Here is a 57,671-nt window from a genome sequence, read left to right as displayed (position 1 = left end):
CCCGCATTCGTTGACGAAGCTGCACAATATGAAAACTTGTAGAGACATGACTGGCGCTATGACTGCGGTGGAAATTGGTTCCTATAAAGGTGTTACGACAAAGCGAATGTCTCATCTGTTTGACAAGGTGATCTCAGTCGAAATTGACGAAGCACTGTATCATCAGGCCAGCAAGCGCTGTGCAGGACGGAAAAATGTGGAATTGCTGCTCGGTGACGGCGCCAAGCTGCTGCCTGAAATAGCATCGCGGGTGAACAAAGCGCTTATCTTTTTGGATGGACACTTCAGCGGTGGCGAAACGGGACAGGGCGACGAGCCGGAGCCGGTGCTGAAGGAGCTCGATCTCATCGCCCCCTTCATTGCGAATTTTGTTGCGGTTGTGGTCGACGATTTCCGACTCTTCGGCGTCGAGCCCGGATGGCCAAGGAAGTCGGAAGTGATCCAAAAGCTGGAAATCCTGCTGCCGGAAACACAATGGCGACTTTCTGTGCTAAACGACCAGTTTTTGGCCGTCCGAAAGCTTGGCTAAATTGACGTCCAATGGTGAACTGACCAGAGCAGGGTCGTGGCATCTGCCGGTTCTTAGCCGGTGGGATGTGGGGGTCATCCGCTCACCCGGGCCGGGGTTAGGTAATCTGCTCTTTCCGATCGCGCGCGCATTGATCGGGCAGAAGGTTCACGGCGGTGTCTTCGTTCATCCGACTCTGAGGCAGCTCAAATTAGGAACGTTCCTCCGCCGCGAGCGTGACACGCGAACCTATGGCAGGGTCATGCGCGGCCGCACGGGTGCTGAGTGGCGCGATTGGGCGCAAGCTCAGTGGTATCCGAAGGTCGACGAAGATGCCTATCGCGGCGAGATGGGTGTCACAGTCCGCTATTCGGGCCTAAAAGGCTATTTCCATGAACTCACTGGTCACAGAGAAGTCGTGTCGGCCTGGCTCAAGGATACGGTCCGCAGCGCCGGAGGTATAGACGACCCCTATGACATCGGGCTCCACATCCGGCTCGGTGATTTCGCGCAGTCCGATAGCACTCAGGGGGGCAACAATGTTCGGTTGTCCTTCGATTGGTATCGCGCCGCACTCGGAGAAGCACGGCGGCTCCTTGGCACTGCGACGCCGCGAATTACGCTGTTCACGGATGGCAAGGCGGACTTCGTCAATCGCGAATTGGGTGTACAGCATCTTGCGATCGATCCGAGCGGCAATGCGCTCACCGCGATGCATAACCTGTCACGGGCCCGCGTGGTGATCGCTTCCCGCTCAACGTTTTCCATGTGGGCAGTCTATCTCGGTGGCATGCCGGCGATCTGGGACGCGAAATTTGATCTTCAATGCAGCTTTCCGGAACGGTCTGGTCTCGACCACCGACTCTAAGGCGGGCCGGTTAGGGAATATTCGCTGACTTATTTCGTTAGGACAGTGAACTGGACTGACAAGTTTGCAGATCTGAGCGCTTTAGGCGCGTGGAGTCTTCAGCGTGCTGATTTCGAAAATGGCGTTCACGACGTGGTCGTGAAAGCGCTGATGGCCACCGGGTTCGTCGGCGCGATCTCATATGGCACTTCACCCTGGCAATTATCTCGGCCTTGCCGTCGGGACGGCCACACTTCGATCATTGCCTTTGGCACCACAACCTTTTTTGAGGAACTCGGATAAGCCATGTTCTCCGGTGCCATTTTGGACCAGCCTGGCCTTTGGACTACGCTCCGCACGATCACCGGAGTTTATGCCGCGCAGCAGAGGGAACTCGGCAGATTGCGAAAGCTGACATATGGCTGGATACTGGACCAGGGTAGGGTTTCACCGATTCGAGCTGGCAGCAGATCTTCAGGGCCAAATTGAGATCAAGTTTCGCAACCTCCGCGGGCGAAATCGTTGCGCGTGGCTTCGTAACCGTGGGCTCGCCCGGGGGGCACCGCGAATCCTATATTAAGACGTTATCTCGCATAACGGGGCTCGCGCCACTGATCGAACCCCGCGGCGTTTCGACATTGAACACGCTTCTGGCCGCGGACTCAGTGCTGTTTGCCACGCTTGAGGACGACATTGCGTTCTTTTTTGCGGTAGCCATTTTGCGCGCGGTCCTCCGTCGCCGCACGGTCGCGATCTTAATGAGCCCGCGACGCTGCTTCACCCCGGGCTTTAAATCTGTGGTGCGGCGCCACGCGTTTCGCTTCCTCAAGCGGCTACGCAGTGTGACCTTGCTCTCGATCCTGCCCTTTTATCTAGATCAACGGTTCGCGAGCGTCGCGGATGAGTGGATCTACGATCCGCAGTTTTGGGATTTGGACAGTAGGATCGAGAACCCTGATTGGCCTGAGAGCGCACTTGCGCAGGACGTGAAACGGAAGGCGCAAGGTCGCCCCATCCTCTTGTTTCTTGGTGGCCCGTCCGTGATGAAAGGTTTTCCTTTCCTCGCCAAAATCTTGCAAGCTAAGCCCGCCATTACCGACCGGCTGATGATTGTCGTCGCCGGCAAAGTCCCGGAAGATCAGAAGCGGTTCGCAGAGCTGGTGAGCGAGGCGGGCGGCCTGGTGATCGACCGCTATCTGACTGATGATGACGTTTTGTCCGCAAAACTTTGCGCTACGTGTCTATGGGCCTGCTACGACCCGTCCTATGATTCTTCTTCCGGGCTGTTCGGCCGCGCCATGCAGCTTGGCAAAGAAGCTATTGTCCGGCGGGGATCATATATTGACAGCATTGCATCGCACCTGAAATATCCGGTTCATCGTTGCGCATTCGGTGATATTGACGAGGGTGTGGCGATTCTCATGGAAATCGGCGAAGCGGATTCGCAGCCGCAGCCCGACGCTATAGCAATGACATGCCGGGACCAATCCGTGGCCCGTTTGCGTGCCGCACTTGAAATTCGTGACAACGCCTTTGCCGAACCAATTGACGGTAATGCCGAACCGCGCCGGTAATGGCGAAACAAGAAATCCCACGCGTAAAGATGGAAAATCATGGGTCCGCAGACTAAACAGGCTCTACGCGACGTCGGCCGACGGTTTGGCCTGGACATCCGGCTGAACGGGCTGAATTCGCGCGATGACCTTCGTTTCATTCACTTCTTGCGCATGCACAGGATCGACACGGTTCTCGATGTAGGCGCCAACCGGGGGCAATTCGCCCAGCAGCTTTTCAAGAATGGGTATGAGGGGCGTATCATCTCTTTCGAGCCCTTGCCCGACGAGCACGAGCTCCTGCTCGAAGCGGCTGCAGCGTTCGGAGATCGATGGTCCGTCGCACAGCGTTTAGCAGTAGGCGACAAAGCGGGCCGGGCGAGCTTTTATGTAACGCAGGGCTCTGCCAGCAGCTCGCTGCTGGAGCCACTCGGCGGCTTTGTTGAGTCGGCCCCGCAGGTTAAGGTCGACAGGCAGATCGAGGTCGAAACCCAGAGGCTAGATGCCCTTTGGCCCAATCTTGATCTGACCGGTCGTAATGTCTTCTTGAAGATCGATGTGCAGGGCAGTGAGGCCTTGGTTGTTGAGGGAGCGCGCGCCGTCCTGCCGCACGTCCAAGGCATTCTCGTCGAACTTTCGCTGGTCGATCTTTATGCCGGGCAATCTTCGGGGATTGCATTACAACAGCGGATGGCCGAGGAGGGTTTCGGCCTGTGGGATATCTGGATCGGATTCCGCAACCCGCAAACCTGTCGGCTTAACCAGATCGATGCGCTTTTCTTCCGCGACCCCGCGACAGGTGAGACCGCTCAGTGAAAGTTGTTCAAATCGTGGGTTGTCCCCTTCATTCGGGAGCGGGCAGGGGCATACGCGCATTGCACGAAGCCCTTCTCGGGCGCGGTATCGACACCCGCATCATTGGTCGTGTCGAATCCGATCTGCCGTCAGATCTCAAAGCTGAATCCGTCTCGTTTTTTGCGCGGCTTCCCGTCAGCCTGCGAAATCGCTTTAAGCGATGGCAGATCGAACGCCGGTTCGGACCTCTGCCGATAGACGTTCAACCCATCGGTCACGGCCTCAGTCTTCACAGGTGGCCCACCTATCGAGAGGCGGACCTGATACACATCCAGTTCGCCGGAGCAACGACCCTTGGGCCGCCGCTTTGGCGTGCGCTCCGGGCAGAGACACGCCCCGTCGTGTGGACGCTACGCGACATGTGGCCGTTCACCGGTGGCTGCCACTTCTCGGGCCAGTGCGAGCGCTTTAGAGCAGGCTGCGGCTGTTGTCCCGAATTCGGCGGCGCATTAGATGAAGAGATCACAGCCCACGATCTAACGTTCAAGGCAGCACATATCAGTAAGAACATTACTTTCGTTGCTATCAGCGACAGCATCGCCGAGAGGGCGCGGTCCAGCACCGTCCTGAAAGATCGCGATATCCGTGTCATTCCGAACTCAGTGATGCTGGATCGTTTCCTGCCAATTGCGAAGAGAGAGGCTCGGGCGGCACTGGGGCTTCCGAACGACAGAATTATTCTAGCAGTAGGAGCGCTCAATCTGGCGAATCCCCGCAAGGGCAGCGCGACGCTTGCCGCTTTGTTCGCGGCCTATAGCCGAGATCCGCGCGTGCATTTTGCGGTCTTTGGACAAAACCTTGAGCAGCTTGTATCCCCGGTGCCTGAGAACTTCACGCAGTTCGGGCTCTTGGACGATGATGTTAAACTCAATCGGATATACGCGGCAGCTGACATCTATCTTATGCCATCCCTGCAAGAGTCCTTCGGCAAAGTGACGGTTGAGGCGATGGCATCGGGCACGCCGGTGATCGCCTATGATGGCACACCGGCGGTAGACATGGTCCGAAACAGCCAAACCGGATGGCTGGCACCAAATGGAGACAGTGTCAAGTTCTTGGATACCGTAAGAGAGGCTTGCGCGCTTCCGGAAGGCGCCCTTACCGAAATGGGAACGCGCGCGCGCGCAGACGTTGTCGAGAATTTTTCGCTCGCTAGCGTCGCGGAACGACACATTGAACTATATCGGGAGCGTTTGGGGAAAGAAGTCAACGCAACGGTAAACCGGGCAAGTCCGGTAAACTGATGGCATTGTCAAAAGACTCTGTGTTGTCAAGTGAGCATCTGACGCGCAATCTCGGGAGACGCACGGCATCGGGAGGGATCATAGCCCTCGGCGCTCAGCTTTTAATTCTTCTCACGCAATTCGGCTACATGGCGCTGATGGCGCGTTTGCTCCAACCGGATGACTTCGGTCTGGTGGCGATGGCGGCGTCCGCTACTGCGTTTGTCGGAGTCTTCGCCGATTTAGGTCTGTCGATGGTGACCATCCAGCGCAAGGAGGTTGATCATGACACCGTCAGCGCGTTATTTTTCGTCAACCTTGGCGTCGGTTTCGCTCTCTTGCCACTGACATGGCTCACAGCGCCTGTCGCAACTTGGCTTTTTAATGAGCCTCGCGTCTTTCACCTTGTTCTGGTTCTGGCGATCGCCATTCCGATCACTGCGGCCGGTGCGCAGCACAAGGCACTGTTGATTCGCAACATGCGTTGGATGGCGCTGCAGGGCGTGAATCTTGGCAGTCTCTTGTGTGGATTTTCTGTCGGTATTGCAATGGCATGGGGCTGGGACTTCAAATATTGGTCGCTCGCTGCGGCGACGCTGACCACGGCTTTTGTCGGCACGGTTGGCTTGTGGATGCTGTCACCCTGGCGTCCGACCAAGGTCGCGAATTGGAAGAACGCACGATCGGCCATTAGTTTCGGGATCAATTACAGTGGGTCTCAATTCACAAACTACATCAACCGCCAGTCCGACAATGTGCTGGTTGGCTGGAAGTCGGGTCCCGGCGAACTCGGATTCTACACCCGCGCCTACTCACTGTTTATGTTGCCGATAACGCTCGTCAGTGGACCAATCGGCTCGGTGATAATTCCAATGCTGAGCCGACTCCAAACCCAACCCGACAAGTGGGCAAGAACCTATCTTAGCGCTATGCGGCTCACACTCATGATGAACGCAATATTGTGTATCCTCATCACCATCAATGCACAAGAAATTGTGGCACTCGTTTATGGAGAAAATTGGTCAAAGTCCGGTACTATTTTGATGGTACTTTCCTTGTCTCTCATCACGAGTATTTCCGGTCAGTTTGGTGGCTGGGCATTGATCTCTGTGGGTCGAGCCCGAGAGCTATTTGTATTTTCCATCTTCTCGTCGGCAATTCGCTTTGCAGCCTTCTTGTTTGCTGTTCAATGGGGTGCCTCGGGAGTTGCCGTCGCGTGGTCTATTACGTCTTGGGTGTTCACCCCAGTGCTTTGGCTTTATGCAACAAGAGATACAGAGCTGAGATTTGCGGACCTCGTGAAAGCGGCAGCGCCCTTCTTCTTTGCTTATATTGTGATCGTCGCTTTGTTTCGCTTTCTTGGGAGCTCGATCGGTCTCTCATCTGACGGCTCGTCTCTGCTGGCCGGAGGCAACATCATGTTAAACTCGACTGTCACGATTGTGATCTATGGAATTTTTGTTGTTGCTCCGTATCGTTTCGCCGGTCCGATGTTGGCGGACATGCGGCTCTTCCTGGACAAAGACGTACAGTCGGGGGACTAAATCATTGAAAATAATCGTTGAAACCACGGTTTTTTTGAACGGCGGAGACGCCGCGATCCAAGTCGCGACAAAACGCATTCTTACGACCGCGTTCGGAGAAGATACCGAGATCGTTTTCGCGGATATGGACGCGGAAGTCGCCGAACGGTATTATCCGGGAAATGACTTTATTGTTTTCCCGTCGGCGCGGATTCGGAAGAATGTCTTCGTTCGATTGATAAATAAATTGACTAAGGGCTGGTTACAGATAGATCTGGTTTATTCGATTCTGATTACTATGATATTTCTGGAACGGAATTTGAGATGGTTGAAGTACCCTGGGCATCGTGGCGCGATTGCTCAGGCCCTAAGGGAGTACATCGCAGCTGATCTTATTGTTTCGACAGGCGGCACGTACCTTTCAAAGAAGCATCCTGGGTCCGTTGCCGTTCGTCTGCCAGAATACGAGAGAGACATTTATCTTGGAAAGCCGCCCATTTTTTTCACCCAATCGATGGGTCCATTCGGCGAGGGCCGCATCTTTCGCCGACTTGCGAGCGTTCTGAAAAAGAGCCCTCTTATACTCGTCAGAGATGGAAGATCCATGACTTTTGCAAGAGAGCTTATCGACGATCCGAGTAACGTTGAGACAGTGGCGGACAGCGTTTTCGTTCTGACGGATCAGGACAAAATCGTGAAACGGCGCGCAGCGCCGCGGGTTGCGACTCCGGGCCGGCGGCCGCGGATCGCCGTTTCGGTGCGACGGTGGACGGATTTCGGGGCACGCGACTCGGAGATTGGCCAAGCGATATACCACCAATCGGTAGCTCGAGCCGTAGCGTGGCTGGTGGAGGAGGTTGGGGCCGAAGTGACATTTGTTTCGACCTGCCAGGGGATTCCGGAGTATCCTTTCAACGACGCGGACACGGCAAAAGATGTCTGGATATATCTGCCAGACCACGTTCGAAACAGCGTAGTCATCGATTCGCAGTTCAGGGACACTGAAACGTTACTTCGGAAGATTGACGAATTCGATGGTGCCATTTGCACACGCATGCACATGTGCATTCTGTGTCTGTGTCAAGGCGTTCCAGTCCTGCCGATTTGCTATGAGAGGAAGACAGCAGATCTTTTTCGATCGCTTGATTTGGAGGAGTACGTTACGCTTATCGATAAGATTGATCCGGATTATTTTGGCAATCTGGTTGAGCGCTGGTGGAAAAATCAGGACTTGATCGCAGAAAGATCCTGGCGTGGGACGATTGCCTTGCGTGACAGTGCTTTGTCTACCGTCGACATTCTACAAAGAAGATTTGCGCCGGTGGAGTTACAGCCGGAGGCGGTGCCCTCATGATTGCGGTCATTTCGCAATTCTTTAACACGCCTTCCGAGACTTTTATCCGAGATCATGTTCGCGGCCTTGCGCCCGGCAGGACCGTGCTCATCTGCCAGAATCCTGATGGTGCCGATCAATTCGGTTATCCGGTCCTTTCCGGGATTCCGCGGCCGTCACGGCTTAGCGGGTTGCCTAGCCGCATTGCCATCCCGGCGCGCCAATGCTGGCTGGCGTATGTCCGCGAGGGAATCTGCAGGAGCGACGAGGACAGAGTTGTCGAATTTTTCAGGGCCCACAAGGTGGATGCCGCGCTTGTCGAGTATCTTACGATGGGAGCACTGTTCGCGCGCGCCTGTCGCCGCGCGGGCGTGCGATTGTACGCCCACGCCCATGGAGCGGATTCTACCGTGATGCCTAGGAAGTATTTGTGGCGACGCCGTTACCGCCATCTCTTCGCCAGTGCTGACGGCATCATAACGCCATCACGATTCATCGCCGATCGCCTGAATCAAATCGGCTGTCCAAATGAGAAACTGCACGTCAGTCCATGCGGAGTTTCGCCCGAGCGCTTCACACCATCGCAGCGCGAAAGCGGTCGGCTCCTCTTCGTTGGACGGTTCGTTGAAAAGAAATCACCGCACCTCGCTATCGAGGCTTTCGCCCGGATTGCTACAAGGTTTCCCGAGGCGCGACTTGACTTCGTTGGCGATGGCCCTCTCATGGCGCGATGCAAGGCATTGGTGAGGCAGGAAAACCTGTCGGATCGTGTCGTCTTTCATGGATATCGAAGCACAGAGTTTGTTCAGGGGATGATGCAGAACGCTGCGATTTTTGTGCAACATTCGGTGACCGCAAGCAATGGGGATATGGAAGGCCTGCCGGTATCGATCCTGGAGGCCATGGCAAGCGCACTTCCTGTTGTGGCGACACGTCACAGCGGCATTCCGGAAGCTGTTGTCGATGGTGAGACCGGCATACTTGTAGACGAGCAGGATATCGAAGGCATGGCAGAGGCGTTTGCTAATCTCCTGGCGGAGCCTCACCTTGCTGCCGCGATGGGGGATGCCGGGCGGCTGCGTGTACTGGATCATTTCACGCAACGGCACACGCGCGATCGGCTTCGACATGCCATGATGCTGCCGGCCATGGCGAGGCCTCTCGACTTCACTGAGGGCCTGGGTCAATGAAGAATGCCGACCAGTGGAAGCCCACTAAGTTCGAACGGACTGGTAAGGGTGTTTGGCGCTCGAACCGCAAGGAGGTACCGGCGCGGTCGCGCTTGATCGCCGATCGATTGGCGTCCGTATATGCCGCCGCGATCGCTACTCATGCTAAGGGCCGTCTCGCGGATCTGGGCTGTGGGGCCGTCCCGCTTTACGGGATCTACCGTGACTATGTCAGTGAAGTGTTCTGCGTCGATTGGCCGGGCAGCACGCATGGCGCCGCCTACGTCGACCTATTCGCCGATCTCAACGAGCAGTTGGTCTTGGAGCAAGGGAGTTTCGACACGATCATCGCCAGCGATGTTATCGAACATTTGTATACGCCGCAGGCCTTGTTCGACAGTGCAGGCCGGGCCTTGAGGCCTGGCGGTAAGCTGATACTCGGCGCGCCGTTTCTTTACTGGCTGCACGAGGTCCCCCACGACTATCATCGCTACACGCGCTTTGCATTGGAGCGGATGGCGGCGAAGGCTGGCTTAAACACAATTGAATTATCCTCCTACGGCGGCGTCACGGATGTTCTTGCCGATCTTGCGACGAAGGCGGTGTCGACTCGGCCCTGGATTGCCGATTCTGTCTACTGGCTTACCAGGCTGATGCGAGCGTTGCCTCCCGTCAAAAAATTGGGGCTCGCGACACGCGAGAGCATGCCGATGGGTTATCTTCTGGTAGCGGAAAAGTGACCTAGTGCGCATTTTCGTCGCGTTGCATAGCGACGGTAAGCCTTAGGTGCGGCATGATGCGAGAGCGGCTCTTCGGCGCCGCACACCAGCTGGCCGGCGCCGGCCCATTGTCTCAATTGGAAGAGACATGATATCGATATGGATGTTCCAACAGGTGCCGTCATCGTCATGCATATCAGAAGACCCGTTCCGGTCTATAAGGATTTGTGGGCCTGGAGTTTTGCCCTGGCGATTGCAGGCTATCCGTTAGTCGCAATCCTTTCATCGTTGACCGGAAGAGATGATGGAGTTCTTTCGATCGTCTTCCGCATTCTGGTAATTGTCCTCTGTGGGCTGTCGTTTTTGTTTTCGGATCGGCAAAAAGCTTGGCGCTTCGGAAACATATGGTTGTTTTATTTTGTCGGGCTTTACATGTTGAAGCTTGGCCTTGATGCCAACTCCGGGATCGGTAAGGCGCCGCTAGGTCTTGTATTTGCCCTGACCGCTTCGGTCGTGCCGTGTGCTTTTCTGGCCCTGTCAACGAACAGATGGTCGGAGATCAACGTGGCATGGGCCGTTCTTGCCGTTGGGGCATTGACGGTGGCTGGTATCGTTGGGCTCCAGTATAGCGGATCTATTGCCGTGATGACCGACAATTCGGACCGACTTTATCTCGAACGCTTGAATCCTATTTCTATAGGCCATGCCGGCCTGACTACCCTTATCGCCTCATACACTCTGATAAGAATCCCACAGAGAAAGATTTTCAAATTCGCAATCTTTTCTGTTGCCGTGGCCGCGGCATTCACCATGTATCTGGCTGCTGCTCGCGGTCCAATTGTCGCCCTGGCGTGTTGTATTATCTTGTTTCCGATGCTCCGCCCCAGATTCATGACCATGATTATGGGTTGGTTGTTTATAGCCGGCGTGGTATTGGTATTTGCGACCACGGATATGACACCGTTGCTCGACAAGTTCCATTTGACAGCGACTGGAACTGCAGCAAACAATTCAACGACGGCACGCTTGGAAGCGATTACATTGTCGTGGGAACTGTTTCGGCAAAACCCGTTGCTGGGCTACGGGACGCAACTGCCTTTCTTCGCATATCCCCACAATATGTTCGTAGAAATCCTCCAAGACATGGGGCTTGTCGGCATGGCGATATTCGTCCCCGTTTTGGTGAAGATAGCGACAGGGATAAAGTTCTTGGTCGGCAGGCGCTTGGTGCTGCTGCCGCTTTTGACCACGCAAGCCTTCGTCGGAGCGCAATTTTCAGGGGCGCTCTGGGGCGCAGCGTTCCTTTGGATTGCCGTCACGGTCTTGATCTTCCGCGTCAATGCCATGAGGTCATTTGACGTGTGGGCACACCGACGCGTGATGGAGCGCTCATATCCGCAGTTCGGCGCTCTCAGCGGCGCCAGATAAACTGGACGTATTTCGCTGCAAGGCAAATGCGTCGGACATGTAACGCCCGTGCATAAGACTTGCAACCCGTTGGTCCGCGGCTAAGGAGTTCGGTCAAGCTCGCTCAGGAATCTCAAGGTAGCTTGCCACCACTCCGCTTTTTCATCCCATTTCGCTGGCCAATATGGCGAATTTCGGCCAATGGTGCCCCAGATCACGATCCCGTCGGCCAGCCTCCTGCACGTGTCCAGTTCGGCATACCAATAATCGCCCGGCAGAAAAGCAAGCGTCTTACGAAACTGCGGCCACAGAAAGCAGTAGACCGGTTTTCCTTGCGAGATTCTTCGTGCTTCCTCAATATTGGCTTGAGCATAAACGACCCAGGCGTCCTTGTCGCCATAGAACGTATAGAGGGAGGGGTAGAGCGTATCGACATAAGGGATTAGGGAGGACGCGATGATGGTGTTTTGCTGCTTCCATTCGTCCCGTGCAGCAGCACCCTGATGGCCGATCGCTCTCCAATAGTCCCTGAATGGCAACATGCTATAGAGGCCGAGCTTGACGCTCGGGTCCGCCTTTCTGAAGGCGCTAAGCGTCCTCTGGTATTTCGCGATGGAGGATGCTTGATCCGGTCCTATCAAGCGCCAGCTCTCGATGTCGATGGCGAGAAATTCGTTGCTCCTCGGCAATGCCAACGCTTTCTCTACTTGGCCGGCGTCGGGAACATCTGGTCCCAGAACGTGAGGGGAGGCGATCGTAAGATGCTCGAAACCGAACGAATGGAAGTCGGGGGGGCCTCCAACGAACGTCAGAGCCTCGAAAAGCCTGAATGGTGCGCGCGTCTGCGCCATTGCGGGCCATGAGCCGGCTAGAATCGAAATTATGAAGAATACTGCCGTGAAAAACATGACGCCGAGTATCCAGTATTGCCCACTCGCGAATTTTTGCGCGGCCGAGATTCGCATAGTTAGAGTTCCTCATGAGCAGCTAAACTTGACGAGTCAGGAAACGGTAGCGTAGCTGAACACCCAGAACAACGTCCTTACGGAAGCGTGATCGACTCGCTGCCGCAGGGGCGAGGGCAGTGCTTCTCACCCAGGCCTGAAGTTATTGCCTGGAATGGTGGACGGGCCGATTATGCGAGTCTAACGACGGCCAAAGCCCTGTCGCGCAGAGCCTTGTAAAAGACTTTTGGCGGCGTATAGCGTGAGCCGGACCATAACGCCTTGGTGATGTTAAATTCGGGACGATCGACATGAAACGGCACATCACCATCGTCCAACCTGCCATACCGAATTACCGGCGCGCTCTATTCGAGCGTATGGCGAACAAACTCGGATCGACTTTCGTTGTTTATGCATCGAATCAGCAGGAGCTAGGCGTTCTATCTGACGTTCTAGCTGAAGAAGATAGGCCGAGTTGGCAGCGCGACTTGGGTCGCATGCGGCCGCTCCTGCTAGGACTGGATTGGCAAGAAGGCGCAAGCTCGATAGCGGTCAGGCGTGGCGATGTACTGGTTATATGCGGTGCGCCTCGCAACCTCTCGACCGTTGTCCTCCTCTTCAAGGGGCTGTTGTTGGGCGCGCATACAATCTGGTGGGGGCACTATTGGAGTGCCACAAGCCGGTCCTGGGGCGCCGCAATCCGTTACGCCTTGATGCGTGTACCAAATGCCATTGTGTTTTATACAGAACAAGAAGTTGATGAGTATTATGCCGGCGGTGGCGATCGGAGGAAAAAGCCTGCATTTGGACTCAACAACGGTATTGAAACTGACGAAATTGTCCGCCTTCGAACAGTGTATTCGATAGCGCGCCGCCCACGTGACCTTTTATTCATTGGTCGAATCACGCCGAAGGCGGAGCTCGATATTCTACTCGATGCGCTCTCTTTACCCAATTGTCAGGGTGTCACGTTGGATGTGATTGGAAGCGGACATGACGAGGCGCGCCTGCGCAAGAGATGTGCTGATATCGGTATAACCGATCGTGTCGCATGGCACGGTGCCACAGTGGATGAGAAGCAAATCGCAACTGTTGCCAATCAGTGCAAGGCCTTCGTCTATCCAGGCAGCGTGGGACTTAGCTTGATACATGGCCTGAGTTATGGCCTACCGGCCATCGTGCATGATAATCGATGGGCGCATATGCCCGAAATTGCGGCATTAAAACCTGGCAGGAACGGTGTGACGTTCCAGCGAGGCGAGGCTAGTACTTTAGCAACCACCATTGCCGCCCTATTAGCTAATCAAACTGGACTAACTGAAATGTCGCGTTCAGCGGCCGAGACTACGGCCGTGACATTCAATGCCACCGACATGGCGGAGCGCTTCTGCTCAGCAATCGAGCAGGTTGTTGCTGGAAGTAAGACGAAAGTCGGAAGATATAAGCGTTGGAGATCTCGTGCCCGGCACGGTCTTTAGGCTCAAAGATGCCATGCAAAGCCCAATGCTCGCTGGCGGTGTCGGCCCAGACACAAAAAGTTTTCCGCGGCCAAAATTGTCATGGTTCGCATCACTTGAAACGTGTACTTGATGAATCAGAGTGGGGTAGCTTAGCTGAACACCTACAACAACGCTGACCAAAACGCGATCTGCGATGCTACGTTGAGGGCAGCGAAGTCAAAGTGCGTCATGTGCTGGGGGTTAGGCGTAATTGCCATGGTTGAGGTAACCAGTTCCGCTATGGTGCCTGGCACCAACGGCCCTGAGTGGCCGTTGTGAGAGTGGCGTTTGCGACAAGTTGGCTGTCGAAAGCCGGCGGCGGTGTTTCTGTTGTGGTGGAGGCGTTATCGCGCAACCTGGCCGATGCTGGAGTTGAGGTGTCGGTATTTGGACTTGAAGATCGGCTGTGGCTCGATGGCGACCGCGAAGCCTGGTCAGGCGCCCAAGCCCTCGCGCTCCCGGTACTCGGACCCGCACCCCTCGGTTATGCACCCGAGATGGTTCGCCGTATTATTGAGTGGGCGCCCGATGTCGTCCACGTCCACGGACTATGGATGCACCCGTCGCGCTCTGTCCTGCAGTGGTCCCGCTCAACGGGGCGTCCCTACATGATCTCGCCGCATGGAATGTTAGGAGCTGCGGCCCTGCGTTATTCGCGATCAAAAAAGCGGCTCACAAGCGCACTTTACCAAAATGCAGTTTTTGCTTCTGCCAGGTCCATCCATGTTACGAGCGAACAGGAACACGCGGAAGTTCGAGACTATGGGCTCTCTCACCCGGTTGCAATTATTCCGAACGGGATCGTGCTGCCAAGCGCGGCAAAGCGTGCATCGAGGAATAAAGCCGTGTATCCCTATGTTCTTTCGCTGGGCCGCGTGCATCCCAAGAAAGGGCTCGACCGCCTTATAATTGCCTGGAAGTATGTCGAACGCAGCTTCCCCAATTGGCATCTAAGAATTGTTGGGCCCGACGAGGTCGGGCACATGAAAGCACTGCGAGAACTGGCCGACAATGCCGGCGTAAAGAATGTCCGATTTGAGGCGCCCGTTTATGGTGATGCGAAGTACGCGCTGATGCGAGATGCCGAAGTTTTCGTGTTGCCGACACTCAATGACAATTTTGCGCTGACAGTTGCCGAGAGCCTGGCTTGCGGGACTCCTGTTATCTCGACGAAGGGAGCACCCTGGCACGGGCTGGAAGATAACCGCTGCGGTTGGTGGATCGACCACGGAATCGAGCCGTTATCTGCAACACTGCACCAGGCTATGTCACTGAGCTCGGACCAACGGCTCAGCATGGGTGCACGTGGGGCGGAATGGGTTGCCCGAGACTTTTGCTGGCCGGCAATTGCTCAGTCCTTAGTGGGCGTGTACCGCTGGCTGGACGATCGCGCGGCGGAACCGCCTTGCGTTCGCATCGATTGATCGCGTGGCTGACAGCACGTCGCGCCTCCATAAGGATGAAGTATTTCATGCTCAGCAGGATTGTCACGAAGTTGCGACAAGAGGGTGTTGGCTCTGCGGTGAATGGTGCGCGCAGAAAGCTTCAGATCTGGTGGCATTCGCCAAAAATTGAAATTAGTTCAACAAGACTAACCCTGAAGCGATTCGGTACTCGTTACGGCGGCTGGACGGTTTTCGAAATCGCTTCATTGCGAGGCAGCAAAATCGTCAGCTGTGGGGCTGGTGAGGATGTTTCATTTGACATCAGCATGGCCAGCGAACTTGGTTGTTCCATTGTAATCGTCGATCCGACGCCGCGCGCTGTCGAACACGTTACATCGGTGATACAGCGTATTCGCCAAGGTCGGCCGGGCGACGAAGGTTGCGGGCATTGCGGGAGTCAATCGGTCGGAAACTACGATCTAAGCAACATCTTTCCTAGCCAGATCGTGTTGGTCGAGAGGGCTATTTGGTGCAAACGCGAGGTGGTTAGATTCTTTGCACCTCAAGACGCTCGTCACGTTTCGCACTCCATAGTCAATATACAACATGGCCAGCGATTGGATCAACCGGACGGCTATATTGATGTCCATGCTGTCACCCTCCAGGATATACTTGAAGAGAATGACATTGAGCAACTCGAAATGCTGAAACTTGACATCGAAGGAGCGGAGATCTCCGTTATTCGGGACATCATCGAAAAGGGGCTTCGCCCGAAGCAGTTGCTGGTTGAGTTCGACGGGCTGCTTTTTCCTTCTACAAAAACACGGGCTGATATCAAGTTCACTGACAGTATTCTTCGGGAAGCGGGCTATAATTGCTATCACCGAGATGGAGTAGCTAACTTTCTGTACGCCCTTCGTGCGGAGATCGCCAATTGGGAACGTGCGATCGATGAGTTATTCTGACTTTGATTCCAACGACGATGCGAATCGTCGCATGTCATAAACGAAGATGCAGGAAAGATCGAGTGAAAAAGGGTATGGCTTCTTCCGTAGACGAGGCTCGAACGTCACAGCCGGGTCTGCCCCTGGCCATCCGCCTGAGGGATTTTCGTAATGCAGAATTCGCGCGTGGACGTAGCCTACCGATCGAAGCGCTATGGACCCTTCTGTCTGCCCTGTTCGTGAGTTCTTGGCTGCCGGGGAGCTCACACCGCCGGTTTCTCTTGCGGCTGTTCGGTGCGAATATTGGGGATGGTGTTGTTATTAAACCGGGTGTGCGAGTGAAATTTCCTTGGCGACTCACAATCGGTGCCGACACCTGGATTGGTGAGGAGGTTTGGATCGACAATCTGGCTACAGTCTTCATAGGCGACAACTGTTGCCTGTCACAGGGCGCCTATCTATGTACAGGGAGTCACGATTGGAATTCTCCGACATTCGATCTGAAGGCGCGCAAAATACAAATCGACAACGGTGCTTGGATAGCGGCGAAAGCTGTCGTGGGGCCGGGGGTGACGGTCGGCGAGGGTGCGGTTCTGACAATTTGTAGTGTTGCGACTAGCAATTTAGCGGCCTGGACCGTTTACAGAGGAAACCCTGCAGTGGTCGCTGCAAGCCGGGAGCTTCGACAAATTGCTTGATCGTGTGTCCTCGAGTCGAAATGTCACGGAGATAAATTTCCCGTGCGGTGGCAGGTTCGAACTGACGATACGCGGACGGCATCCAATATCACCATTCACTACGGCATCACGTCACATTTCGAAGCCGCGGCTGAATCCGTTCCACTTTGAAGGGTGGTCGATCACCGTTGAAGAGGCGAAGCCGCTGGGAGCGCCATGTCGCGGTCTTCCGCTGAATCGCGAGTAGGCTCCGCACGCCCTCTTCTTCACGCCAGACAACGCGGAAGCCCTGGCGCAGCGTCTCCTGGACAGCGGACAGCGCCCGCGTTGTGTCGGCGAGAGGCGTCGGCATACTGTGATGTCGGCAACAGCTCCGCCGCCGGCGCTACCCGGCAGCGCTCCTCGCCTGGTTTGAAAAGACCAAAACTGTCGCGCCCAAAACTGTCACGCGTTGATGTCAAATGGGGGTAGGGACGTGTCGATCAAAATGACAGCGGTGTTTGCTTTCGTGGCGCTGGCGTTTGCGGGTGGCTTTCTCTTCATCGCCATCAACAAGGGAACAAATATTCGCGCGCCGGCGTCAAAGCCGGTCGCGGTCCTCACACCGTTCGATGGCAAGCTTGTTGTCCAGTCGATCGACGATCTGCGTGTCGCCGGTCACAAGATTGTGCTCTGCGGTGTCGCGTTTGCCAAGCCTCAATCCATGCGCGTCATCGTCACAGAGGCCGCGCGCCGCGACTATCAAGGGCTCGCCTTGACCTGTAAGCCGGTCGGCGCCGGGACACCATGCGACGGCAATATCGCGCCGAAATTCCGTGATGCCGTCGTGGTGCAGTGCCTCACCTCCGACGGCACGGATCTGGCTACAAAGCTCGTCGAGGCCGGTATCCTGTGCGGACAGCCGGCGCAGGCGGGCTCGACCTACAAGTCTTGCGCGCAAGACTCGTAGTTCTTGCCTCGAATGCAAGAAGGCTGGATGGATGGTGTCAGAGACATTGTCGATTGCAAGGTTTTGTATAATGCGTCTGAGGGACGGTAGCGTCAGCGGCCACAAGGAATGGCAGATCGGTCGGCCCGCCGGTAGCCTGCCATTGGCCGGCTGTAAAGATGACTTATTAAGATATTCTGACGGTGTGTTCTATCAATCACACTGAAACCAAAAATTATCTCGCATATGCGAAATAGGTTGGAATTGGCGCAGAAAGCTGTTACGCGCTGATGAATAGCTTGGTGGTTGGGTGGGCCTCAGGTAACGTGGGACAGAAGGATTGATGCGGATGAACCCAGTTGTGAAAAGTGCGTTGGCCGGAGTTGTTGCGTTGGCCGGCTTCACCCCGGTGCAGTCTTTCGCGCAGGATGCATCGTGCACCTGTGCAACCGCCTATCAGGGCGTAGGCCCGATTGGATCAATCGGTCACGTCGATGGCGATGTAATGATCTCGCAGGTTGCTGGCTATGGCCCGGCTCAAGCGGGCGGCGCTCTGGATTTCGGCAGCCGCGTCGTGGTTGGCGGCAAGGGCTCGGCTTCGGTCCATGTTGGCGGCTGCAATTTGAGCGTGCCGGCCAATTCGACCCTCGACATTTCCCGTGTCGAGAACAAGATTTGCCTCAATGTCCTCGGTTCTGAGCAGACTGCCCAAACGGGTGGTTCCAACAATAATAACAACACGCCGCTCTACATCTTTGGTGGCATGGCTCTTGGGGCCGGTATTCTGGCTGCAACGGCTGATAAAGACCACGGGGTCAGCCAGTAAGCGGGTGCTAACAAACGGCGGCAGCAGGGGCGAGCGCCTCTACTGTGTTGATGCCTGCTGATGTCGATGGAGATGTTTCCGCTCGGACGGTTCTAGCTTCGCGAAATTTTGTTAACCGTGTCGCTCTATTGCTTTGATCTGGCGCCAAAGTAATTCGTCTTGGGCGATTGCGTTGGCGGGTCAGGCCACAGGTTTCTAGAGGGACGAAAATGAAGCTCCGCCAACCGCTTGGTCCCGTTTTCTTTTGTGTATCAACGATTGCAGGCGTTGCCTGTTTGAGTTCCGGCCCTTTCGAGCGGGTTTCTGGCGCTTTAAGCGGCGGCGCGGCGCTGATCATCGGCCTGCATAATGACGACTCTGTCAGCCAGTAGCTGGGGCCCACCATTCATCCTATTGCATGAGCTTGACAAATGCGTCACTCGCTGTCTTGCGGGTGATGCATTTGTGGTTTTTTGCGAGGATGTCACCATGTTGCTTCGTTGCAGCCGCAAACGCCGATGATCGATCTACATTCCCATATCTTGCCCGGCCTCGACGACGGCTCACCCAATCTTGCCGAATCGCTGGAAATGGCTCGGCTGGCGGTTGCCGACGGAACGACCCACATGGCGTGCACGCCGCACGTGACGCCGGGCGTATACGAAAACGGAACATCGAATATTGTCCGGGCGGTTCAAGAGTTGCACCAGGCGCTGCGCCGCGCTGCTATACCACTCGCTCTCTACGTCGGCGCCGATGTTCACATAGCACCGAATCTTCCGGACCAACTAGCGGGTGGCAGCGTGCCAACCTTAAACAGGTCACGCTATTTTCTGTTCGAACCGCCGCATCATGTTTTACCTCCGCGAATGGAGGATCTCGCCCTACGCCTCATAAACGCCGGTTTCATCCCGATTCTTACTCACCCCGAGCGTTTGACCTGGATCAAAACGAATTACGACGTTATCGAGAGGTTGAATGCGATGGGCTGCCTTATCCAGCTTACCGCAGACTCGATTGTTGGTGCTTTTGGACGCACGGCGCTTTATTATTCGGAAAAGCTGATTGACGAGGGCAGGGTGGATATCATCGCATCGGATACTCATAGCGCATCACGCCGGCGTCCTGGGCTTTCACAGGCGGTTGCTGCGGCTGCCAAGCGATGTGGCGAAGACGAGGCCCGCAATATGGTGCTGAAACGTCCAAGCGAAATCTTGGCGAACCGGCCCATCGAGCCGGTTGGAAAGGCACGTCAGAAAAATCGAAACACTGCCAACGCCAGCCGGTTTGGGGGATTTGGCCGTTTGTTCAAGGGCGGGACAGCGTGATGTGCTTTTTCCGCTTCGCAAGCCGTATGGGCACGGTTTTGGCCCTGCTCGCTTCCCTCGCGATGTCGGCATGCACGAGCACCTCGTCGACGACACCATCTTCGTCGACTTCGGTCGATGCGCTGCAATTGACATCAGCATCCACGCCACTTTCAGGCGGCGGCGCTCTGCGGGTTGTGAAGGAACTGCCTGCACCGCAAAATACACAGAACGGCAGCGAGCAGCCTCTGTCTCCGAACGATGTGCTCGAGGTGAACGTGTTTCAGGTCGACAACTTGAACAGAACGGTTCAAGTCGACTCCGCCGGCCAGATTTCGCTTCCGCTTATTGGCACCGTTACCGCGGCAGGGAAGACCGTCCGGCAGTTGGAGCAGGAGATCGAGACCACTTATGGCGCCAAATACCTGCAGTCTCCTGACGTCACGATTTTCATCAAGGAATCGATCGGCCAGCGCATAACCGTCGATGGCGAAGTCAACAGGGCCGGCATTTATCCGGTGTCGAGCAATTCTTCTCTCATCGATGCGATCGCCCTTGCCGGAGGGTTCAATACCGTTGGGGACGCAAAAAAGGTCTTTGTCTATCGCAATATCGGCCCAAACACATTGGTTGCTAATTACAACGTCGAGGAGATTCGTGGTGGCAAGAGTCGCAATCCACGCATCTATGGTGGCGACAAGATTGTCGTATTTGCCTCGAAATCGAAAATCGCGATGAATAATCTCAAGGACGCGCTCGGTGTCGCCTCGAGTGCAGCCCGACTTGCGGTGATCCCAGGACTATAAATCGCACTCGGATTTTTCGGAAATACAGACAAAACCTAGGATTACCTCGCACCATGCTCGATCGCAGTAGACAGCATCAAATTGCAGGCCCAGGACATAGCCAGGCGTTATCCGCCGACCTCTATTACGACGGTGCGCAAAACTATAGCCCCTATGGTCGCGACCACTCGGAGCAGGACGAGGGCTTCAGCCCGCTAAAGCTGCTCTTTTACGTTGTCCAGTACCGTTGGCTCATAGTTATGATGGTAGCAGCTGGGCTTGTCGCCGGCGTCGTCATTACCATGATGCAAACGCCAAAGTACCAGGCAACCACGCAATTGGAGGTACTGGTTCCTTCGGCCAAGGTCTTCCAGGACATCGAGGTGGTTTCTGAAAACGCGGACGTCCGGGCCTTCCTGACGGCTCGTGAAAAGCTGAAAAGCCGTGCATTGGCCCAGCGCGTTGTCTTCCAGCTAGGGCTTAGCGAAAAGCCAGACTTCCTGTTCCCTACTCCGGACTTTTCCCTCGGTAATATCTTTTATCGTGCATTTGGAATTTCCAAATCGCCCTCCATTGAGGAGAGAACTCCGGAGCAACGCGAAGCAATTGCGATCGGGCGCATTCTAAGGGATCTAACCGTCAATGTTGTCGCCAACACGAGCCTGCTATCGATCACGTTTGTCGATCAGAAGCCGAAATATGCAAGTGATGTAGCCAATCAGGTTGCACAAAGCTTTATTGACCAACGCCTCGATCAGACCAGCGAAACGTCCGACTTGGCACGGCAGTTCATCCAGGAACAGGTTTTGCAAGTAAAGCAAAAGCTCCAGAAATCCGAAGAGGAGTTGGTCGCTTATGCGAAGGATGCCGGCATCACGATAACCGGTGACGACAAGTCACTGATAGGATCGAATATCGAGGCGTTGAACACCGCCCTTGCGACAGCAATCCAGGACCGTCTCGATGCAGGGCGGGTCGTGGATCAAATAGATAAAGGCCGCGGTTCGAGCTTGGCCCCCGTCCTGGAAAGCGAAGGTCTACAAAAACTCAGTGACAAGCTGGCAGACTTGACTAGCCAGTACCAGCAAAAGTTGGGTATTCTCAAGCCTGGTTTTCCGGAGATGCAGCAGCTCCAATCGCAGATCAAGGAGTTGCAGCGGCTTTATAATAACGGCGTCCTCGCGATAACCGATTCGCTGCGGTTGAAATACCAGGAGGCACAGAACAAGGAGGTCGATCTGAAGGCCAAACTTGCCGAAATGGAAAAGCAGCAGGTTATCTTCAACGACAAGAACATAAAATACACGATCCTGAAGCGCGAAGTGGATTCAAACCGGTCGCAATACGACAGCCTTATCGCCAAGCTGAACGAGGTTGGGGTCAGCTCAGAACTCAAGACACAAACCGCCGCAATCGTGGATTTTGCCACCCAGCCGAATAGCCCATATTCGCCGCGCCTGAGCATCAACGTCGCGATCGCGCTGGCGCTTTTCCTGGCTCTGAGCGCGTCGATCATCTATGTCATCGAGCTGTTGAACAACACCTTTACCAATCCCGAGCAGGTTGAAAAAGAGCTGGGACTGGCAATGCTCGGCATCTTGCCGCTTGTCGATGACCGGGAACTCGTGGCCGCTATCGCCGATCAGAAGTCCGGGCTGTCAGAGGCCTATCGCTCGCTTCGTACATCGTTGCAATTCTCCGGTGCGGAAGGCGCGCCACGATCGCTGGTTGTCACGAGTTCGGAGCCCTCGGAAGGTAAGTCAACCACTTCATTCAAGCTCGGACAGGATTTTGCCGCGCTGGGCGCTAGAGTTCTCATTGTCGACGGGGACCTTCGGAAACCGAATCTTCACCGCCTGTTTGGTCTGGACAATACAATCGGCCTGAGCAATCTGCTGACGAACACTGTCCGCAAAGAGGATCTAGCGAGCATTTTCAGGGCGACGAAATATCCAAATGTCACCGTTTTGACTTCTGGAACGATTCCTCCAAATCCCGCCGATCTGCTCTCTTCGCCGAAGATGGCTCTGATCATTACCAATCTCGGGAAGCGGTTCGATGTTGTAATCATCGACGCGCCGCCGATCGTCGGCCTCTCGGACGCGCCAATCCTCAGTCGGCTTGCCGAAGGGACATTGATGGTCATCTCCACCAATCAGGTGACACGCAAATCGGCGAAGGCGGCGTTGAAGCGCATGCGAGCCGCCGGTGCCAACGTTGTTGGAGCCGCGATGTCAAAATTCGCGGTGAACAAGTTCGACTATAACTACGCCTATAAGTACATGAACTTCCAATATTATAGTTATGGCGCGGATACAGCGAAGATTGAGGGCAAAGTGAATGATGGAGCAGACCAGCCCGCTTATGCAAAATCTCCGGCGTTCAAGCGTTTGGTTCGTCGCCTCCGTTCTAGTATTGGCGGCTTCGTCGATCGGGCTAAGTCGGTTTCTTGAAACGGACACACCAGCCGTTTCTCTTGCGCTGGATCCGCTGAACGTCGATGCGCTGATAGGCGAGATCACCAGCGATCTGAACGACTCGAATGACGCTCCGGACCTAGAGGCCCTACTTACCAGGGCCGAGGATGCGCTTCGTTTCAACCTGGCCGACGCACGTCTCTATAGCCTGATCGGTGAGATCAAATACCGGCAAGGCGAAAAAGACGAAGCCAATAGGCTTTTCGATCAGGCGCTGAGATTATCCAAGACAGAAATCCATGCACTCCAGAGGTCAATTGGCCACGCGACCGAGGCAGGTGATTTGTCAAAGGCCGTCGGCGAGATCGACATATTGCTCCGGCGGTGGCCAGACCAATTTCCGACGATCTCGGATGGCCTACCGACAATCCTCTTAAATCCTAGCGGGTATCAAGCCGTGCTGACCGCCATCAGGGGGGAGGCGCCCTGGAGAGCCAGTCTGATCTATGCCCTTAGCAAAACCCCCGAGGGTCTCGATTTCGCAAATCGGCTGCTGCTCGACTTGACCGGATCAAACGCGCCACCGAATTCGGGCGAACTGACCGCCGTCATAAACGGCTATTTTCGCCAACAGGACTATGGACCGGCCTATCGGCTGTTTCTTTTCAGCCTGTCCGAGCAAGAGCGTAAGTTAGTGGGATATATTTTCAACGGCACCTTTGAGCCGGTTTCGGGCGGCAAACCCTTCGATTGGCAGGTCCGCGATCAGTCGGGCTTGGAAGTGACATTTGCCACGTCCCACGACGCGGTGGAGGGCGAGGGCGGAGCTACGGTTCGGTTCTTGAACACGCCGGTCAAGAACACAGCTCTTCAGCAGTATGTTGCGCTGCCTCCGGGTGTGTACAAAATTTCACTGATTGCCTCTGCACGAAACCTGAAGCTTCCAAAGGAGTTGTTCTGGTCGATTAGATGCCTGGGCCCGAGCGGCGAGATAGCACGGTTCAACATTCCGGAGGGGACATTCAACCGACGAACTCTGAGTCAGGATTTCTCGGTTGAGCCGACTGACTGCCCCATGCAAGTGTTGACGCTGAAGACGGCCGCCATTGCAGAGAGCTGGCGATTTCGATATGTGGGAACGTTGGTCATGCACAAATTGAGCATCGAAAGACTTCCATCTTGAATGACCGGCCGTCGGAATGGGATAAATATCTCCTCGGCTCGGTCTTGTTTGTATCGCTGCTGATCGGTGGTGGTACGGCAAGCGGCCTCTATACCGACACACTGATCGAGGTCGCGGCAATAGTGTCGGCGGCAGCGGTCCTTTCGCAAGCTCCCGGCCAGAGAATCCCCCGGCCTGTTCTGTGGCTGCTGGTTTCCGCCGTGGCGCTGGCGGTTTTGCAAATCGTCCCACTGCCTGCGGGCATATTTAACGGGTTGCGGGCGGGGCAGCTACTCGGACATCCCTGGGTTGGAGAAAGCCGATTTCGCTTCATCAGCGTTGGGGTCGGCCGCACGGTCGAATGCCTGCTTTATCTTCTGGCCGCTGCAGCGTTTTGTTTGGCCGCATTGCGTTTGCGTGCCGAGCAGGTCAGCGCGCTTCTTCCATTCTTCTTCATGGGCGTGATCTGCAATGGATTGGCGGGAGCGATTCAATATTCGCTCTCCGACGATGTCGCTATTAAGGGACTGTTGCCTTTCACGATCAACGCCGGGCTTTTTGCGAACCGAAATCATTTCGCTGCTTTGCTTTTTGTCTCGATCCCCTTCGTCGTTTATCATGGCCTCTTCCGTGGGCGCCTTTTGTCGGGGTCGCTTGGATTGGTCACACTTCTGCTGCTGCTTTTGGCGGCCGGTTCGCGTGCCGGTATTCTGATCGGGTTAGCGATCACGGTATTGTCTGTGATCTTTCTCTCAGCCCGTTCAAGGGCGAGCGGATTCAGCGTTCTGCTGATTTTTGTTGGGCTTTCGATCTATACGATGGGCGCGTGGACGAAGATCGACGTGGAGGCAATTGATCCGGCGTTCGGGCGCGGAGAATTCGCCCGAACGACGATCGAGGGGATCAAAGACAATTGGGCGACGGGCGTCGGATTTGGGAATTTTCAAAACGCCTATCAAATATACGAAAGGGAGGGCATGATTTTTAGGCAATACGTTAATCATGCCCATAATGAATATCTTGAAATAGCTTTTGAAGGTGGGATTCCGGCTATCCTGCTGATGGCAGGTTATTTCGTACTGCTTTTCGCTGCACTGGCCAGGGTTCGCCGTGACCCTCTTCAGAAGGCGGCATTCCTCTCGGTGTCTTTTCTTCTCGTTCATTCGCTGGTCGACTATCCGCTGCGAACCGGGGCGCTGGCGATGACGTTTGCCTTTATGAACGCCATTATATTTCACAGAGGATTTGCGGAACGCTTGAGCCGCAAGAGTGAGGTGATCGAGATCGATCACAACGGTGACAAGCTGTTTGTTCCCATCGGAACTTCGTCCTAGCGACCTTCGTCGCCGCGGCTTGTGTCGCCAGCCCGTGGCGGACCCCTGTGAGGCGAGCCGGCTCCTGGCTGTCGGGTTCCGAGGCTCAGGCGACATTTCCCCGCCCCTCCCAAGTGCAATCGCTCTCTGAGCAGAAATTTCTCGATTTCGCCGGCTGTATGAAAAATTCATTCCCGAACCATTCGGCCGCAGGCCTGTCTTGCATTGTTCTGGACCGAAACGATCTGCTAGAACGCCCGCACGAGAATAGATTGTCCAGAAGTACAGTTTGAATCCGGCGGCTGAGGGTCGCCTCCGACGCAGGCCCTTCCGTGGATCGGTACGAAAGAACGCTCACAGTCCATGAATATCGCACTAACGCACCTTCAGCGGCTTGAGGCTGAATCCATCCATATCTTTCGCGAGGTGGCCGCGGCCTTTGCCAAGCCGGTCATGCTCTATTCGGTTGGCAAGGATTCGTCCGTGCTCATGCACCTGGCGATGAAGGCGTTCTATCCGGCCAAGCCGCCCTTTCCCTTTCTCCATGTCGACACGACCTGGAAATTCCGCGAGATGATCGCCTTTCGCGACCAGATGCAGCAAAAGCTCGGCTTCGACCTCCTGGTCCATGTCAATGAAGACGGCGTGCGCGACAACATCAACCCGTTTGACCACGGCTCCAACACCCATACACATGTGATGAAGACGGTCGCCCTGCGGCAGGCGCTCGACAAATACGGGTTCGATGCAGCCTTCGGCGGTGCTCGCCGCGACGAGGAGAAGTCGCGCGCCAAGGAGCGCATTTTCTCGTTCCGCAACGCCCAGCACGCCTGGGATCCGAAGAACCAGCGGCCGGAGATGTGGAAGATTTTCAATACCCGCATCGCGGCCGGCGAATCGATCCGGGTGTTTCCACTGTCGAACTGGACCGAGCTCGACATCTGGCAGTACATTCTCCAGGAAGACATCCCGATCGTGCCGCTATATTTCGCCAAGGAGCGCCCGGTCGTCGAGCGCGATGGCATGCTCATCCTGAAGGATGACGGGCGCATGCAGCTGCGGCCGGGCGAGGCGGTGCAGAACCGAATGGTGCGCTTCCGCACGCTCGGCTGCTATCCGCTGACCGGCGCGATCGACTCGGAGGCCGACACTCTGGAGGCGATAGTCGGCGAGATGCTCACGGCGCGCACTTCCGAGCGGCAAGGTCGCCTGATCGACCGTGATGAAGCCGGCTCGATGGAAAAGAAGAAGCGCGAGGGGTATTTCTGAGTATGCGCCACATCATGGCCAAGAGCCTCGCCCCGACCGACGGAGTCCGCGACTATCTGGCGGCACAGGAACGAAAGTCGCTGCTGCGCTTCCTGACCTGCGGCTCGGTCGACGACGGCAAGTCGACGCTGATCGGGCGTCTGCTTTCCGACACCAAGCAGATTTTCGAGGACCAGCTGGCCACGCTCGAGCGCGATTCGCGCAAGCATGGCACCACCGGCGACGACGTCGACTTCGCGCTGCTGGTCGACGGCCTCGAAGCCGAGCGCGAGCAAGGCATCACCATCGACGTTGCCTATCGCTTCTTCGCCACGCCAAAGCGCAAGTTCATCGTAGCCGACACGCCCGGCCACGAACAATACACGCGTAACATGGCGACAGGTGCATCAACCGCCGATCTCGCCATCGTGCTGATCGATGCCCGCCAAGGCGTACTGCGTCAGACCAGGCGACATTCGATAATCGCCTCGCTGCTTGGCATCCGCCACATCGTGCTCGCCGTCAACAAGATCGATCTTGTCGGCTTCGATGAGGCGGTGTTTAAACGGATCGTCGCGGATTACGGGCAGTTCTCACGTGAACTCGGCTTCCAGACGATCGTGTCCATTCCTATGTCGGCCCGCTACGGTGACAACGTTACCGGCCGATCCGATAGGACGGACTGGTATTCCGGCCCGACGCTGATTGAACATCTCGAAACCGTCTCGGTCGATGAAGCCGTGGTCGAATTGCCGTTCCGATTTCCGGTCCAATATGTGAACCGTCCCAACCTCGACTTCCGGGGCTTCGCCGGCACCATAGCCTCCGGATCGGTTGCGCCGGGCGACGAGGTGGTCGTCGCCAAATCCGGCAAATCCTCCCATGTCAGGCGCATCGTCTCGCATGGCGGCGATCTTCAGCAGGCTATCGCCGGCCAGGCCATCACGCTTGTCCTCGACGACGAGGTCGAGGTCTCGCGCGGCAACATGCTGGTGTCGCCGGCGGCGCGGCCGCAGGTCGCGGACCAGTTCGCCGCCAACATCGTCTGGTTCGACGAACATGCGCTGCTGCCTGGCCGCTCCTACATCCTGCGCACCGAGACCGACCAGACCAGCGCCACCGTCACCGACCTGAAATACCGCGTTAACGTCAACGACTTTGCCCATGAGGCGGCCAAGTCGCTTGAAATGAACGAAGTCGGCATCTGCAACATCTCGACGCGGTCGCCGATCGCCTTCGATCCGTTTGCCGAGAACCGCACCACCGGCGCCTTCATCCTGATCGACCGCATCACCAATGCCACGGTCGGCGCTGGCATGATCCTACATTCGCTGCGCCGCGCCGAAAACATCCACTGGCAGTCGCTCGATGTCGGCAAGCGCGCGCGTGCCGACATGAAGAACCAGCGACCGGCCGTATTCTGGTTCACCGGGCTTTCGGGCTCGGGCAAGTCGACCATCGCCAATCTGTTCGAGAAGAAGCTGTTCGCCACCGGGCGCCATACCTACATTCTGGATGGCGACAACGTCCGCCACGGCCTCAACCGTGATCTCGGCTTCACTGACGCCGATCGTGTCGAGAACATTCGCCGCGTCGCCGAAGTGGCGCGCCTGATGGCCGATTCCGGGCTGATCGTCATCGTGTCGTTCATTTCGCCGTTCAGCGCCGAGCGGCGCATGGCGCGCGAACTGATGGCCGACGGCGAATTCGTCGAGGTGTTTGTCGACACCCCCTTCGAGGAATGCGCCAGGCGCGATCCGAAGGGCCTCTATGCGCGGGCGTTGAACGGCGAGATCAAGAATTTCACCGGCGTCGATTCACCGTATGAGGTGCCGGAAAAGCCCGAAATCCATCTCAAGACACTCGGCAGATCGGCCGAGGAGATGGTGGACGCCCTTGAACACTGGCTGAACGAGCGGGACATTGCCGAAGACCAATATGATAACGGCGGCGGTATCTGACGACGAAGCGATGCTCGCCGTCTTCGAGCACCTTGCCTTGGCGGCGGGGCGCGAGGTGATGCGCGTCTTTCGTGCCGGCTGTGCGGTCGACAGCAAATCGGACAGTTCGCCGGTGACGGAGGCGGATCGCGAGAGCGAAAAGATTATCCTTGCCGGGCTGCGCGTCGCATTTCCCGAAATTCCATGCGTGGCCGAGGAAGAAGCTTCGGCCGGCATCATGGCACCGGATCTCGGCGACGCCTTCTTCCTCATCGATCCGCTCGACGGCACCAAGGAGTTCGTCAACCGCAGGACCGATTTCACCGTCAATATCGCACTGGTTCGCCATGGCGTGCCGGAGATCGGCGTCGTTTTCGCGCCTTGCACCGGCCGCTTCTTTTCCGGCCGGCCGGGCAAAGCGGAAGCGATCGAGGTCAATGACGACTACCAAATCGTCGATCGCCTGCCGATTTCGGCAAGGGCCGGTATGATGCCGCTGACCGTAGTTGCCAGCCGGTCCCACAACACACCGGAAACCGACGCCTATATCCGCGCGCTTGGCGCTGCCGAAATCGTCTCGGTCGGCTCCTCGCTGAAATTCTGCCTCCTCGCCGGCGCCGAGGCGGACGTGTATCCACGCTTCGGCCGCACCATGGAGTGGGATACGGCCGCGGGTGACGCGGTGCTACGCGCCGCCGGCGGCATGACGCGCACGCTGGATGGAGCGCCGCTCGCCTACGGCAAGCGCAACCAGAGCGACGACGAGGATTTCGCCAACCCGCATTTCATCGCCAGCGGCAAGGCTGCCAAATCTGGCTAGACCATGATTGCGCAGTTCCAGACCCGTACGAAAATGCGGGTGTTACAAGTGAGTTATGGAAGCGACCTCAGATACCGCTCGAGGTCTGTAAACACAACGGCACTATCCCCATCCAGCCTACAGTTGGGTCGCGTGGCCGATTCGCTTCGTGTCCGGTCGATGCTGCGGGGCCTTCGCACAGTGTATCCAAATTGCTAAATACCGATACACTTGAACGGCTATACGAGCGAGTGATGGCGTTCCACATCAAAAATCCCGAGACCGGCGCACTGGCCCGCCGGGTCGCCGCACCTAAGAGGACTGGTCTGACAGAGGCCGTCCATGCCGCGCTCAAGCATGAGCTTGAGCGCGAACAGGCTAGACCGTCCCTGGTAGAGATCGGCGTCAGGGTCTGCCGTGATCTGCGAGCCCGGGGCAAGCCTGATCACGGCAGGCCCGCCGACAAGGCGTTTCGCGACAGCCTGTACGAGAATGACTGATTTCATCGACGCCTCGGCCCTGACGGCGCTGATGACCAACGAGGATGATGCGCGCGAACTCCTGGCCGGCACCCGGCGCAGCTGAACGCTGAACGGTGTTGAACCCGACTTTACGTGGCTGGCCACGGTCCAGATTGCATCACGTTCAAGAATCTAAAATGTGGCGGGCTTGCTTCGGATGGATAAGGCCAGGAGCGCCTCCGAAAGTCGTTTCTTCGCCCGCTCGACCCCGTTCTCTTCGATTGCCTCAACATCGAGGAACAAGTCGAGGCCAGTCGCATGCTCGCTGATGACCTGAGGGCGCTGGGCGAGTTCACCCAGGAGGCCCTCGACTTCGTAGGGGACAACCTCCCGGCTGATCCCCTTCATGGCAATCGGTGCTAATGGACGCGCCCGGACAAGGTCGCGCACGAGCGCGTAAGTCTCATAGCTGAGGCAGATGCCGCCGGGCTCGGCAATCGACTGCAGACGGGCCGCCAAGTTCGCTTCGGCTCCAATGATCGTGTAGTCCATCCGATCATCGGAACCGAAGTTCCCAACATTGCAATAGCCCGTGTTGATGCCCATTCGAGCTCGGAAGGGCCGTTCAACTCCGCGGTCACGCCACACCCTGTTCAACTGCTCCACCCGACGCTGCATGTCGACAGCCATGCGCAAGCAGGCTCTCGCGTCTTCCTCGATGCCTTGCGTCTCGGGGTCTCCGAAGAACACAAGAAGCGCGTCGCCGATGAACTTGTCGACGGTGCCGCCGTGTTTGAGCGCGATCGTCGACATCTCGGTGAAGTACTCGTTGAGGAGAAGTGTCAAGTCCTCGGGCTGGAGCCGTTCCACGATCGCGGTGAAATCCTTGACGTCGGAGAAAAAGATCGTGAGCTTCTTGCGCTCGGTCGCGATGGTGACGTCCTTCTGGCCGCTGAAGATGCTTTTGTAAATTTGAGGCGAAAGGTATTTGGCGATCTTCAATGAAATCGCGGCCAGGAAGTCGTTTGCCTCGGAAAGCTCCTTGTTGATGCCCTGAATCAACGCGGACTGCCGACGCTGCAGGAGAATGAACGTCAGGCCCGCCGCCGCCGCGAAGCCGAAATATAGGAGCAGATACTTGAAGGTCAGCACGTTCGCAGCGATAGGCTGATTGACTGATATCTCCTGGATCCCTCGGACATCCCCTACCTTCCAGTCAGTCTTGGGGCTGTCCGGATGTGAGTTATGGCACGTCACGCAGACTTGTCCCATAACGACCGGGGCCGCGGCGCGGACCTGCCGGTCAAACAGTGAGCCCGAGACTTCGATGATCGGCTCCTTCGGGTTGGCGCGCAAAGCAAGGATTGCATTCCGCTCGAATACATCGAGCTGGTGGGGGGCGCGACCTTTGAAAGGCAGATCCGAGACGAACCGATATTTGACCGACCCGTCGTGAGCGCTGATGCGCTTGCCGAGTTCAATCGAGAGGGTTGCTGGAATAGGGATCGCGCCTGGGACGTCCCGGTAGTTGTGCGTCGCAGTCACGGCGCCGTCTGCTTGCAGCACGCGTCCCACGACGTCGCTGCCGTAGAATCCGCGCATTTCGTCGATGATCCGGCTGATTTCGCTGGCTTGCCTGCGCAGCATCCGTTCCGACAGATCTCGGAGGTCGAGCCAGGCTGCGACGGGCAGACCGATAAGGCCGATGACCACTGCCGCCACCAGGAGCGGTCCCATGGTGCGCTGCTGACGCGCAATCTGTTCACCCAGTCCAGCCATTGTGCAAGCGCCCGGCCTTCATTAGTATCTGAACTATAGCTCATTCCCGGCACGGTACTAGAGTCAGTCTTGGCTCGATGAAAACACGTCAGACCTGCAACGTCGGACCGACCTTGAGCGGTTGGTAGCTAAGCCCCGACCCTCACAGCGGATTTCGCATTCTGGCGCCAGACGGGCAGTGAATCAGTGAAGGGGATGTCGCAAAGTCGGTTGTGGCCCGGAATGCCCTTCGCCATAACCGCTCTGGGGTCAAAAATTCACCTCTGGCAAGGTTAAGACTTCTGCGGGCCGGAGAGCGCGTCGGAAAAGAAAGTGTCCAGCAAAACGTATCCGCGTTTCGGCCGCACTATGGAATGAGGACACCGCTACCGGGCGACGCGGTACCGCGCGCTGCCGGCGGCATGACGCGCACGCTGGATGGTGCGCCGCTCGCCTGCGGCAAGCGCAACCAGAGCGACGACGAGGATTTTCGCCAATCCGCATTTCATTGCCAGCGGCAAGGCTGCCACGGCCGCTTAGGCACCATGATGAACTCCGATCCCATCCCGGCTCGTCCACCGCGCAAATGACGCTGTCGCGCACGCGACGTCTGAGTGAAGCACTTATTTTCAGCCGAAGGCTCGCGGCAGGGAGTAACCATCCGGTGTGGATCGTGGCAGAGGCCCTTTCGCGTGTTAGACTGCTTGCATGGAGATCGACACCGACAAGATCGACGATGCCGTTCTGGGCCTGCTTTGGCTGACGCTGCATGAAGAGAGGCGCGCCTGGAAGGGGTTGGATTGGAACGCTCTGGATCGCTTGCACGAGAAGGGGCTGATCGCGAATCCAGCAAACAAGGCGAAGTCAGTGGTTCTGACAGATGAAGGACTGCGGCGTGCGGAGGAGCAATTCCGAACTCTGTTCACCCGCCCGGCGCCATGAGTCATGAGCGCAGGGCGGGCGCCTAAGAGATGATGGCGCACATGGTTGATTTTCGACCGGCAGCGCACTGACAGCAGCGGGACGGCCGATGCTCTCGCCTTGGCGCCCAATTTCGTCTTCATTACCTACGCCAACGGGCGCATCCAGTCTGTCAAGCAGTGGCAGAGAACACCGCAGCCGCGACCCTCAATGTCAACGGCATTGGCGAAGTCCAGCCGCGAGATGCTTCTGCCGGCGAATGGGGCTCCCGGGCGGAGTTGCAGCCAGCAGCGGGTCGGCGCCGCTGCTGACACATGGGATGTTAGTGGGGCAGATTGCCACTCGTGATGCGAAATCTCTATGGCTGCGGATTTCCTAGAGCGGGTTTCTCAAGCACCAGCACATGACTACCAAGGGGCGATGTGTGAGTGCTCTTAACCTGGAACCCGTCGTCAGAAAGCGTTTCGATGAATTCGCCATCCGTTCCCGGCGGAACGCGGGCAACAACGTTTGAGGTGCGCCTGACAATATTGGAAAGCACCCTTCGCGCCTTGCCTGGGCCGATGTTGCGCTGCATGTGCTGATAGACGGCCAGCAGCAGGACGATATCGTATTTCGGGAGAAGGATATTGCCGAGGCGCCGGCTGCCAAGATTCAGGCGATCGAACCGGGCGTGTACCGGGGAGCCGCTCAATAACATTTTTGCAGTCTCGATATGCGGCTTGGCAATGTCGATCCCGTGGATCGAGCTGGGTTTCAGCTTGGATATCTCATAGGCGACAACGCCCATATTGCAGCCAACATCGAGAATGGATTTTCCGGCGTAGTCGACCTTTGCGGAGAATAGCCCGTCAAGTCTGTCGTCCCACGTTCCTGCAAAACCCCTTTTGAATCTTGACCACCACAAATCATCAGCTCCTTTGGGAAGAGCCCCCTTGAGCGCCTCCTACCACGAGAGAATTAATGATCGATACCCTTTCAACTGGAATTGATCACATTGACGAACCAAGGCAGGGACGTGTGCGGCCGCGTCACAACCCCATCACCTTGAGTGCCACCGGAACCGCATAGCGGCTGCCGTCATAGCGCACCCGGTAGGTCCGCTTCACAGGCTTGCTGGGATGGGACTGGCATTCGCCATTCTGGTCGGGGGAGGGATTATCGGTAGTCGACCGCTCAACCGCGGTGATATCGTGATAGCCCTGATGGCTCGCCGGGCTCATCGCCAGGCTGACCTGGCTGGAATGAAAGGATTCGGCGCAACTGCCATCGCTATCGCCGCCAGAGCCGGCCACCACGAGGCCGTCGAGCACCACGTGGAGTTCACCGCGGACGAGAGCGAAGAGCCGCAGGTCGGTTTCAGTGAACGGAGCGGTCAGCGAATGGTGTGCCATTTCGATGCGCAGGCCGAATGCGGTGACACCGGGGGCCAGTGCATAATGGCCGGTGTCGAATTCCACCTTGTCGATGACAATTGCGTCATCGGTCATCAGACCGGGCTGGAGCAGGCGCTGGCGCACCCGCAGGCTCTTCCTGTCGACGACCAGAAGCTCGATATCGCCGACATGCAAGTGGTCGCCGTTAGCGGCGTCAATCAGCGGCACTGCGACCAGTAGCAGGTCGTCGTGGGCGGGCCAGATCTTGCAGACCAGGCCGAATGGCGCATCGCTCTCCGGGAGCGTTGAGGCGATGCTGATATGCGGTTCAAGCGTGAACGAGGTGCCGTCGGCGCTTTTTCGGGCCTTGGGATAGGCCTGCTGCACCAGCGCGGCAGCATCACCGCAATCGCCCGCCGCGGCCCTGGCGGGCGAAAGGCTGGTCAGGCAGAGGCCTAGGAAAAGGAAGAGGGTACGCGACAGTATACGCATAGGGTTCTCACGTCGCAGCGCCGGATGCGGGCAGGCATGTCTACGCGAGATTGGTGGCGGCTGACAGGGCTTAACGGAAGCGGAGTCTAACGGCGACGCTTACGCGCCTTGGAACAGCAGCACTGCATCGGCGCGCACCCGGATTTGACCAGTCGCTGTAGTTCGTAAGTTGCGCATCGCCGACCGAGCAGAGCGACCAGGGATCTAAAGAGCACGCGTGGAGGTGCGACAGAGTTGCAGACACTCGGTCACTGATGTAATTTAGCATTCGATCAAGTGAGGAATATGCCCGCTGTCGCGACGGCTTTTCTCTCTTTTTGTTTCGGCAGACTGCATGCTCTCTGACGGACCTTGCTACCACGTGCCGTGTTCTTGTGGGCGAGGCAACAGCGTTCAAGGGATTTGCCATGCTCCGACTTTGCGGAATCATCGCAGCCTTCCTCTTCGCGAGCTTCACGACCTTTGACGCTTGCGCCGACCGAAGGGTCGCCTTTGTCATCGGCAACTCGGAGTACCGACAATTCCCCGCACTCAAGAACCCGGCCAACGATGCCGAGGACGTGTCCAAAACGTTTCGACTGGCAGGGTTCGAGGTCTTCGTCGCAAGCGATCTGACGAAGCTGCAATTCGAGGAGCAGTTCCGCAACTATCTTGCCGCTGCAGACGGCGCAGAACTGGCCGTCGTCTACTACTCCGGCCACGGTTTCCAGATCGGCGGCGAAAATTTTCTGATCCCGGTCGATGCCTCCTTAAAGCAGGCGGCGGACATCGAAGTCCAGGCCATCAAGCTCAACGATGTGCTGGAACAGTTACGCTCGAAGTCAAAGATTCAGGTGATCATACTCGATGCCTGCCGCAACAATCCGTTTCCGCGCAAGAATTACTGGCTGAGAGACCAGCTCATCACTGCCGGCAATACCGGGCTCGCACAGGTGAGAAGCTCGCTGAACACCTTGATTGCTTTCGCCACCGAACCCGGGGCGGCGGCTTATGACGGCGCCGGCGAACTCAGCCCGTTTTCGGCGGCGTTTTCCCGTCGCGCGCTGGCCCCGAACCAGGAGATCCGCACCGTGATGGCGGCGGTGCGCCGCGATGTGGTCGAGGCCACAAACGGCCTCCAGGTTCCCTGGGAGAACTCATCGCTGATCGACGAAGTTGTCCTGATGCGCCGCAGCAATCGACCCTCGCTGCCGCCGGTGCTGGAGAAGGTCGTGCTGTCGGGAGTCGGACCGGTCGACTTGGGCCTGCCGGAACCGGTTGATGTCGATGGTGGCACGATTACCCTGAGCATCGAAAGACCGCCCGCTTTGGGGCGTTTGATGCTGGACGGCAAGCCTGTCGAGTTGGGCGTGCCCATCCAGGGCAAGGATCTACCGCGTCTGCAGATGGATGTTCCCAAGGGAGTCGCCCCGCAGGAAGAGGTCGACATGCTGGCCTATGCGACGCATGACAACTGGGGCGGCCAGACCCAAGGCATCGTAGTGTTTCGGGTCAAGAGCGGCGAAGGCGTCCAAGGCGAACAGATCATGGCTTCGCTCGAGGCCGAGCAGAAGCAGCAGGTGCTGGAGCGTGGCATTCATATCACCGGTGCGGCCGAGGCGATCGAAAACCGCGACATCGACGTTCCCGTGGGCGTGGGTCCAGTTGCGCTGAATCTGGATTTCCCGACCGATGATCCCGCCGTCAGCCTAAAAGTATCGAGTTATCCGGCAACGGGAACGCTCTCGCTGCCTGATCGAACCCTGTCGCCGCAGTCGAGCCTGATGGCCGGAGAGGTCGACCGGCTGCGCTATGAACCTCAGATCGGCGCGGAAGCCAAGGTCGAGGTCGGCTTCGAAATCCGGGCGGACAGCAGCTCATCAAAGCCAGCCACGATGAAACTGTCACCGAGGACCGATCCGTGCGACACGGCTGCCGGCGAACCTCTCGATCTGCAGGGCGTCACCCCCGGCCTGCTGCCGAATGAGATTGGCGCTAGCGCGGTGGAGCTTTGCGAGGCCGCGGTAAAGGCTTATCCCGAAGTCCCGCGCTTCCGCTATGAACTGGGGCGGGCGCTGCTTGCGGCAGGCAAGGTCGAAGAAGCCAAGACAGCCATCGAGGAGGCGGCCAGGAAGGGACATGTTCGCGCAGTGTTCGAACTCGGCTACATGTTTGCGACCGGAACCGGGATGGCCCTCGACCGCACCCAGGCGAACGCCCTCTACGCGGCGGCCGCCGGCAAGGGCGATCCCTACGGAATGACGTCGTGGGGTCGCGCCCTGTTCAATGGCTATGGCGTCAAGCCCGACACCGGCAAGGGTTTGGACCTGCTGCTCAAGGCGGCAGCGATGGGGCACACCTATGCGATGAACGATCTGGCTGCGATCTTCACCGAGGGCCGCAACGGCGTAACCGCTGACCCGGCCCGCGCTGTTGCCTTCCTGCAAGCCGGTGTCCAGCGGCGGGACATGTATTCCATGAACCTGCTCGGGCGCAATTACTTGTCCGGGCAGGGCGTGGAGAAGGATCCCAATACGGCGCTAGCGCTGTTTCAGCAGGCAATCGATCTCGGCCAGCCCTATGCGCCTGGCAGCCTCGCACGCATGTATCGGGACGGTGTCGGTGTGGAACGGAGCCTCGCAGAAGCGCAAAGATTGTTCGAAATTGGGATCGCTCGGGGTGATCCGTCCGCAGCTTACGATCGAGCGGCCCTCGAAATGCAAAAGGGCGACAAGGCCGATCAGGCCCTTGCCGTGCGCTTCCTTGCACTTGCGGCCGCACTTGACGTGCGCAAGGAACTGCCGGACGCGCAGAGGACGCTGGCAAAGTTCGGACCGAAGCCAAAAACAGCGGCGTTGAGGCAGCTGCGACAGGAACTGAAATCGAAGCTTGCCGGCTCCGGTTCACAAGACACTCAACTGGTTAACGCGGCCAGACGAGTCTGGGAAGAAGCCAATCCGCGTCGGGACTTGTTTTGACCAAGGAGGAGACAATGGCGGGCAGAGTATTGAAACAAGCAATACTTGGAACAGCGTTATCCGGCTTCTTGGCGGGTCTCATGGCCTGCACTTCCCTGGTTCCGAGGGTTGAACCGACGCCGCTGGTCGAAACGCCCCAGCCGAAGATTCTCCGCCGGGTGCCTCCGCCGAAGGTCGTCAAGCCCGTTCGCAAACAAAAAACCGCGAAGAAAGTAATTATACCGGTTGAGGACGAGCCTGTTCCCGCGCCTGTCATTCCTTCTGGTGGCGGTGGCGGTGGAAGCGGGGGAGGCGGCTGGGGTTGATCAGGTCAGACTGAAGAAGGATTGCACGAGCCTAGCGTCCGATGGCGCTTTCTGATCCTACCAGACTTGCCAGTTGTCATCGACATCCCGCCGAACACGACAAAAGACAGCAGGGAGAACCGGCCTTTGACGGAAATGCTGCCGCCTAGACGAGATTGGCCGGCGCCCGTTTGGGAGCTCGGGGGCGGGAGGCGCCGGCCGTGCGGACATCAGGTCCGCCGCCCGGAGAACTTAACAGCGCCCACGCTCGCGCCTATGGCGTTATCGCGGAAGGCCGGACGGCAGCCGGTCAGCGCATAACTCACATGCTGTTCGGTCTGCGCCCTACGATCGCAGCGGCTGGGTCGGACCGCTGGCTGTCTCAACACGAGCTGGCTTGGCCTTGCAACTGCCAGCGCACCAATGAGCGCCGTTAAATAAACAGCGCCTCTTGTAAATGACCGCTTGACGCGATCCTACCAGACTTGCCGATCATACCAGTCGTCAATATCCTGCCGAACACGGTCCTTTTCGATACCATAGCGTTCCTGGATCTTGCCTTCGAGCTGATCGCGATTGCCAGCGATGCGATCAAGATCATCATCGGTAAGTTTGCCCCACTTTTCCTTGATCTTACCCTTGACCTGCTTCCAGTTTCCTTCGACCCGATTCCAGTCCATGACATATCCTCCATTGTTTTACACAAGGGGAAACGGTCGTCCGGCCTGGGAGTTCCGGGACGAAGATCTCTGATGTTCACGTCTCCAGTTGGGAAGGTGACGGCGTCAATTAGGAGATGGTGGGCCTTTGGGGACGCGTCGACCTCCCCGACGAAGGCCCTTTACTACACGTCGACAGGCGATGCGGCGCCGTGGGCGAACGCAAACGACGAGCGGAGCGTGACGTGTTGAGCGAGAGGAGTACGGCTTTCCTGCGCAAGATCATCCATGTCGAAATAACCCTCCCAGGCTTCGGCCCGCTAGGTCCGCCCCGCGGTAGCGACATGCCGGATCCGAATACAAGGGCTCATTCGATACCCCTGCCTGGGAGCTGGCTCCATCCCCTGCGCGTCGCGGGATTGAACCGGAAGAGTCCGGCCGCGTTGTCTGGTGACTGGAAGGCTATCGTTGGAGATAGAAATGGCGAACACTGGCACAACGCGTGGACGCAACCAGGACCGGGCAAGGATCGCTGGTGGGCAGGACCATGAAATGAAGTATGAGGCGGGCAAAACCGGCGCCAACAAAGCTGACGTCAAGTCGGCGGTGAAGTCGCTCGGCAACACTCGCAAGAAGGTCGAAGACAAGCTGGGCAGGAAGTGAGCCTTCAGCCCCACAGGAGGCCGGCGAAGTTGGCGATATCAAGAGCTCGAGGTTCAGCGCAGGGGATAGGCCACATTGCCCTATGACCGACTGCCGCGAGGTCTTCATAAGAGGGCGTGCACATGACCCGCATCGCCACCTTCAATGTGAACGGAGTCAACGGCCGACTGCCTGTGCTCCTGAAGTGGTTGGGCGAAAGCGACTGCGACATCGTGTGCCTGCAAGAATTGAAGACGTCGGACGACAAGTTTCCTGCCGAAGCGATCAGGGAGGCGGGTTACGGCGCGATCTGGCACGGCCAGAAATCCTAGAACGGTGTTGCAATCCTCGCTCGCGCAATCGAGCCGGTGGAACGTCGACGCGGCCTACCCGGGGATCCCGACGATACCCACAGCCGCTATATCAAGGCCGAGGTGGATGGGATTGTCGTGGGCTGTCTCTACCTGCCCAATGGCAATCCAGCGCCTGGCCCAAAGTTTGACTATAAGCTACGCTGGTTCGATCGTCTCATCAGCTACGGCCAGCATTTGCTCCAGGACCGGGTGCCAAGCGTTCTGTGCGGCGACTTTAACGTCGTTCCAACCCCGATCGACGCGGTGGCGCCGAGCCGATGGCTGGGCGATGCGGTCTATTTCCTGGAAAGTCGGCAATCCTATGCCAAAATGCTCCAAGCTGGCTGGATAGATGCCGTCCGGCGCATCCATCCGGAGAAGGGCATCTACACCTATTGGAATTTCTCCTACCGTGGCGGCTACGATCGGAGTTCCGGCCTGCGAATGGACCATCTCCTTGTGAGCCCCTCAGTGTCCGGCCGGCTGCGCAATGCCGGCGTGGATGTCGAGCTTCGCGGATGGGACAAGCCAAGCGACCATGCGCCGGCCTGGATCGAGCTCAATTGACCGGGAGGAATACAGATGGTCGATCGGAATTCCCGAAACGAACCAAAGGTGGGAGACGAAGGCCCGCGATCGGCTAGATCCTCAACTGATGGATCTTGTTCCGGAACTGGCGCGGTTCGTGCCGCCCGCTTTGCTCGGGACAAACCCGTATGGCTGCTTGGCACGGGTGACTGCATGCTCGGCTGCGGTCTGCGGGGATTGATTCACTTATCGTCGGGCGCGGAAACGGAGGTCCCGGTGCTCGCGTCTGTGATGGGAGCAATCGATCTAAGCCAGTGGTCATCGCCGCAGATGCGGTATGTTCCGTAGCTGACTCGACTCACGATGCATGCTGGCGATCCATGAGAGCCGCTGCGGCATGCAGGTCGAGACAGTGACCACCGTCGGCCTTGTGGCCGCGCGACTGGACGGAATGTTATGACCTCGGGAGCACTTCTGCGAATGACAGAACAGGAAATGATTATCGACGCGTTGGGGGTCACTGCGAGCTTCGATGTCGCGCTGGAAGCGCATCGGCGCATGGAGTTTCTCAGCACCTATCTGCGTGCGTCGGGCCTAAGCAGCTATGTGCTGGGGATCAGCGGCGGAGTGGATTCACTCGCCGCCGCCCTTCTGGCTCAACGCGCCGTCGAGGAACTGCGAAGGACAGGATACGACGCCAGATTCCTGGCCGTTCGTCTGCCGTACGGCACCCAGGCAGACGAGCATGATGCCCAGCGGGCCTTGGACACCATTGCGGCGGATGAAGTGCACCGGGTCGACATCAAGCCGGCTGCCGACGCGATGCTGGACTCGATCAAGCTGGCTGGGGTCGAGCTTGGCGATGCAGGCCGCAAGGATTTCTTGCTCGGCAACATCAAGGCGCGTCAACGCATGATCGCCCAGTTCGCGCTCGCCGGCGCCACCCGCGGGCTGGTCATCGGCACCGACCATGCGGCTGAGGCCTTGATGGGTTTCTTCACCAAATTCGGCGACGGTGCCGCCGACATTCTTCCTCTTTCCGGGTTGAACAAACGCAGGGTTCGCGCCTTGGCGGCGCATCTCGGCGCTCCGTCTGAACTTGTTGACAAGATTCCGACCGCCGACCTGGAGAACCTCGTCCCGCTTCGGCCTGACGAAGATGCATATGGTCTCACATACGATCAGATTGACGACTTCCTCGAAGGCCGGGAGATCAACGAAGCGGCGCGCAGGCGCATACTTCATGCGCATTCCAGCACAGCCCACAAGCGAGCGCTCCCGGTCACGCCGATTGCCATGACGAGTTCGACATAGGCGCATCGGCAATAGTTGTCTCGACATACGCGACCAATGGGCTTGCCGCAGCCTGAACTTCCGCTGGAGCGATGCGTTGCTCTTTCAGCTCCGCATGCGGTCATGCGGTCGAGAGTGTCGGCACGTATGGCCGAGGCCAGCGCGCGAACTCACTCCTCCCTGAATGCCCGCTGGATTTGATCTTCCAAAGGTTTCACGAGGTAAGACAGCATTGTCCGGCTCCCGGTCGAGAAGAATACCTCGACAGGCATGCCGGGCGCCAAGGTCAGGCCTTTCAGCCGCGTAAGCTCTGTGCGCGGCAGTGTGACCCGCACGGTATAGAAGCTCGTGCCGCTTCGCTCATCGATGCTGAGATCGGGGGAGATCTCACTGACTACACCATTTAGCTCAGGCGTTATCCGCTGGTTGAAGGCCGAAAGTCGCAAGGTTGCGTCCTGCCTTGGTGTCAGCTGATCGATGTCTTGCGGGGCCACGCGCGCCTCGACGGTCAGGTCGTCTGTCACAGGGACAATCTGCATTATGAGCTCTCCGGCAGATATGACGCCGCCGACCGTATGCACGCCAAGCTGATGGACGACGCCAGTTTGCGGGCTGCGTATATCGATACGCCTGAGTTGATCTTCGGCCGAGACCTTTTGCTCAACCAACTCGGCGAGCTTTGCCTGGACGTCACGGAGTTCGGTTGCCACCTCGCTGCGCAAATCCTGGTCGATCTGAATGATCTGCAAACGCGTTTCGGACGTATGGCCCTTCGATTGCGCGATTGCCGCAGTCAGCTTGCCATGCTCGCCTTCAAGCCGGACTGCATCACGTTCAAGCGTCGTTATGCGATCGATTGAAACCAGCTTGCGGTGCCAGAGCTTGCGCATCCCGTCGAGCTCAAGCCCGATCAAATTGATTTCCTGGCTTTTAGCATCCCTTTGCTCGGTCAGACCGGAAACTTCCTCGCTGAGCTGAGCAATGCGCTCTTCCAACTGAGCCTTCTGGCCAGCGCGTGCCTGGCGACGAAACTCGAACAAGGATTGCTCGCCTGCCATCGCACGCCGGATCTCAGGATCGCCCTGTCGCGAGCGCAGCGAAGCTGGAAAGGCGATGGCGTCATTGCCATCGCGCTCGGCTTCGAGGCGGGCCAGCCGGGCCTCGAATTCGTCCAGGCTCTTGGTGACGATGGCTAAATCGGCCCGGGTGACGGTTTCATCGAGACGGATCAAGACCTGGCCCGCCTTCACAACATCGCCTTCTCGAACGAGGATTTGACCGACCACGCCTCCCGTTGGATGCTGCACCTTTTTAACGCTGGAATCTACAACCAGCCTTCCCGAAGCAATGACGGCTCCGGAAAGCTCCGTGACCGCGGCCAGGCTTCCCGCCCCACCAACCAGGAGCACGCACACCGCGACACCGCCCAACAGATAGCGTCGAATGGTCCGGTCGATCGCGGACGCCGCATGTTGCGTCATCACTGTGTCGCCTCCTCAGGGCCGGAGACGACCTTCAGAGGAACGCCTCCCGGACGGGTTACCTTGCCCAGGACCTCATTCTTGGAGCCAAACGCCTGTACACGGCCATTTGCCATGACAAGGACCTGATCCAGGCTTGCAAGCGCGCTCGGCCGATGTGCAACCACTACAGCAATACCGCCTCGCGCCCGCACGCCCTCAATTGCCGCCGCCAGCGCGGCCTCCCCTTCGGCATCGAGGTTGGAATTAGGCTCGTCCAGGATGACGAGAAACGGATCGCCGTAGAGGGCTCGTGCGAGCGCAACTCGCTGTCTCTGGCCCGCCGAAAGCGCCGTCCCGGCCTCGCCGATCCGAGTTTCGTAACCTTCAGGCAAATGGACGACGAGATCGTGAACGCCGGCGGCTCGCGCAGCCGCCAGTATCTTGTGAGACGGCGGGCGAGGTTCGAAGCGCGCGATGTTCTCGGCAATGGTGCCATCGAACAGCTGCACATCCTGCGGCAGATAACCGACATGGTTGCCGAGCTCTTCCAGCGACCATTGGTCGAGGGTCGCGCCATCGAGCCTGACCGTTCCCCGGATCGGGAGCCATATTCCGGCTATTGCCCGGACAAGTGAAGATTTTCCAGACGCGCTCGGTCCGACGACGCCAAGGCCGGCACCCTTTTCTAGCGCGAACCCGACATCCTGCACAACCACACGGCGCTCGCCGGGTGGCGTGACGCTGATGCTTTCGACGGCAAGAGCAGATACCGGCGCGGGCAGCGAGACACTCGTGGCGGTTTGGGGAAGCATGGCCAAAAGCTGGCTCAGCCGGGTCCATGCCTGGCGAGCACTGACAAAACCCTTCCAATGGGCGATAGCCAGTTCGACTGGTGCGAGCGCCCGGCTCATCATAATCGAACTGGCGATCATAATACCGGCTGTTGCTTGCTGATGGATGACCAGATAGGCGCCGATCGCCAGTATACCCGACTGCAGCATCATGCGCAGGACCTTCGAGATCGTCCCGAGCGTCCCAGCCAGGTCGCTGGCTGTTGCGTTGGTGTTGAGATAATCGGCGTTGACGCCTGACCAGCGCTCGGCGATGCGCGCGCCAAAGCCCATCGCCTGCAGAACCTCTGCATTGCGACGCGTCGCCTCCGCAAGCGTATTGCGCGCCGCCGCCTGGCTGTTTGCCCTCTTCGCAGGCTCCCTCGTGCGAACTTCGGCAAGCAGAGTCAGGCCGGCGAGAACGATGGCGCCGGCCAGCGCCGTCATGCCGATCCAGAAATGGAACAGGAAGCAAATTGTCAGATACAGCGGCATCCAGGGTAGGTCGAAAAGCGCTGTCGGACCAGTGCTCGACAGAAACGAACGCACCTGGTCAAGATCCCGCAACGACTGGAGGCCGTCGCCTGGGAGCTTGGTGCGCAACGGCAAACGCATAAGGGCGGTATAGACTTGCCCACTTAATCGCGCGTCCAAGGCCATCCCGATGCGCACAAGCAACCGCGACCGGACAAGCTCAAGAACGCCTTGAAAAATGAATAGCGTGCCGGCAAATACGGTCAGCCCGACGAGTGTGGGCACACTGCGGCCGGGTATGACCCGATCATAGACCTGCAGCATGAAGAACGATCCGGTCAGCGCCAGAACATTGACGACGCCGCTCATCAGGGCAATTCCAGCGATCGCGCGGCGGAAAGAAGCCAAAACCGCAGCGAGCGTTGTTCGCGGCGGCTCGGACGAATGGGAATGCGACATCGCCTTCACATCGGTTCCAGTTCGGTCCAGGCGCAAGGATCGTGCCCGAAATCAGGCTCGATGACAACGTCTACATACCGCCGCCGTCAGGTGTTGCGCCTAGATAAGCCAATCGTTCAGCGCGTAGGCGTGGATGTAGTCGATCTGCATCTCCGCAGGTGTCGCAAGCCCGTCGGCAGGCGCGCCCGCGAGGCCACCGACCGCCAGATCGACCAGCATATACATTGGGTCGTGCATGTCGGAAGGCGTTGCGGCACGGGCAACTTCCACATCGTCGAAATACCAGACGAGTTCGTCTTCTGTCCACAGCACGCCGTAGGTGTGGAACCCTTCGGTATCCGCGGCATAGGCCGTCGAGGACACTGTCGTATGAGTTCCCGTCTCGTTCGAATGGCTTGTCAGAATGAGCTTGTTAGGATCCTGACCGAGCATCTCCACGACATCCAGTTCCGGTGGCCAGGAGCCGTCTGCGGGAAGAAGCCAGAAGGCCGGCCACACACCTTGCTTTTCGGGCATATCAGCCCGAATTTCGAAATAGCCGTAGGTTTGAGAAAACGATTCATAGGTCGTCAGCAAACCTGACGTGTATTTGTAATCGTCTATGTAGGGCTGGATGGCCGCGGGAGCCCGAGCGGCGGTAATCGTGAGAACACCGTCCTCAATGCTGAAGGGGCTCACGGAACGCGTCGGAGCGTAGTTGGTGTCGATATACCATTGAAGCTCCTTGTTACTCGTGAGCGAGCTGCCGTTCGCGGCGCCCCACCAGAAGTTCGAATCCCATGTGCCGCTCGAGCCATTCCACAGGTCCAGCGCGTTGAACTCGTCCGAGAAGGTGAGTTCCAGATGCGACCTGTCCAGGGCCAGATCGAACTGGCCTGGGGTGAACTGGTCGATGGTCTTATTGGCGAACACAAGAAACTCGTCGTCGGACAGGTCAAGTCGGACGTTCGCTCCCGTCTGTACCATATTGGCGTGCACCTCCTCGAAGGAGGTGAAGCCGTAGCTCCCGATCCGCGCAGTATCGTCGGCGCCAAAATCGAGGATCAGGTCACTGCCGTTGCCGGGTGCCACGGTGAAAATGTCAGCCCCGGATCCGCCCTTGAGAACGTCGTCGCCCTGCAGGCCGTCGAGCGTCTGTTGGCCGGAGCCGCCGGTAATGATGTTGTTTAGCTCGTTTCCGAAAGCGTAGTGTTTGTCGCCGGTGACCGTCAGGTTCTCGAAATTCGCAGGGAGCTTGTAGCTCATCCAGGTCGAGATGGTGTCGATACCCTCGTTGGGCAGCTCGACCGCCTTGTTTTTGGAGGAATACAGATAATAGATGTCATCGCCCTTACTTCCATACATTGTGACGGTGACGCCGCCGTCGGCGTACATCGAGTCATTGTAGATGCTGCCATAGAGCATCGGGCCGGAATTCGTCGCCGAATACCACTTCACGGAGGATCCGCTGTAGGCGAGTGGAACACCTTTGGCGTTCAGTACGCTGGCCATTGTGGTCCTTTCTCCTTTGTCTCGCGCCGCGCCTCGACGTCAGGCTAATACCTTCGCAGGGCAAGGAGCCAGTAACTTTTGGCCTCCGGTTTGGGAGAGTCACCAAAAGTACAATACGCAGGGAGCCACTTGGCCCGCTTCAACGTTCCAGAGCATCAGGATTGCAGCCGGCCCTTGCCGCTCTCCTTCGGCCGGCCGCAACGTTAGACGAGCGGCAGTTATGCGACGCAGGGCTTGTTGTCAGATGCGTGATGCGAAACGTGAGATGCAGATCCAGTTTTGGCGATGGCAGGCGCGCCGCAATGTTGATATTATCCGCACAGAACAGGCGCGCAAATGACATCGAATTCAGAGAAGGCTGAGGCGGTCGAGCAGTTGCTTGATACACCTGACCTTGCAACCGCACTGGAAAGCGAACAGTTCAAGAAATTCCTCGACCAGGTGCCGATCGCCATAGCCGTTTCGGACCTTGCCGGTGAGGAGCGCGTGGTCTACGCAAATCCGGAATTCGAGAAACTATCGGGCCTGACAGCCGCCAGGCTCACCCGAGAAAACTGGGCCGCCCTTTTAGGCACAGGCCTCCATCAGCAAAAGGACAGGCCGCTGGCCGAGGCCGTAGTCGAGGGAACCGATTTGGTCGGCACCTTCAGGCTGGAGCGCGGCGAGGACAAACCCGCGATCGTCGACGTTTATTCCAACGAGATAGAGGACGACAACGGCAAGGTTTGCTTCCGGCTGGTGGCCCTGGTCGACGTATCGGCTCACGGCGAGGCGGGAGATCAGCGCTCGGCCGAGGAGCGGGTCAGCGAGAAAGACACACTCCTTCGCGAACTGCAGCACAGGGTAAAGAACAACCTGCAGATGATTACCGCACTCATTCGGCTGGAAAGCCGCAACGCTACCGAGGCCGACCGGAGACGGTTTGAGCGGCTCGCCGGTCGCGTCGACGCTTTGGCGATCCTCTACCAGACGCTAACGGCCGACGAGCCGAAGGAGGAGGTCGACCTTGGTGTGTATCTCAGCCAGATCGCGTCCGCGGTGATGAGCTCGCATGCAGTCGAGGGGATCCGGCTGGATATGAAGGTGGATACATATCCGGTGTCAATAAACGTCGCCATGCCAGCGGGGCTGGTCGTGAACGAATTGCTGACCAATTCACTCAAGCATGCCTTTCGGGGGCGCGACGGCGGCACGATAACGCTGCACAGCATCGTCGATGGAGACGGCTGCCGGGTTATAGTGGCGGACGACGGAATCGGCCTGCCGGAAGGCGAGATGTGGCCCAAGCCAGGCAAGCTCGGAGCGCTGATCGCGCGATCGCTGACCGAGAACGCCAAGGCGCAGTTAGCTGTCGAGTCGAGCTCCAACAACGGGACGAAGGTGACCATCGCTTTCAAACGGTCGGCGGCAGCAAGCTGAACGATTGCCGCCGAACATAGCAGGCTGGCGGCTGGCTCACGTCGCGGCATTGAGCAGGTGGCTGCAAATAGCCCCGGCCGCCCTTCACGGCCTGCTTCCCATGGTCGAACACGCGCGAGCCGTTGTCGCTGCCCAACAGATTGGTCTCCACGACACGTTCGAAGGCAGCCGGGTGGAAGGTCGATGCCAAGCGCCGCACCTTCGTCTGGAAATCGAAGAAAGGGCTCCCCGCTACGTCGAATTTAAATTGGGAGTTATGTCCGCCGGAAGCTGAAACGCTCTGCGCATTTACCGCGAGCTTCATCGCTCCGCAATGACGGGGGGCACCTGACGCCTAGCGCTCATCACGGGCGGGCCGGCAATTCAGCAGCGAGTCATCGCAGTGGCCAATCTTGCCGAGGACGAAGGTCTAACCTACACATCCAAATTGGTCCGACTGTTTGTGGCCGGAGGTAACCGCGAAATTGCGCTATCCGGACATGAGAGCAGTGCTCTAGGCAAACCGTGATGCGTGCATTCGTTCGATGGGTTGGTATGATTATCCTGACGCCTGGGGTGACCAGTTGCACCAGTATTTCCTATTACGCGCAATCTTTGCAGGGTCATGTGCAGATCATGACGGCGCGCCAAGACGTCGGAAAACTGATCGACGATCCTTCGACCCCTCAGATATTGCGCGCCCGAATGGCATCGGCGAACGCCATACGACAGTTTGCTACCGATGAACTGGCGCTGCCCGACAACAACAGCTACCGCAGCTATGTCGATGTTGGTCGCAACTCCGTGACATGGGCCGTCTTCGCCGCGCCGGAATTCTCGCTGACGCCACGAACATGGTGCTTTCCGGTTTTCGGCTGTGTTCCTTACCGGGGGTATTTCTCCGAAAAGTCTGCGACTGAAACCGCTGCCGAACTTCAAAGACAGGGCCTCGACGTATACGTCACGGGGATAACTGCATATTCCACGCTGGGCTGGTCGAGTGACCCCCTGCTAAGCACGATGCTAACCCAAGATGAAACGTACCTTGCAGGGCTGGTATTCCACGAACTGGCCCACCAGCGCGTCTACGTACATGACGATTCCGCGTTCAACGAAGCGTTCGCTGTCGCTGTCGAAACAACCGGTGTGAGAAAATGGCTGCGGGCGATTGGCGATACTGCCGGATTGCGCCGTTACGAAGCCGACCGGAGGCGCAGAGCTGAATTTCTCGCGCTGGTGTCGCAGACCCGGGACGAGCTAAGGCATGTCTACGACGGCAATGGTACTTCTGAGCAGAAGCGGGCCGCGAAGAAGGCCGCGATCGAACGGCTGAGGACGCGCTACCGACAGATGCGCGACAGGCGATGGGATGGATACCGCGGATATGACGCCTGGTTCGATGCTCCGATCAACAACGCAAAGCTCGCCGCGACTTCCGTTTACAGCGATCGGGTGCCGGCCTTTCTCCGCTTGTTCGACCTGTGTTCGGGCGACTATCCACGGTTCTTTGCGTCGGTTCAAAGGCTTGGCGCGTTGGACAAAGCTCGCCGTGCCGAAGCGCTTGCCGGGGCAGACGCATGTTATGGAGCCACTCAAAGCTGACGGCCGGAGTGATACGGATGAGAATCCTCTGACATTATTCAGGCGTGAACTGACTGGGAGGTTTCGGGCGGATGCGCAGCTATCGTGAACGCTAAGTCGCGAGGGCAGTGTTTTCTCCACCCAGCACGGACGCTCGGCGGGACTGGCAACATATATCGAGCTGACATGGAATATGCGGTGGGAAGCCATGATCCGCTGCGCAGACAATCCCATCTCGATAGGGAACAGCCCTTAGAATCATGGCGCGCGTTCGAGCCAGGGAGACCTTCATCCTGCGGCCAACCGGTTGGGCCTTCCAGGCCTGTTCTGTGCGATCGGCATCGGTGCGCTGCGTTGAAAGCCATCAAGCAGATTGGTCGGACAATTGTGAGCCTCTTCTGCCGGGCACGAAAGTCGCTGATCCGAGAACGCGCCGAACGGTGCTACTTGGCTGTAATCTTAGATTTCCTCACCAAGCAGTATTTTGGCCTCTTTGGCAGCGTTTAGAAATGCCTGGCGCGCTATTCTTGGTGGCTTTTCGCCGCGGATGACGGCAAGGCACGCTTTGATGGCAGTGAGCCGCGACTTGCTCGCTGGCTGGGGCCATTGTCTCAGCAAGATTTCGGCCGCGTCCGATACGGAGGCAACAACTCTGTCACGATCGATCCGGCCGGGCTGAACGACGACAGGCTTTCTAAAACGCTTAGCAGGCATGGCACTCTCCAACCGACCACACATGGTAGGTTCGATCAATCTTTAGCGCTAGCTCAAAAGTAAATGGCCGCCGAGAGTGTGTGGGCTTACTTGCCAGTTCGACTTGGCCTCTTCGGGCATCTCGGGCATATCAACTTCGAGTTCGGTCCAGAAATGCACCGGTGGGCGAGGCGTGTTTCGCCGGGCCTCCAAATCGGCAAATTGCTTTTCACTGTGAATCGGCGTGCAAAATTGACCCCATAAGCTGGGGAATCGGCGTCCAATTTTGACCCCCTGATGCTTTGATTTGCGACCATCCGCTCGTCGTAGCGAGCGGATGGTGTGGGGATGAAGTCGGTGGATACGATTGGCCGGGTTCGGCGCGCCTTCCATGTGCAGGGATGGTCGCTCAAGCGGATTTGCCGCGAACTGCATGTTTCGCGGAACACCGTCCGCAAGATTCTCAGATCCGATGAGACATCGTTCTCCTACGAACGCGAGCGGCAGCCCAAGCCGAAGATCGGTCCGTGGCAGGATCAGCTTGACGGGTTTTTGAATGGCAACCGTGGCAAGGCGGCGCGCGAGCAACTGACGCTAATCCGGATTTACGAAGAGCTTTGCAGCCTGGGCTACGAGGGAGGCTATGACGCCGTCCGCCGATACGCGAAGAGCTGGGCGAAGGCGCAGGGGTCGGCGATGGCGGACGCCTATGTGCCGCTGTTCTTCGCGCCGGGCGAGGCCTACCAGTTCGACTGGAGCCACGAGATCGTCCTGATCAACGGCGTGACAGTGACCGTGAAGGTCGCCCATGTCCGGCTCTGCCATAGCCGCGTGATGTTCGTCAGGGCCTATCCGCGGGAGACGCAGGAGATGGTGTTCGACGCCCACGACCGGGCCTTCGCCTTCTTCGGTGGCGCCTGCACGCGCGGCATCTACGACAACATGAAGACGGCGGTGGAAACGATCTTTGTTGGCAAGGATCGCCAATACAATCGCCGCTTCCTGCAGATGTGCAGCCATTATCTGGTGCAGCCGGTCGCCTGCACACCGGCCTCGGGCTGGGAGAAGGGTCAGGTCGAGAACCAGGTCGGGCTGGTGCGCGAGCGCTTCTTCACGCCGCGGCTGCGCTTCAAGACCTATGAGGAGCTAAACGCCTGGCTGCATGACAAGTGCGTCGCCTACGCCAAGGCGCATCGTCACGTCGAGCAACCGGAACGAACGATCTGGAACGTGTTCGAGGAGGAGCGTGGCAAGCTGGTTGAATACCGCGGTTCCTTCGACGGGTTCCATACGGTGCCGGCCTCGGTGTCGAAGACCTGCACGGTGCGCTTCGACAACAACAAATACTCGGTCCTGTCGACGGCCGTCGGCCGCCCGGTCGAGATCCATGCCTATGCCGGCAAGCGCCAGCACGAGCCGCCGAGGATCGTCGGCGATCTGCTGTCGGCCGAGATCGCCGAGAAGCAGGCCCGCTCCATCAAATACCAGCTCACTGTCGCCAAGCTGCCGATCGCCAAGGACATCGATGAGTTCGACTTCGACGGCACGCCGGTCAACGAAGTGCTGGTCCGGGATCTTGCCAACGGCACCTTCGTCGCCGACCAGCGCAACGCCGTGCTCATCGGCGGCACCGGAACCGGCAAGTCGCATCTGGCAATCGCCATTGCCCGCGCCCTGATCCGCAACGGCTCACGTGGCCGCTTCTTCAACGTCGTCGATCTCGTCAACCGGCTCGAGACCGAGCACCGCGGCGGCAAGCAGGGTCGTATCGCCGACTACCTCACCCGGCTCGACTTCGTCGTGCTCGATGAACTCGGCTATCTGCCCTTTGCCCAGGCCGGCGGGCAATTGCTCTTCCACCTGATCAGCAGGCTCTATGAACGGACCTCGATCATCGTCACCACCAACCTGGCGTTCGGCGAATGGCCCGCCGTCTTCGGCGACGCCAAGATGACGACAGCGCTGCTCGACCGTCTCACTCATCATTGCGAGATCATCGAGACCGGAAACGAGTCCTGGCGCTTCAAGAACCGCGCCTGATCACCCCATCAAGCTGCCAAGCGCTATCCGCGCTCGCCCGGGCTGCGCAACCCAAACCAGCTCCGCCCGGGCGAACGCTGACCGCCGCGCATTACATAAGGGGGGGTCAAAATTGGACGCCGATCGGGGGTCAGTTTTGGAAGCCGTTTGACAATGCGAGTGGCGGTCTGGCCGATGATCGACCTGGAAGCCGACGACGCGCTGGCATCCGCGGCACAGAGCGCGGCCGCCGATGAGCGCGTGCAGAAGGTGTGCATCTGGACGCCGGACAAGGATCTCGCGCAGTGTGTGCGCGGTGACCATGTGGTCCAGGTAGACCGCAGGACCCAGAAAATTCGCGATGCCGCCAGCGTACGCGAGAAGTTCGGTGTTGAGCCGGCGCTGATTCCAGATTTCCTAGCGCTCGTGGGTGATACTGCCGATGGCTACCCGGGTCTCGAAGGCATCGGCCTGGTCTCGGCCGCCCGGCTGCTTGGCCGCTACGGCCCTCTTGAAAGCTTTCCGTTTGAAGCCCTCGGCAACCGTAGAGAGCTCGCGCTTTTGTTCAAAAATCTCGCGACGCTGCGCACGGACGCTCACCTGTTCGATAACGTCGAAGAGCTGCGCTGGCACGGCCCGACCAAAGCGTTCGAGACGTGCGTGATCCAGCTAAATGACACCCGGCTCCTCGCACGTGCGCTCAAGGCTCGGGGTGACTGACTTCGCGAGGGGAAGCGGCCTTTGGAAGGCCAGCGCCGATTCCCCAATCGCACAGGGGCACCGTACGCGCGGCAACAGTCTTGAAGAACACACAGCCAAATGTTCCGGCGGGTGACAGGCGCTCACGCAGCATCTGAGTTGTCGATGGCGTTCAATGGCAAAGCGTCACACCTACGACCTAGATGCAAGGATGGTCGCGTCCGGGTCGTGCCCCGCTGAGTGGTATAGCTCGACGGTGACGAAGCCGCTCGTGGGCGCGCCCTCAGTAGGAGGTAGCAGCATCTGAACCCTGCTTTGTCTTTCCGTCTTTCCGGTGATGGGGAGGATAATCTCACATGCTCGATAGGCCTGTTCGAAAGATGACGGCCATCTAACACCGTCATTGGCGCCAAGCGAAGTTGCGGCAGATGCACAGTAAGGCGCTAGGATTTGCGCTCGTCGAAACGCGACTGCAGGTCGGCGGCATCGGCCGATCCGCCCAGCGTGTCCGCGACCGTGGCACCTCGCGCACCCATCGGTTGCTGCGCACCTGTGGTGGTGTCCTTGACTGTCTGATGCTCCATCTCAGCATTCAGTTCCGCACCTACAATCAGGATAATCACGGAAATCCAGGTCCACATCATCAAACCGATGACCGCCCCCAGGGCTCCGTAGGTCGCGTTGTAGTCAGCGAAGTTTTCAAGGTAAAAGGAGAAACCCACCGAGACCGCGATCCAAACCACAGCCGAGAGGAAGGCCCCCCATGTGGCCCATCGCCACTTTGCCTTTTCGCGGCTAGGGCCGTAGCGATAGATCAGCGTAATTCCGATTCCGACCATGATCAGCAAAACCGGCCACCGCAAGATCCGCACAAGGGTTTCGGTCCAGCCGCCGAGGTTCAGCAGCGCAAGCATTGCGGGTACGATCCCGACCGAGATGATAAAGCCGATGCCAATGACGATGGCGCCAAGGGTGAATCCCAAGGCCAGGAGATTCAGATGGATAAAGCCGCGCTTTTCAGTCTCCTCGTAAGCGATGTTCATTGCTTCGAACAGCGTCTTGATGCCGCTGTTGGCGCTCCACAGTGCGACGGCAAGACCGAAGATAAAGCCAAAGCTGAGCGCGCCAGTGTTCTGAGCGGCCAATGAGTTAAGTTGCGATCTGATAAGTTCCAAACCTCCCGAAGGCAGTATGCCGCCAAGGAATGAAATGTGCTCGGCGACGGTCTGAGGATCGGCGACGAAGCCGTAGATGGACACGAAGGCTGCAAGCGCTGGAAACAGGGCAAGAAGCAGGTAGAACGCGGCTCCGGCCGCGATCAGCATGACGCGGTCCTCCGTTACCTCAGCGAACACCCGCCACAGCACATCCCTCCAGCCGCGGCCGGAAATCTGCGATGGCCGTTCGGCATTGCGTCCGCGGCCCTCCTGTCCAGCCCGCCGCTCCAGTTGCACTTGGTTTTCGTCGCAATCCTCGGCTTTGTTCTTCGACATAACTGCAGTCCGTCGCATCTTCTTCGACGGCAAACGTTTAGACGCGCCATTAGATGCAGGTGCAGACCTGCGCTCGCAAATAATCATCCGCCAGCTGAAGAAACACCGGCCATCCGCACGCGACGAGTTCATCTAACAACGATACTGCCCCGCCTGTGACATCACGACCGTCAACGATGGGCCAGTCAAGCGTGGCGGCGCTCTCCGCAGTCTCGGTCGAGTGCGGATCGTCAAGACCAGGTTGGCAAAGCTGGTCTCCCCGGTCCTGGTAAGCACCACCTCGGGCCAGAGCGCCCGGTGCCATTCGGACAGCATCAGATCCCGGCACTTTCGGGCATTGCGTGAGATTTCGCTGCGTCGAAGGAAGCCTGGCAAACGGCCTGACTTGACCGTCGGGCTTCGCATGGCCACAAGAACGGAATTTCTACGTCGAGGACATTGAGCGCGGCCGCTGGTCTCCCGGCGAGGTCGAGACCAAGCTGAAGAACGTCGTGACGCTTGACGGGCTGGAAGTCACGATCCGCATGCCGCAGGACCCTGGTTCGGCTGGCAAGGCGGACGCAGCAACGAAAGTGAAGCTTCTGGCCGGCCAGGACGTGAAGGCTCTTCCGGTCTCAGGCCACACGGCCACAGGGGCAAACTGCATCCGCCCAGGCTGAGGCGGACACGTGAGCTCTTGCGCAGTCGCTGGAACGAAACATTCCTCGACGAGGTCTGTTCGTTTCCGAATGGCCAGATTGACGATCAGGTCGATGCCTTCGCCGACGCTCTGAACGAGCTCGCACTCGGTTCGACCCCACCTTGACAATATCTGACGGTCGAGACCGCCGAAGCTGACTTGGCGGTTAATCAAAATGCTCTGGTAGGGCCTTCAACTGGTCGGTGGTCATTTGTGTGATGGCATGCACGGTGCCGTCTTCGTCCCGCATAAAATCGAGCTGAGTTGCATACAAGGCCACGCGCTTTGAGCCTATGCCGAGGAACCCACCAACATCGAAGACGACTTGCGCATGCTCGCCCGTTCCATGGATGTGGTCGACTGAACTGATTTCCTCATCGTCGCGACCGTAGATGGTCGCTCCCTCAACAACGTCAGCGCGCAGTTCAGAACTCGAAAGCCGTACGTGATTGGTGTGGTCCATTTTGGAGTCTCCTCTCCGTTGGACTGAGGTAACCCCCGACAGGGCCAACCGTTCCGAACCGTCATTCACGAGCGTCGTTCGCGAATACCTGATGCCCGATTTCGATTTGCCTCAAAACAGCGGTTGCTGTTGTCTTGTTCGTGCGGCGGGCCGCTAGCGGCCGCCGCGCGCAAAGTGGACAGGCGTGACCGCTCTCGAAATGCCTTGATGCTGTTGCCGAACTGCCGCGCATGTCGGCGCGTGCCTTACCGAGTCCGGCTGCCCCAACCAACCTGACCCCGGTTGTCCCTGGAAGGGAGGTTCTGCTGGTTTCCGCTCGCCGGAACTTTGCAATGGGAACGCAGCTTAGCGCGCTTGACGCCGATGCTTTGAAAGGGTCTCGATGATGACCGGCGCAGGACCGTAACGACCCTTAGGCATGTCAGACCGGTGGATCGGGCTGCTAGGCCGGCTCAGACAACGCCGTCTCCATTGGGGGGCCTCAATTTTTCTTCGGCTCCCAATCGTGCTCGAACTGCTCGGCCCATTCCAGGTTCAACAGCCATGGCTCCCGTCGCCCGATCCACAGCTCATAATCTGGTATAAGATTGCTCGGAGCTTGATCCAGACTGCCGATCATCACCTCGGCCTCGTCGTCCCGAAGGCTTACGAGGCGCGAACCACAGGTTGGGCAGAAGCTTCGCCCGGCAAAGGTGTGGAGATCACCAGTGCCTTCGTAGCTCGATCTTGGCCAAACCGCGAAGCAGACGAAGGCGCTCCCGCTCGTTCGCCTGCAGTCATGGCAGTGGCATATACCAACCCTCGTCGGCTGCCCTTTGAGCCGGATGCTAGCAGCTCCGCAAAGGCAGCCACCTGTGCGAACTTGCTCGTCCATCATATCGACACCGCTCGCAGAAGGAGATCACAGCTCTCGTCTGGATTCGGAACAGGAGACTCATACGGCTGCACATCGGGATCCGGCGTCCACATTGGCGCGTCTAATGGCGGCTCTTCTGGTTGGGGTCCCATGGTAAGGCACATGGCGTATTCTCCTTTGCCCGGCAACGAGTGGGAAGGAGGGTTGGTTCCAGCCGTTAACTCCGCCTCTCCCCGGGCCGCCCTTGAGAAGGTTGCCGGAGGCACTAAGCTCAGGCTCTTTCACGTGCGTCGAGGAGAATGATGAACAGTGGGGCAAAGAGCAGCCTGGCCGGCCGGACCAGACGCTGGCCCATCGCGCTAACCGAACGGAAAAGCGTAACCGGGACCGATGGCGAAGCCTCGTTCGGCCCATGGCTAGCCGACGCGTTGCGCCACGAGACGGCATTTCACCGCGCGGAAATCTGGACCATAGAAGTCGAGCCGGGGGATGGGCGCCACTGCGTGGCGATGCTGGTCCGCGGTGCTAGCCACGCCACCGTCGTGCTGACCGGCCACTACGACACTGTCACGACGAGCGACTATGGCGAGCTGGAGGACATGGCAACCCGGCCGCAACAACTCACCCAGGCGCTGGGCAAAACCTTGGCCGTGGCCGAGGCGCCTGCCGCGAGGCAGGCGCGGGACGATTTGGCGTCGGGAGAGTTCTCACAGGGCGCGGCCTGCTCGACATGAAGGCGGGTCTCGCCGCCGGGCTGGCGGTCTGCGCCGCATTCGCAGAAAGCACCAACGCGGCGGGAAACCTTCTGTTCATCGCCGTCCCCGACGAAGAGAACAATTCTGCCGGAGCTCGCAAGGCGACACAGGCGCTGCCGGCGATTGCTGGCGAGCGCGGGCTCGATATTCTGGCGGCGATCAATCTCGATGCGATCGCCGACGACGGTGACGGCAGCAAGGGTCGCGTCATCGCGCTTGTTCCGGGCACACCGCCGAGCTTGCTCAATATCCGCGACGGCAAGTCCGGCTATGACGTAACAACGCCGGCTACGGCGTTCGCCAGCTTTAACGTGCTGAGCTATCGACGGAGGCCGGACGAGGTGCTTGATCGCTTTGACCGGCTTTGCGCCGATGCTGTTTCTGCCTGCCTGGCGGAGCTGAAGCAGCGGCGGCATTCCCAGCACGGCAGCGCCGCGATCGATCTCGTCGAAACAATTCCCCTGCATCGTTACGAGGCACTGCTGGACCGTCTCGATGCGGAAGCAAGATCAAGGCTTGGCACCGTCGGCGCGTCTCTTGCCGCCGGCGATCTCCCGCTGCCCGAGCAATGCCGGCTGGTTACCGAGGAGGCATGGCGATTGAGCCGCTTGCCGGGACCGGCAATCGTCACCGGCTTCGGCTCGATACCCTATCTGCCGACGAACCTTTCGGACAGGCCGGCAGCGGCAGGTTGCGCGCGATTGCCTCGGACATCGCAGCCGGCGCAAACGCCCGCTATAGCTCGGCGATCGGCTGTGCGGATTACTTCGCCGGCATCTCGGATATGAGCTTCTTTGGCGAGGCTACCGGATCCGGTCTCGACGTCGTCGCCCGCAACACGCCGATGTGGCGCGACGGTATTCGCTGGCCGAAGTCAGGCGGGCTGGCCAACATTTCCACCATCAATATCGGCCCGTGGGGACGAGACTGCCATACCCCGCTCGAGCGGCTTCACATCGGCTTTGCTTTCGATGTCTTGCCGCAAGTCGTGAGCGATGTCTGTGCGGCGCTTCTTGCAAAGCAGGCGTAGCGCGCGGAAGCAGCAACTCGATACCTCGCCAGGAGCCAACCTGCAAAGCCGAGGTTGCATGCCAAATTAATCCCGAGGCATGCCGTCGCCGTGGAGAGATCCTCAAGAACAGCTTCGCCAGCGCACCACGAAAACCGGCGGCAGCGCTATGACGAAGTTTTGGGAGACTCGTGCGTCTCCGGCAAACGGTCGCGAATGGCTTCCTCGGTTTTGCTTGCCGTCTTTTTCACGACTTTCTCGACGCGGTCGACCAACGTCTCGGCGTCGCCGCTGG

At 58.2% G+C, this 57,671-nt stretch carries 50 protein-coding genes and 3 pseudogenes (1 of these 53 running past the window's edge); 40 read left to right on the top strand and 13 right to left on the bottom strand.

What is annotated here, in order from left to right; all coding sequences use genetic code 11:
• From NKI95_RS25090 to NKI95_RS25040, 11 genes are all read left to right on the top strand, one after another.
• On the top strand, window positions 1–529 hold the 3' portion of the coding sequence (locus NKI95_RS25090) for an rRNA adenine N-6-methyltransferase family protein (protein WP_352720032.1). 83 nt of this gene lie to the left of the window's left edge; only the last 529 of its 612 coding nucleotides appear in the window; its start codon lies off the left edge, out of view; the stop codon is at window positions 527–529.
• The gene (locus NKI95_RS25085) at window positions 522–1,376 is read left to right on the top strand and encodes an O-fucosyltransferase family protein (protein WP_352720029.1); all 855 of its coding nucleotides are present in this window, start codon (window positions 522–524) and stop codon (window positions 1,374–1,376) included. Before NKI95_RS25090 ends, NKI95_RS25085 begins: the two co-directional genes overlap by 8 nt.
• Before the next feature lie 45 nt (window positions 1,377–1,421).
• Window positions 1,422–1,658, top strand: a complete 237-nt coding sequence (locus NKI95_RS25080; RefSeq protein WP_352720027.1) for a hypothetical protein — start codon at window positions 1,422–1,424, stop codon at window positions 1,656–1,658.
• Between the two features lie 335 nt (window positions 1,659–1,993).
• On the top strand, window positions 1,994–2,929 hold the full coding sequence (locus tag NKI95_RS25075; protein WP_352720026.1) for a hypothetical protein: 936 nt from the start codon (window positions 1,994–1,996) through the stop codon (window positions 2,927–2,929).
• A gap of 39 nt (window positions 2,930–2,968) precedes the next feature.
• Entirely contained in the window at window positions 2,969–3,724 is a 756-nt protein-coding gene (locus NKI95_RS25070; protein WP_352720025.1) for an FkbM family methyltransferase, read from the top strand.
• On the top strand, window positions 3,721–5,007 hold the full coding sequence (locus tag NKI95_RS25065; protein ID WP_352720024.1) for a glycosyltransferase: 1,287 nt from the start codon (window positions 3,721–3,723) through the stop codon (window positions 5,005–5,007). The genes NKI95_RS25070 and NKI95_RS25065 overlap by 4 nt, the downstream gene beginning before the upstream one ends.
• Window positions 5,007–6,530, top strand: coding sequence for a lipopolysaccharide biosynthesis protein (locus NKI95_RS25060; protein ID WP_352720023.1), 1,524 nt, complete (start codon window positions 5,007–5,009; stop codon window positions 6,528–6,530). Before NKI95_RS25065 ends, NKI95_RS25060 begins: the two co-directional genes overlap by 1 nt.
• A 4-nt stretch (window positions 6,531–6,534) precedes the next feature.
• The gene (locus NKI95_RS25055) at window positions 6,535–7,863 is read left to right on the top strand and encodes a polysaccharide pyruvyl transferase family protein (protein ID WP_352720022.1); all 1,329 of its coding nucleotides are present in this window, start codon (window positions 6,535–6,537) and stop codon (window positions 7,861–7,863) included.
• A complete protein-coding gene (locus NKI95_RS25050) occupies window positions 7,860–9,032 on the top strand; it encodes a glycosyltransferase (protein WP_352720020.1) in 1,173 nt (390 codons plus the stop codon). Before NKI95_RS25055 ends, NKI95_RS25050 begins: the two co-directional genes overlap by 4 nt.
• Window positions 9,029–9,751 (top strand): class I SAM-dependent methyltransferase, encoded by a 723-nt coding sequence (locus NKI95_RS25045; RefSeq protein WP_352720018.1) that lies wholly within the window; start codon window positions 9,029–9,031, stop codon window positions 9,749–9,751. Before NKI95_RS25050 ends, NKI95_RS25045 begins: the two co-directional genes overlap by 4 nt.
• Window positions 9,752–9,889: 138 nt before the next feature.
• Window positions 9,890–11,158, top strand: coding sequence for an O-antigen ligase family protein (locus NKI95_RS25040; RefSeq protein ID WP_352720016.1), 1,269 nt, complete (start codon window positions 9,890–9,892; stop codon window positions 11,156–11,158).
• 80 nt (window positions 11,159–11,238) lie between these two features.
• On the opposite strand, the gene NKI95_RS25035 is transcribed toward NKI95_RS25040, so the two are convergent.
• A complete protein-coding gene (locus NKI95_RS25035) occupies window positions 11,239–12,102 on the bottom strand; it encodes a hypothetical protein (RefSeq protein WP_352720014.1) in 864 nt (287 codons plus the stop codon).
• A gap of 290 nt (window positions 12,103–12,392) precedes the next feature.
• On the opposite strand from NKI95_RS25035, the gene NKI95_RS25030 reads away from it, so the two are divergent.
• The 15 genes from NKI95_RS25030 to NKI95_RS24960 all read left to right on the top strand — a co-directional run bounded on the left by NKI95_RS25030 (window position 12,393) and on the right by NKI95_RS24960 (window position 29,790).
• A complete protein-coding gene (locus NKI95_RS25030; RefSeq protein ID WP_352720012.1) occupies window positions 12,393–13,559 on the top strand; it encodes a glycosyltransferase family 4 protein in 1,167 nt (388 codons plus the stop codon).
• Window positions 13,560–13,861: 302 nt separating this feature from the next.
• Window positions 13,862–15,004: a glycosyltransferase gene (locus tag NKI95_RS25025; RefSeq protein ID WP_352720011.1), complete on the top strand. Its 1,143-nt coding sequence runs from the start codon at window positions 13,862–13,864 to the stop codon at window positions 15,002–15,004.
• A 47-nt stretch (window positions 15,005–15,051) separates the two neighbouring features.
• On the top strand, window positions 15,052–15,930 hold the full coding sequence (locus NKI95_RS25020) for an FkbM family methyltransferase (protein ID WP_352720009.1): 879 nt from the start codon (window positions 15,052–15,054) through the stop codon (window positions 15,928–15,930).
• 62 nt (window positions 15,931–15,992) lie between these two features.
• Window positions 15,993–16,607, top strand: coding sequence for a WcaF family extracellular polysaccharide biosynthesis acetyltransferase (locus tag NKI95_RS25015; RefSeq protein WP_352720007.1), 615 nt, complete (start codon window positions 15,993–15,995; stop codon window positions 16,605–16,607).
• Between the two features lie 454 nt (window positions 16,608–17,061).
• Window positions 17,062–17,535 (top strand): hypothetical protein, encoded by a 474-nt coding sequence (locus tag NKI95_RS25010; RefSeq protein WP_352720005.1) that lies wholly within the window; start codon window positions 17,062–17,064, stop codon window positions 17,533–17,535.
• A 328-nt stretch (window positions 17,536–17,863) separates the two neighbouring features.
• Window positions 17,864–18,340: a hypothetical protein gene (locus NKI95_RS25005; RefSeq protein WP_352720004.1), complete on the top strand. Its 477-nt coding sequence runs from the start codon at window positions 17,864–17,866 to the stop codon at window positions 18,338–18,340.
• Between the two features lie 497 nt (window positions 18,341–18,837).
• The gene (locus tag NKI95_RS25000) at window positions 18,838–19,647 is read left to right on the top strand and encodes a tyrosine-protein phosphatase (protein ID WP_352720002.1); all 810 of its coding nucleotides are present in this window, start codon (window positions 18,838–18,840) and stop codon (window positions 19,645–19,647) included.
• Window positions 19,647–20,432: a polysaccharide biosynthesis/export family protein gene (locus NKI95_RS24995; protein ID WP_352720000.1), complete on the top strand. Its 786-nt coding sequence runs from the start codon at window positions 19,647–19,649 to the stop codon at window positions 20,430–20,432. The genes NKI95_RS25000 and NKI95_RS24995 overlap by 1 nt, the downstream gene beginning before the upstream one ends.
• Before the next feature lie 53 nt (window positions 20,433–20,485).
• Window positions 20,486–22,864 (top strand): GumC family protein, encoded by a 2,379-nt coding sequence (locus NKI95_RS24990; protein WP_352719998.1) that lies wholly within the window; start codon window positions 20,486–20,488, stop codon window positions 22,862–22,864.
• On the top strand, window positions 22,752–24,011 hold the full coding sequence (locus NKI95_RS24985) for a tetratricopeptide repeat protein (protein ID WP_352719996.1): 1,260 nt from the start codon (window positions 22,752–22,754) through the stop codon (window positions 24,009–24,011). The genes NKI95_RS24990 and NKI95_RS24985 overlap by 113 nt, the downstream gene beginning before the upstream one ends.
• Window positions 24,008–25,324: an O-antigen ligase family protein gene (locus NKI95_RS24980; RefSeq protein WP_352719994.1), complete on the top strand. Its 1,317-nt coding sequence runs from the start codon at window positions 24,008–24,010 to the stop codon at window positions 25,322–25,324. The genes NKI95_RS24985 and NKI95_RS24980 overlap by 4 nt, the downstream gene beginning before the upstream one ends.
• Before the next feature lie 342 nt (window positions 25,325–25,666).
• Complete coding sequence (gene cysD, locus NKI95_RS24975; protein ID WP_352719992.1) at window positions 25,667–26,572, top strand: sulfate adenylyltransferase subunit CysD; 906 nt, start codon at window positions 25,667–25,669, stop codon at window positions 26,570–26,572.
• A 2-nt stretch (window positions 26,573–26,574) separates the two neighbouring features.
• The gene (gene cysN / locus NKI95_RS24970; RefSeq protein ID WP_352719989.1) at window positions 26,575–28,512 is read left to right on the top strand and encodes a sulfate adenylyltransferase subunit CysN; all 1,938 of its coding nucleotides are present in this window, start codon (window positions 26,575–26,577) and stop codon (window positions 28,510–28,512) included.
• A gap of 10 nt (window positions 28,513–28,522) precedes the next feature.
• Window positions 28,523–29,311, top strand: coding sequence for a 3'(2'),5'-bisphosphate nucleotidase CysQ (gene cysQ / locus NKI95_RS24965; RefSeq protein WP_352720100.1), 789 nt, complete (start codon window positions 28,523–28,525; stop codon window positions 29,309–29,311).
• Window positions 29,312–29,544: 233 nt separating this feature from the next.
• The gene (locus NKI95_RS24960; RefSeq protein ID WP_352719987.1) at window positions 29,545–29,790 is read left to right on the top strand and encodes a type II toxin-antitoxin system VapB family antitoxin; all 246 of its coding nucleotides are present in this window, start codon (window positions 29,545–29,547) and stop codon (window positions 29,788–29,790) included.
• A 153-nt stretch (window positions 29,791–29,943) separates the two neighbouring features.
• Here the strand turns inward: NKI95_RS24960 and NKI95_RS24955 are convergent, their stop codons facing one another.
• Window positions 29,944–31,530, bottom strand: coding sequence for an adenylate/guanylate cyclase domain-containing protein (locus tag NKI95_RS24955; RefSeq protein ID WP_352719984.1), 1,587 nt, complete (start codon window positions 31,528–31,530; stop codon window positions 29,944–29,946).
• Between the two features lie 327 nt (window positions 31,531–31,857).
• Here NKI95_RS24955 and NKI95_RS24950 point away from each other — a divergent pair.
• Window positions 31,858–32,049: pseudogene (locus NKI95_RS24950) on the top strand (3'(2'),5'-bisphosphate nucleotidase CysQ); the annotation flags it as partial.
• Between the two features lie 168 nt (window positions 32,050–32,217).
• Window positions 32,218–32,451, top strand: a complete 234-nt coding sequence (locus NKI95_RS24945) for a DUF6429 family protein (protein ID WP_352719981.1) — start codon at window positions 32,218–32,220, stop codon at window positions 32,449–32,451.
• Between the two features lie 337 nt (window positions 32,452–32,788).
• Here NKI95_RS24945 and NKI95_RS24940 read toward each other — a convergent pair whose 3' ends face one another.
• Window positions 32,789–33,337, bottom strand: coding sequence for a class I SAM-dependent methyltransferase (locus tag NKI95_RS24940; protein WP_352719979.1), 549 nt, complete (start codon window positions 33,335–33,337; stop codon window positions 32,789–32,791).
• Between the two features lie 124 nt (window positions 33,338–33,461).
• The gene (locus NKI95_RS24935) at window positions 33,462–34,298 is read right to left on the bottom strand and encodes a PA3715 family protein (protein WP_352719977.1); all 837 of its coding nucleotides are present in this window, start codon (window positions 34,296–34,298) and stop codon (window positions 33,462–33,464) included.
• Window positions 34,299–34,705: 407 nt separating this feature from the next.
• Here NKI95_RS24935 and NKI95_RS24930 point away from each other — a divergent pair, with 407 nt between their 5' ends.
• Entirely contained in the window at window positions 34,706–37,255 is a 2,550-nt protein-coding gene (locus NKI95_RS24930) for a caspase family protein (protein ID WP_352719976.1), read from the top strand.
• A 760-nt stretch (window positions 37,256–38,015) separates the two neighbouring features.
• Here NKI95_RS24930 and NKI95_RS24925 read toward each other — a convergent pair.
• Window positions 38,016–38,219, bottom strand: a complete 204-nt coding sequence (locus NKI95_RS24925; RefSeq protein ID WP_352719975.1) for a CsbD family protein — start codon at window positions 38,217–38,219, stop codon at window positions 38,016–38,018.
• Between the two features lie 459 nt (window positions 38,220–38,678).
• Between NKI95_RS24925 and NKI95_RS24920 the strand changes: the two genes are divergently transcribed.
• The 3 genes and pseudogenes from NKI95_RS24920 (at window position 38,679) to nadE (ending at window position 41,035) form a co-directional block, all read left to right on the top strand.
• Window positions 38,679–38,861 carry a DUF3606 domain-containing protein gene (locus tag NKI95_RS24920; RefSeq protein ID WP_352719974.1) on the top strand — a complete coding sequence of 61 codons (183 nt, stop codon included), beginning with the start codon at window positions 38,679–38,681 and terminating at the stop codon, window positions 38,859–38,861.
• 122 nt (window positions 38,862–38,983) lie between these two features.
• Window positions 38,984–39,760 (top strand): annotated as a pseudogene (xth, locus tag NKI95_RS24915) (exodeoxyribonuclease III).
• Window positions 39,761–40,201: 441 nt separating this feature from the next.
• On the top strand, window positions 40,202–41,035 hold the full coding sequence (nadE, locus tag NKI95_RS24910) for an NAD(+) synthase (RefSeq protein WP_352719972.1): 834 nt from the start codon (window positions 40,202–40,204) through the stop codon (window positions 41,033–41,035).
• A gap of 149 nt (window positions 41,036–41,184) precedes the next feature.
• Here nadE and NKI95_RS24905 read toward each other — a convergent pair whose 3' ends face one another.
• The 3 genes from NKI95_RS24905 to eglC form a co-directional block, all read right to left on the bottom strand.
• Window positions 41,185–42,495, bottom strand: a complete 1,311-nt coding sequence (locus NKI95_RS24905) for an HlyD family type I secretion periplasmic adaptor subunit (RefSeq protein WP_352720098.1) — start codon at window positions 42,493–42,495, stop codon at window positions 41,185–41,187.
• A complete protein-coding gene (locus tag NKI95_RS24900) occupies window positions 42,495–44,240 on the bottom strand; it encodes a type I secretion system permease/ATPase (RefSeq protein WP_352719971.1) in 1,746 nt (581 codons plus the stop codon). Before NKI95_RS24900 ends, NKI95_RS24905 begins: the two co-directional genes overlap by 1 nt.
• 99 nt (window positions 44,241–44,339) lie before the next feature.
• Window positions 44,340–45,731 carry an endo-1,3-1,4-beta-glycanase EglC gene (eglC, locus tag NKI95_RS24895; RefSeq protein ID WP_352719970.1) on the bottom strand — a complete coding sequence of 464 codons (1,392 nt, stop codon included), beginning with the start codon at window positions 45,729–45,731 and terminating at the stop codon, window positions 44,340–44,342.
• A 336-nt stretch (window positions 45,732–46,067) separates the two neighbouring features.
• Between eglC and NKI95_RS24890 the strand changes: the two genes are divergently transcribed.
• Window positions 46,068–47,150, top strand: a complete 1,083-nt coding sequence (locus NKI95_RS24890) for a sensor histidine kinase (RefSeq protein WP_352719968.1) — start codon at window positions 46,068–46,070, stop codon at window positions 47,148–47,150.
• On the opposite strand, the gene NKI95_RS24885 is transcribed toward NKI95_RS24890, so the two are convergent.
• Entirely contained in the window at window positions 47,125–47,454 is a 330-nt protein-coding gene (locus NKI95_RS24885; protein ID WP_352719966.1) for a hypothetical protein, read from the bottom strand. The genes NKI95_RS24890 and NKI95_RS24885 overlap by 26 nt on opposite strands.
• A gap of 203 nt (window positions 47,455–47,657) precedes the next feature.
• On the opposite strand from NKI95_RS24885, the gene NKI95_RS24880 reads away from it, so the two are divergent.
• Window positions 47,658–48,731 (top strand): aminopeptidase, encoded by a 1,074-nt coding sequence (locus tag NKI95_RS24880; protein ID WP_352719964.1) that lies wholly within the window; start codon window positions 47,658–47,660, stop codon window positions 48,729–48,731.
• A gap of 438 nt (window positions 48,732–49,169) precedes the next feature.
• Here NKI95_RS24880 and NKI95_RS24875 read toward each other — a convergent pair whose 3' ends face one another.
• Complete coding sequence (locus tag NKI95_RS24875) at window positions 49,170–49,424, bottom strand: DUF982 domain-containing protein (RefSeq protein WP_352719962.1); 255 nt, start codon at window positions 49,422–49,424, stop codon at window positions 49,170–49,172.
• A gap of 327 nt (window positions 49,425–49,751) precedes the next feature.
• Here NKI95_RS24875 and istA point away from each other — a divergent pair.
• The 3 genes and pseudogenes from istA to NKI95_RS24860 form a co-directional block, all read left to right on the top strand.
• Window positions 49,752–50,840: pseudogene (gene istA, locus NKI95_RS24870) on the top strand (IS21 family transposase); the annotation flags it as partial.
• Window positions 50,829–51,443: an IS21-like element helper ATPase IstB gene (istB, locus tag NKI95_RS24865; protein WP_352720097.1), complete on the top strand. Its 615-nt coding sequence runs from the start codon at window positions 50,829–50,831 to the stop codon at window positions 51,441–51,443. The pseudogene istA and the gene istB, both read left to right, overlap by 12 nt.
• Window positions 51,444–51,596: 153 nt before the next feature.
• Window positions 51,597–52,142, top strand: coding sequence for a 5'-3' exonuclease H3TH domain-containing protein (locus tag NKI95_RS24860; protein WP_352719961.1), 546 nt, complete (start codon window positions 51,597–51,599; stop codon window positions 52,140–52,142).
• Window positions 52,143–52,564: 422 nt separating this feature from the next.
• Here the strand turns inward: NKI95_RS24860 and NKI95_RS24855 are convergent, their stop codons facing one another.
• The 3 genes from NKI95_RS24855 to NKI95_RS24845 form a co-directional block, all read right to left on the bottom strand.
• On the bottom strand, window positions 52,565–53,614 hold the full coding sequence (locus NKI95_RS24855; RefSeq protein ID WP_352719959.1) for a YihY/virulence factor BrkB family protein: 1,050 nt from the start codon (window positions 53,612–53,614) through the stop codon (window positions 52,565–52,567).
• 845 nt (window positions 53,615–54,459) lie between these two features.
• A complete protein-coding gene (locus NKI95_RS24850; RefSeq protein WP_352719957.1) occupies window positions 54,460–54,756 on the bottom strand; it encodes a PRC-barrel domain containing protein in 297 nt (98 codons plus the stop codon).
• A 481-nt stretch (window positions 54,757–55,237) separates the two neighbouring features.
• Complete coding sequence (locus tag NKI95_RS24845) at window positions 55,238–55,630, bottom strand: GFA family protein (RefSeq protein ID WP_352720095.1); 393 nt, start codon at window positions 55,628–55,630, stop codon at window positions 55,238–55,240.
• A gap of 284 nt (window positions 55,631–55,914) precedes the next feature.
• On the opposite strand from NKI95_RS24845, the gene NKI95_RS24840 reads away from it, so the two are divergent.
• Genes NKI95_RS24840 through NKI95_RS24830 form a run of 3 tightly spaced genes read left to right on the top strand, consistent with a single transcriptional unit; the run spans window position 55,915 to window position 57,397 of the window.
• On the top strand, window positions 55,915–56,346 hold the full coding sequence (locus NKI95_RS24840) for a hypothetical protein (protein WP_352719955.1): 432 nt from the start codon (window positions 55,915–55,917) through the stop codon (window positions 56,344–56,346).
• Window positions 56,343–57,155: a M20/M25/M40 family metallo-hydrolase gene (locus tag NKI95_RS24835; protein WP_352719953.1), complete on the top strand. Its 813-nt coding sequence runs from the start codon at window positions 56,343–56,345 to the stop codon at window positions 57,153–57,155. The genes NKI95_RS24840 and NKI95_RS24835 overlap by 4 nt, the downstream gene beginning before the upstream one ends.
• Window positions 57,152–57,397: a hypothetical protein gene (locus NKI95_RS24830; RefSeq protein ID WP_352719951.1), complete on the top strand. Its 246-nt coding sequence runs from the start codon at window positions 57,152–57,154 to the stop codon at window positions 57,395–57,397. Before NKI95_RS24835 ends, NKI95_RS24830 begins: the two co-directional genes overlap by 4 nt.
• Window positions 57,398–57,671: the final 274 nt, after the last annotated feature.

Origin of the sequence: Mesorhizobium sp. M0306 (genome assembly GCF_040321655.1) — a bacterium.
In the GTDB taxonomy this organism is placed as follows: Bacteria; Pseudomonadota; Alphaproteobacteria; order Rhizobiales; family Rhizobiaceae; genus Mesorhizobium.
Note: the sequence above shows the minus strand (reverse complement) of the source record. Positions and strands in the feature narration are given on the sequence as shown.

Excerpts from the sequence above, each read along its gene's own strand:
- NKI95_RS25040 (WP_352720016.1), top strand. The coding sequence starts at position 9,890 with ATGGATGTTCCAACAGGTGCCGTCATCGTCATGCATATCAGAAGACCC.
- NKI95_RS24945 (WP_352719981.1), top strand. The coding sequence starts at position 32,218 with ATGGAGATCGACACCGACAAGATCGACGATGCCGTTCTGGGCCTGCTT.
- NKI95_RS24995 (WP_352720000.1), top strand. The coding sequence starts at position 19,647 with ATGTGCTTTTTCCGCTTCGCAAGCCGTATGGGCACGGTTTTGGCCCTG.
- NKI95_RS24985 (WP_352719996.1), top strand. The coding sequence starts at position 22,752 with ATGATGGAGCAGACCAGCCCGCTTATGCAAAATCTCCGGCGTTCAAGC.
- NKI95_RS24860 (WP_352719961.1), top strand. The coding sequence starts at position 51,597 with ATGCGAGTGGCGGTCTGGCCGATGATCGACCTGGAAGCCGACGACGCG.
- NKI95_RS24905 (WP_352720098.1), bottom strand. The coding sequence starts at position 42,495 with ATGACGCAACATGCGGCGTCCGCGATCGACCGGACCATTCGACGCTAT.
- NKI95_RS25000 (WP_352720002.1), top strand. The coding sequence starts at position 18,838 with ATGATCGATCTACATTCCCATATCTTGCCCGGCCTCGACGACGGCTCA.
- NKI95_RS24850 (WP_352719957.1), bottom strand. The coding sequence starts at position 54,756 with ATGGACCACACCAATCACGTACGGCTTTCGAGTTCTGAACTGCGCGCT.
- NKI95_RS24875 (WP_352719962.1), bottom strand. The coding sequence starts at position 49,424 with ATGCCTGCTAAGCGTTTTAGAAAGCCTGTCGTCGTTCAGCCCGGCCGG.
- NKI95_RS24880 (WP_352719964.1), top strand. The coding sequence starts at position 47,658 with ATGCGTGCATTCGTTCGATGGGTTGGTATGATTATCCTGACGCCTGGG.
- NKI95_RS24955 (WP_352719984.1), bottom strand. The coding sequence starts at position 31,530 with ATGGCTGGACTGGGTGAACAGATTGCGCGTCAGCAGCGCACCATGGGA.
- nadE (WP_352719972.1), top strand. The coding sequence starts at position 40,202 with ATGACAGAACAGGAAATGATTATCGACGCGTTGGGGGTCACTGCGAGC.
- NKI95_RS25035 (WP_352720014.1), bottom strand. The coding sequence starts at position 12,102 with ATGCGAATCTCGGCCGCGCAAAAATTCGCGAGTGGGCAATACTGGATA.
- NKI95_RS24960 (WP_352719987.1), top strand. The coding sequence starts at position 29,545 with ATGGCGTTCCACATCAAAAATCCCGAGACCGGCGCACTGGCCCGCCGG.
- NKI95_RS24855 (WP_352719959.1), bottom strand. The coding sequence starts at position 53,614 with ATGTCGAAGAACAAAGCCGAGGATTGCGACGAAAACCAAGTGCAACTG.
- eglC (WP_352719970.1), bottom strand. The coding sequence starts at position 45,731 with ATGGCCAGCGTACTGAACGCCAAAGGTGTTCCACTCGCCTACAGCGGA.
- NKI95_RS24830 (WP_352719951.1), top strand. The coding sequence starts at position 57,152 with ATGAGCTTCTTTGGCGAGGCTACCGGATCCGGTCTCGACGTCGTCGCC.
- NKI95_RS25045 (WP_352720018.1), top strand. The coding sequence starts at position 9,029 with ATGAAGAATGCCGACCAGTGGAAGCCCACTAAGTTCGAACGGACTGGT.
- NKI95_RS24885 (WP_352719966.1), bottom strand. The coding sequence starts at position 47,454 with ATGAAGCTCGCGGTAAATGCGCAGAGCGTTTCAGCTTCCGGCGGACAT.
- NKI95_RS25020 (WP_352720009.1), top strand. The coding sequence starts at position 15,052 with ATGCTCAGCAGGATTGTCACGAAGTTGCGACAAGAGGGTGTTGGCTCT.
- NKI95_RS24840 (WP_352719955.1), top strand. The coding sequence starts at position 55,915 with ATGAACAGTGGGGCAAAGAGCAGCCTGGCCGGCCGGACCAGACGCTGG.
- NKI95_RS24835 (WP_352719953.1), top strand. The coding sequence starts at position 56,343 with ATGAAGGCGGGTCTCGCCGCCGGGCTGGCGGTCTGCGCCGCATTCGCA.
- NKI95_RS24990 (WP_352719998.1), top strand. The coding sequence starts at position 20,486 with ATGCTCGATCGCAGTAGACAGCATCAAATTGCAGGCCCAGGACATAGC.
- NKI95_RS25030 (WP_352720012.1), top strand. The coding sequence starts at position 12,393 with ATGAAACGGCACATCACCATCGTCCAACCTGCCATACCGAATTACCGG.
- NKI95_RS24900 (WP_352719971.1), bottom strand. The coding sequence starts at position 44,240 with ATGTCGCATTCCCATTCGTCCGAGCCGCCGCGAACAACGCTCGCTGCG.
- NKI95_RS24925 (WP_352719975.1), bottom strand. The coding sequence starts at position 38,219 with ATGGACTGGAATCGGGTCGAAGGAAACTGGAAGCAGGTCAAGGGTAAG.
- NKI95_RS25050 (WP_352720020.1), top strand. The coding sequence starts at position 7,860 with ATGATTGCGGTCATTTCGCAATTCTTTAACACGCCTTCCGAGACTTTT.
- NKI95_RS24930 (WP_352719976.1), top strand. The coding sequence starts at position 34,706 with ATGCTCCGACTTTGCGGAATCATCGCAGCCTTCCTCTTCGCGAGCTTC.
- NKI95_RS24920 (WP_352719974.1), top strand. The coding sequence starts at position 38,679 with ATGGCGAACACTGGCACAACGCGTGGACGCAACCAGGACCGGGCAAGG.
- NKI95_RS25070 (WP_352720025.1), top strand. The coding sequence starts at position 2,969 with ATGGGTCCGCAGACTAAACAGGCTCTACGCGACGTCGGCCGACGGTTT.
- cysN (WP_352719989.1), top strand. The coding sequence starts at position 26,575 with ATGCGCCACATCATGGCCAAGAGCCTCGCCCCGACCGACGGAGTCCGC.
- NKI95_RS25060 (WP_352720023.1), top strand. The coding sequence starts at position 5,007 with ATGGCATTGTCAAAAGACTCTGTGTTGTCAAGTGAGCATCTGACGCGC.
- cysQ (WP_352720100.1), top strand. The coding sequence starts at position 28,523 with ATGCTCGCCGTCTTCGAGCACCTTGCCTTGGCGGCGGGGCGCGAGGTG.
- cysD (WP_352719992.1), top strand. The coding sequence starts at position 25,667 with ATGAATATCGCACTAACGCACCTTCAGCGGCTTGAGGCTGAATCCATC.
- NKI95_RS24845 (WP_352720095.1), bottom strand. The coding sequence starts at position 55,630 with ATGGACGAGCAAGTTCGCACAGGTGGCTGCCTTTGCGGAGCTGCTAGC.
- NKI95_RS25005 (WP_352720004.1), top strand. The coding sequence starts at position 17,864 with ATGAACCCAGTTGTGAAAAGTGCGTTGGCCGGAGTTGTTGCGTTGGCC.
- NKI95_RS24935 (WP_352719977.1), bottom strand. The coding sequence starts at position 34,298 with ATGCGTATACTGTCGCGTACCCTCTTCCTTTTCCTAGGCCTCTGCCTG.
- NKI95_RS24890 (WP_352719968.1), top strand. The coding sequence starts at position 46,068 with ATGACATCGAATTCAGAGAAGGCTGAGGCGGTCGAGCAGTTGCTTGAT.